Source organism: Candidatus Bathyarchaeia archaeon, from assembly GCA_035935655.1.
Lineage (GTDB): Archaea > Thermoproteota > Bathyarchaeia > 40CM-2-53-6 > 40CM-2-53-6 > 40CM-2-53-6.
The window spans coordinates 1-56,341 of sequence record DASYWW010000037.1; the positions used below are offsets into that span (position 1 = coordinate 1).

General features: G+C 50.9%; 65 protein-coding genes and 2 tRNA genes (1 of these 67 cut by a window edge). 27 read left to right on the forward strand and 40 right to left on the reverse strand.

Translation table 11 applies throughout. The features are described 5' to 3' along the window. A partial coding sequence (locus tag VGS11_05265) for a hypothetical protein (GenBank protein HEV2119496.1) occupies positions 1-244 on the forward strand: 244 nt, incomplete at its 5' end. Positions 245-536: 292 nt separating this feature from the next. After that, positions 537-1,058, forward strand: a complete 522-nt coding sequence (locus VGS11_05270; GenBank protein ID HEV2119497.1) for an Hsp20/alpha crystallin family protein — start codon at positions 537-539, stop codon at positions 1,056-1,058. A gap of 173 nt (positions 1,059-1,231) precedes the next feature. Here VGS11_05270 and VGS11_05275 read toward each other — a convergent pair whose 3' ends face one another. Next, on the reverse strand, positions 1,232-1,480 hold the full coding sequence (locus tag VGS11_05275; GenBank protein ID HEV2119498.1) for a hypothetical protein: 249 nt from the start codon (positions 1,478-1,480) through the stop codon (positions 1,232-1,234). 232 nt (positions 1,481-1,712) lie between these two features. Here VGS11_05275 and VGS11_05280 point away from each other — a divergent pair, with 232 nt between their 5' ends. The 4 genes from VGS11_05280 (at position 1,713) to VGS11_05295 (ending at position 3,869) form a co-directional block, all read left to right on the forward strand. Next, positions 1,713-2,105, forward strand: coding sequence for a VOC family protein (locus VGS11_05280; protein ID HEV2119499.1), 393 nt, complete (start codon positions 1,713-1,715; stop codon positions 2,103-2,105). 40 nt (positions 2,106-2,145) lie between these two features. Then, positions 2,146-2,604, forward strand: a complete 459-nt coding sequence (locus VGS11_05285) for an SRPBCC domain-containing protein (protein ID HEV2119500.1) — start codon at positions 2,146-2,148, stop codon at positions 2,602-2,604. A gap of 242 nt (positions 2,605-2,846) precedes the next feature. Next, entirely contained in the window at positions 2,847-3,272 is a 426-nt protein-coding gene (locus VGS11_05290; protein HEV2119501.1) for a DUF6114 domain-containing protein, read from the forward strand. A gap of 72 nt (positions 3,273-3,344) precedes the next feature. After that, positions 3,345-3,869, forward strand: coding sequence for a hypothetical protein (locus tag VGS11_05295; protein HEV2119502.1), 525 nt, complete (start codon positions 3,345-3,347; stop codon positions 3,867-3,869). A gap of 102 nt (positions 3,870-3,971) precedes the next feature. Here VGS11_05295 and VGS11_05300 read toward each other — a convergent pair whose 3' ends face one another. Genes VGS11_05300 through VGS11_05310 form a run of 3 tightly spaced genes read right to left on the reverse strand, consistent with a single transcriptional unit; the run spans position 3,972 to position 5,763 of the window. After that, positions 3,972-4,733, reverse strand: coding sequence for a class I SAM-dependent methyltransferase (locus VGS11_05300; protein ID HEV2119503.1), 762 nt, complete (start codon positions 4,731-4,733; stop codon positions 3,972-3,974). A 4-nt stretch (positions 4,734-4,737) separates the two neighbouring features. Next, positions 4,738-5,241, reverse strand: a complete 504-nt coding sequence (locus VGS11_05305) for a histidine phosphatase family protein (protein HEV2119504.1) — start codon at positions 5,239-5,241, stop codon at positions 4,738-4,740. Positions 5,242-5,244: 3 nt separating this feature from the next. Further along, the gene (locus tag VGS11_05310) at positions 5,245-5,763 is read right to left on the reverse strand and encodes a GyrI-like domain-containing protein (protein ID HEV2119505.1); all 519 of its coding nucleotides are present in this window, start codon (positions 5,761-5,763) and stop codon (positions 5,245-5,247) included. 109 nt (positions 5,764-5,872) lie between these two features. Between VGS11_05310 and VGS11_05315 the strand changes: the two genes are divergently transcribed. Then, positions 5,873-6,106, forward strand: a complete 234-nt coding sequence (locus VGS11_05315) for a hypothetical protein (GenBank protein HEV2119506.1) — start codon at positions 5,873-5,875, stop codon at positions 6,104-6,106. Positions 6,107-6,572: 466 nt separating this feature from the next. Here the strand turns inward: VGS11_05315 and VGS11_05320 are convergent, their stop codons facing one another. The 3 genes from VGS11_05320 to VGS11_05330 all read right to left on the reverse strand — a co-directional run bounded on the left by VGS11_05320 (position 6,573) and on the right by VGS11_05330 (position 9,151). After that, positions 6,573-7,334, reverse strand: coding sequence for a pirin family protein (locus VGS11_05320; GenBank protein ID HEV2119507.1), 762 nt, complete (start codon positions 7,332-7,334; stop codon positions 6,573-6,575). A 151-nt stretch (positions 7,335-7,485) separates the two neighbouring features. After that, a complete protein-coding gene (locus VGS11_05325) occupies positions 7,486-7,800 on the reverse strand; it encodes a hypothetical protein (GenBank protein HEV2119508.1) in 315 nt (104 codons plus the stop codon). 268 nt (positions 7,801-8,068) lie between these two features. Beyond that, complete coding sequence (locus VGS11_05330) at positions 8,069-9,151, reverse strand: AAA family ATPase (protein HEV2119509.1); 1,083 nt, start codon at positions 9,149-9,151, stop codon at positions 8,069-8,071. A gap of 147 nt (positions 9,152-9,298) precedes the next feature. Between VGS11_05330 and VGS11_05335 the strand changes: the two genes are divergently transcribed. Beyond that, the gene (locus VGS11_05335; GenBank protein ID HEV2119510.1) at positions 9,299-10,105 is read left to right on the forward strand and encodes a GNAT family N-acetyltransferase; all 807 of its coding nucleotides are present in this window, start codon (positions 9,299-9,301) and stop codon (positions 10,103-10,105) included. A 25-nt stretch (positions 10,106-10,130) separates the two neighbouring features. Here VGS11_05335 and VGS11_05340 read toward each other — a convergent pair whose 3' ends face one another. The 3 genes from VGS11_05340 to VGS11_05350 all read right to left on the reverse strand — a co-directional run bounded on the left by VGS11_05340 (position 10,131) and on the right by VGS11_05350 (position 13,847). After that, on the reverse strand, positions 10,131-11,168 hold the full coding sequence (locus VGS11_05340; GenBank protein HEV2119511.1) for a zinc ribbon domain-containing protein: 1,038 nt from the start codon (positions 11,166-11,168) through the stop codon (positions 10,131-10,133). 3 nt (positions 11,169-11,171) lie between these two features. Continuing rightward, positions 11,172-12,698 carry a hypothetical protein gene (locus VGS11_05345; GenBank protein ID HEV2119512.1) on the reverse strand — a complete coding sequence of 509 codons (1,527 nt, stop codon included), beginning with the start codon at positions 12,696-12,698 and terminating at the stop codon, positions 11,172-11,174. A 63-nt stretch (positions 12,699-12,761) separates the two neighbouring features. Continuing rightward, positions 12,762-13,847: a hypothetical protein gene (locus VGS11_05350; GenBank protein ID HEV2119513.1), complete on the reverse strand. Its 1,086-nt coding sequence runs from the start codon at positions 13,845-13,847 to the stop codon at positions 12,762-12,764. A 655-nt stretch (positions 13,848-14,502) separates the two neighbouring features. Between VGS11_05350 and VGS11_05355 the strand changes: the two genes are divergently transcribed. Continuing rightward, complete coding sequence (locus tag VGS11_05355) at positions 14,503-14,775, forward strand: hypothetical protein (GenBank protein ID HEV2119514.1); 273 nt, start codon at positions 14,503-14,505, stop codon at positions 14,773-14,775. 23 nt (positions 14,776-14,798) lie between these two features. Here VGS11_05355 and VGS11_05360 read toward each other — a convergent pair whose 3' ends face one another. Then, positions 14,799-16,439 carry a hypothetical protein gene (locus tag VGS11_05360; GenBank protein HEV2119515.1) on the reverse strand — a complete coding sequence of 547 codons (1,641 nt, stop codon included), beginning with the start codon at positions 16,437-16,439 and terminating at the stop codon, positions 14,799-14,801. Between the two features lie 117 nt (positions 16,440-16,556). Between VGS11_05360 and VGS11_05365 the strand changes: the two genes are divergently transcribed. Continuing rightward, positions 16,557-16,898: a hypothetical protein gene (locus tag VGS11_05365; protein ID HEV2119516.1), complete on the forward strand. Its 342-nt coding sequence runs from the start codon at positions 16,557-16,559 to the stop codon at positions 16,896-16,898. Between the two features lie 26 nt (positions 16,899-16,924). Here VGS11_05365 and VGS11_05370 read toward each other — a convergent pair whose 3' ends face one another. Then, entirely contained in the window at positions 16,925-17,542 is a 618-nt protein-coding gene (locus VGS11_05370) for a hypothetical protein (GenBank protein ID HEV2119517.1), read from the reverse strand. Between the two features lie 143 nt (positions 17,543-17,685). Continuing rightward, the gene (locus VGS11_05375) at positions 17,686-18,039 is read right to left on the reverse strand and encodes a hypothetical protein (protein HEV2119518.1); all 354 of its coding nucleotides are present in this window, start codon (positions 18,037-18,039) and stop codon (positions 17,686-17,688) included. A 109-nt stretch (positions 18,040-18,148) separates the two neighbouring features. Between VGS11_05375 and VGS11_05380 the strand changes: the two genes are divergently transcribed. Next, on the forward strand, positions 18,149-18,514 hold the full coding sequence (locus tag VGS11_05380) for a hypothetical protein (protein HEV2119519.1): 366 nt from the start codon (positions 18,149-18,151) through the stop codon (positions 18,512-18,514). Here VGS11_05380 and VGS11_05385 read toward each other — a convergent pair. Next, positions 18,503-19,321, reverse strand: coding sequence for a hypothetical protein (locus tag VGS11_05385; GenBank protein HEV2119520.1), 819 nt, complete (start codon positions 19,319-19,321; stop codon positions 18,503-18,505). The genes VGS11_05380 and VGS11_05385 overlap by 12 nt on opposite strands. A gap of 20 nt (positions 19,322-19,341) precedes the next feature. Then, positions 19,342-20,586 (reverse strand): nickel pincer cofactor biosynthesis protein LarC, encoded by a 1,245-nt coding sequence (gene larC / locus VGS11_05390; protein HEV2119521.1) that lies wholly within the window; start codon positions 20,584-20,586, stop codon positions 19,342-19,344. A 71-nt stretch (positions 20,587-20,657) separates the two neighbouring features. Between larC and VGS11_05395 the strand changes: the two genes are divergently transcribed. Together VGS11_05395 and VGS11_05400 are read left to right on the forward strand one after the other, a co-directional pair. Next, positions 20,658-20,930, forward strand: coding sequence for a hypothetical protein (locus VGS11_05395; protein ID HEV2119522.1), 273 nt, complete (start codon positions 20,658-20,660; stop codon positions 20,928-20,930). A gap of 92 nt (positions 20,931-21,022) precedes the next feature. Beyond that, a complete protein-coding gene (locus tag VGS11_05400) occupies positions 21,023-21,622 on the forward strand; it encodes a hypothetical protein (protein HEV2119523.1) in 600 nt (199 codons plus the stop codon). A 152-nt stretch (positions 21,623-21,774) separates the two neighbouring features. Here the strand turns inward: VGS11_05400 and VGS11_05405 are convergent, their stop codons facing one another. From VGS11_05405 to VGS11_05420, 4 genes are read right to left on the reverse strand one after another with little or no spacing between them, the layout of a single operon-like run. Further along, a complete protein-coding gene (locus VGS11_05405; protein HEV2119524.1) occupies positions 21,775-22,122 on the reverse strand; it encodes a hypothetical protein in 348 nt (115 codons plus the stop codon). Positions 22,123-22,133: 11 nt separating this feature from the next. Further along, positions 22,134-22,970, reverse strand: a complete 837-nt coding sequence (locus VGS11_05410) for an ATPase domain-containing protein (protein HEV2119525.1) — start codon at positions 22,968-22,970, stop codon at positions 22,134-22,136. Then, positions 22,967-23,263, reverse strand: coding sequence for a hypothetical protein (locus VGS11_05415; protein ID HEV2119526.1), 297 nt, complete (start codon positions 23,261-23,263; stop codon positions 22,967-22,969). Before VGS11_05415 ends, VGS11_05410 begins: the two co-directional genes overlap by 4 nt. Next, a complete protein-coding gene (locus VGS11_05420) occupies positions 23,260-23,658 on the reverse strand; it encodes a hypothetical protein (protein HEV2119527.1) in 399 nt (132 codons plus the stop codon). The genes VGS11_05415 and VGS11_05420 overlap by 4 nt, the downstream gene beginning before the upstream one ends. 197 nt (positions 23,659-23,855) lie before the next feature. On the opposite strand from VGS11_05420, the gene VGS11_05425 reads away from it, so the two are divergent. Further along, entirely contained in the window at positions 23,856-24,383 is a 528-nt protein-coding gene (locus tag VGS11_05425) for a hypothetical protein (protein ID HEV2119528.1), read from the forward strand. Positions 24,384-24,663: 280 nt separating this feature from the next. On the opposite strand, the gene VGS11_05430 is transcribed toward VGS11_05425, so the two are convergent. The 8 genes from VGS11_05430 to VGS11_05465 form a co-directional block, all read right to left on the reverse strand. Further along, a complete protein-coding gene (locus tag VGS11_05430; GenBank protein HEV2119529.1) occupies positions 24,664-25,011 on the reverse strand; it encodes a hypothetical protein in 348 nt (115 codons plus the stop codon). Between the two features lie 300 nt (positions 25,012-25,311). Further along, the gene (locus tag VGS11_05435) at positions 25,312-26,361 is read right to left on the reverse strand and encodes a PhoU domain-containing protein (protein ID HEV2119530.1); all 1,050 of its coding nucleotides are present in this window, start codon (positions 26,359-26,361) and stop codon (positions 25,312-25,314) included. 124 nt (positions 26,362-26,485) lie between these two features. Continuing rightward, entirely contained in the window at positions 26,486-26,827 is a 342-nt protein-coding gene (trxA, locus tag VGS11_05440) for a thioredoxin (protein ID HEV2119531.1), read from the reverse strand. A gap of 40 nt (positions 26,828-26,867) precedes the next feature. Next, positions 26,868-27,071, reverse strand: coding sequence for a hypothetical protein (locus VGS11_05445; protein ID HEV2119532.1), 204 nt, complete (start codon positions 27,069-27,071; stop codon positions 26,868-26,870). A gap of 66 nt (positions 27,072-27,137) precedes the next feature. Beyond that, complete coding sequence (locus tag VGS11_05450) at positions 27,138-29,318, reverse strand: CDC48 family AAA ATPase (GenBank protein HEV2119533.1); 2,181 nt, start codon at positions 29,316-29,318, stop codon at positions 27,138-27,140. Between the two features lie 93 nt (positions 29,319-29,411). After that, positions 29,412-29,849 carry a hypothetical protein gene (locus VGS11_05455; GenBank protein ID HEV2119534.1) on the reverse strand — a complete coding sequence of 146 codons (438 nt, stop codon included), beginning with the start codon at positions 29,847-29,849 and terminating at the stop codon, positions 29,412-29,414. 64 nt (positions 29,850-29,913) lie between these two features. Continuing rightward, positions 29,914-30,186 carry an elongation factor 1-beta gene (locus VGS11_05460; GenBank protein HEV2119535.1) on the reverse strand — a complete coding sequence of 91 codons (273 nt, stop codon included), beginning with the start codon at positions 30,184-30,186 and terminating at the stop codon, positions 29,914-29,916. A gap of 13 nt (positions 30,187-30,199) precedes the next feature. Then, on the reverse strand, positions 30,200-30,388 hold the full coding sequence (locus VGS11_05465) for a zinc finger domain-containing protein (protein HEV2119536.1): 189 nt from the start codon (positions 30,386-30,388) through the stop codon (positions 30,200-30,202). 160 nt (positions 30,389-30,548) lie between these two features. Here VGS11_05465 and VGS11_05470 point away from each other — a divergent pair, with 160 nt between their 5' ends. Beyond that, positions 30,549-30,770: a hypothetical protein gene (locus tag VGS11_05470; GenBank protein HEV2119537.1), complete on the forward strand. Its 222-nt coding sequence runs from the start codon at positions 30,549-30,551 to the stop codon at positions 30,768-30,770. Positions 30,771-31,066: 296 nt separating this feature from the next. On the opposite strand, the gene ligD is transcribed toward VGS11_05470, so the two are convergent. Both ligD and VGS11_05480 read right to left on the reverse strand, forming a co-directional pair. Then, the gene (gene ligD, locus VGS11_05475; protein ID HEV2119538.1) at positions 31,067-31,999 is read right to left on the reverse strand and encodes a non-homologous end-joining DNA ligase; all 933 of its coding nucleotides are present in this window, start codon (positions 31,997-31,999) and stop codon (positions 31,067-31,069) included. A gap of 29 nt (positions 32,000-32,028) precedes the next feature. Next, entirely contained in the window at positions 32,029-32,808 is a 780-nt protein-coding gene (locus VGS11_05480) for a Ku protein (GenBank protein HEV2119539.1), read from the reverse strand. Positions 32,809-32,908: 100 nt separating this feature from the next. On the opposite strand from VGS11_05480, the gene VGS11_05485 reads away from it, so the two are divergent. Further along, positions 32,909-33,826, forward strand: a complete 918-nt coding sequence (locus VGS11_05485; protein ID HEV2119540.1) for a DNA polymerase domain-containing protein — start codon at positions 32,909-32,911, stop codon at positions 33,824-33,826. Positions 33,827-34,516: 690 nt separating this feature from the next. On the opposite strand, the gene VGS11_05490 is transcribed toward VGS11_05485, so the two are convergent. After that, positions 34,517-34,639 (reverse strand) — tRNA-Ile (locus VGS11_05490). 111 nt (positions 34,640-34,750) lie between these two features. Here VGS11_05490 and VGS11_05495 point away from each other — a divergent pair. The 3 genes from VGS11_05495 (at position 34,751) to VGS11_05505 (ending at position 35,788) form a co-directional block, all read left to right on the forward strand. Then, positions 34,751-34,879, forward strand: a tRNA-Ala gene (locus VGS11_05495). Between the two features lie 77 nt (positions 34,880-34,956). Further along, on the forward strand, positions 34,957-35,292 hold the full coding sequence (locus VGS11_05500) for a hypothetical protein (protein ID HEV2119541.1): 336 nt from the start codon (positions 34,957-34,959) through the stop codon (positions 35,290-35,292). A 64-nt stretch (positions 35,293-35,356) separates the two neighbouring features. Then, complete coding sequence (locus VGS11_05505) at positions 35,357-35,788, forward strand: hypothetical protein (protein ID HEV2119542.1); 432 nt, start codon at positions 35,357-35,359, stop codon at positions 35,786-35,788. Between the two features lie 66 nt (positions 35,789-35,854). Here the strand turns inward: VGS11_05505 and VGS11_05510 are convergent, their stop codons facing one another. The 5 genes from VGS11_05510 to VGS11_05530 form a co-directional block, all read right to left on the reverse strand. After that, a complete protein-coding gene (locus tag VGS11_05510) occupies positions 35,855-37,120 on the reverse strand; it encodes a hypothetical protein (GenBank protein ID HEV2119543.1) in 1,266 nt (421 codons plus the stop codon). Positions 37,121-37,235: 115 nt separating this feature from the next. Continuing rightward, positions 37,236-37,904, reverse strand: coding sequence for an LURP-one-related family protein (locus VGS11_05515; protein ID HEV2119544.1), 669 nt, complete (start codon positions 37,902-37,904; stop codon positions 37,236-37,238). A gap of 795 nt (positions 37,905-38,699) precedes the next feature. Then, positions 38,700-39,428 carry a hypothetical protein gene (locus VGS11_05520; protein ID HEV2119545.1) on the reverse strand — a complete coding sequence of 243 codons (729 nt, stop codon included), beginning with the start codon at positions 39,426-39,428 and terminating at the stop codon, positions 38,700-38,702. 820 nt (positions 39,429-40,248) lie between these two features. Then, positions 40,249-42,114 carry an ATP-binding protein gene (locus VGS11_05525; protein HEV2119546.1) on the reverse strand — a complete coding sequence of 622 codons (1,866 nt, stop codon included), beginning with the start codon at positions 42,112-42,114 and terminating at the stop codon, positions 40,249-40,251. Continuing rightward, on the reverse strand, positions 42,086-44,005 hold the full coding sequence (locus VGS11_05530) for a hypothetical protein (protein HEV2119547.1): 1,920 nt from the start codon (positions 44,003-44,005) through the stop codon (positions 42,086-42,088). Before VGS11_05530 ends, VGS11_05525 begins: the two co-directional genes overlap by 29 nt. 144 nt (positions 44,006-44,149) lie before the next feature. Between VGS11_05530 and VGS11_05535 the strand changes: the two genes are divergently transcribed. Continuing rightward, positions 44,150-44,371, forward strand: coding sequence for a hypothetical protein (locus VGS11_05535; protein HEV2119548.1), 222 nt, complete (start codon positions 44,150-44,152; stop codon positions 44,369-44,371). 7 nt (positions 44,372-44,378) lie between these two features. On the opposite strand, the gene VGS11_05540 is transcribed toward VGS11_05535, so the two are convergent. Beyond that, positions 44,379-44,966, reverse strand: a complete 588-nt coding sequence (locus VGS11_05540) for a 30S ribosomal protein S7 (protein HEV2119549.1) — start codon at positions 44,964-44,966, stop codon at positions 44,379-44,381. A 168-nt stretch (positions 44,967-45,134) separates the two neighbouring features. On the opposite strand from VGS11_05540, the gene VGS11_05545 reads away from it, so the two are divergent. The 5 genes from VGS11_05545 to VGS11_05565 all read left to right on the forward strand — a co-directional run bounded on the left by VGS11_05545 (position 45,135) and on the right by VGS11_05565 (position 50,657). Continuing rightward, the gene (locus tag VGS11_05545; GenBank protein ID HEV2119550.1) at positions 45,135-45,374 is read left to right on the forward strand and encodes a nickel-binding protein; all 240 of its coding nucleotides are present in this window, start codon (positions 45,135-45,137) and stop codon (positions 45,372-45,374) included. A gap of 127 nt (positions 45,375-45,501) precedes the next feature. Then, complete coding sequence (locus VGS11_05550) at positions 45,502-47,469, forward strand: prolyl oligopeptidase family serine peptidase (protein ID HEV2119551.1); 1,968 nt, start codon at positions 45,502-45,504, stop codon at positions 47,467-47,469. A gap of 641 nt (positions 47,470-48,110) precedes the next feature. Continuing rightward, complete coding sequence (locus tag VGS11_05555; GenBank protein HEV2119552.1) at positions 48,111-48,446, forward strand: hypothetical protein; 336 nt, start codon at positions 48,111-48,113, stop codon at positions 48,444-48,446. Positions 48,447-48,580: 134 nt separating this feature from the next. Next, entirely contained in the window at positions 48,581-49,453 is an 873-nt protein-coding gene (locus VGS11_05560; GenBank protein HEV2119553.1) for an NAD(P)-binding domain-containing protein, read from the forward strand. Further along, positions 49,446-50,657, forward strand: coding sequence for a glycosyltransferase (locus VGS11_05565; GenBank protein HEV2119554.1), 1,212 nt, complete (start codon positions 49,446-49,448; stop codon positions 50,655-50,657). The genes VGS11_05560 and VGS11_05565 overlap by 8 nt, the downstream gene beginning before the upstream one ends. Positions 50,658-50,740: 83 nt before the next feature. Here VGS11_05565 and VGS11_05570 read toward each other — a convergent pair whose 3' ends face one another. From VGS11_05570 to VGS11_05585, 4 genes are all read right to left on the reverse strand, one after another. Then, positions 50,741-52,141: a sialidase family protein gene (locus VGS11_05570; GenBank protein ID HEV2119555.1), complete on the reverse strand. Its 1,401-nt coding sequence runs from the start codon at positions 52,139-52,141 to the stop codon at positions 50,741-50,743. Between the two features lie 25 nt (positions 52,142-52,166). Beyond that, positions 52,167-53,927, reverse strand: coding sequence for a hypothetical protein (locus tag VGS11_05575; GenBank protein ID HEV2119556.1), 1,761 nt, complete (start codon positions 53,925-53,927; stop codon positions 52,167-52,169). A gap of 207 nt (positions 53,928-54,134) precedes the next feature. Continuing rightward, positions 54,135-54,308: a hypothetical protein gene (locus VGS11_05580; protein ID HEV2119557.1), complete on the reverse strand. Its 174-nt coding sequence runs from the start codon at positions 54,306-54,308 to the stop codon at positions 54,135-54,137. Positions 54,309-54,327: 19 nt separating this feature from the next. Continuing rightward, the gene (locus VGS11_05585; protein ID HEV2119558.1) at positions 54,328-54,600 is read right to left on the reverse strand and encodes a hypothetical protein; all 273 of its coding nucleotides are present in this window, start codon (positions 54,598-54,600) and stop codon (positions 54,328-54,330) included. Positions 54,601-54,826: 226 nt separating this feature from the next. Between VGS11_05585 and VGS11_05590 the strand changes: the two genes are divergently transcribed. Together VGS11_05590 and VGS11_05595 are read left to right on the forward strand one after the other, a co-directional pair. Next, complete coding sequence (locus tag VGS11_05590; GenBank protein ID HEV2119559.1) at positions 54,827-54,982, forward strand: hypothetical protein; 156 nt, start codon at positions 54,827-54,829, stop codon at positions 54,980-54,982. A 264-nt stretch (positions 54,983-55,246) separates the two neighbouring features. Further along, on the forward strand, positions 55,247-56,341 hold the 5' portion of the coding sequence (locus VGS11_05595) for a tetratricopeptide repeat protein (protein ID HEV2119560.1). It continues 360 nt past the right edge of the window; the window shows 1,095 of its 1,455 coding nt (coding positions 1-1,095); its start codon is at positions 55,247-55,249; its stop codon lies off the right edge, out of view.

Below are 56,341 nucleotides of genomic sequence, written 5' to 3' on the forward strand. Positions count from 1 at the left end.
GAGCCTGGGTGGGGCCACGAAGGAAGAAGGGACCCAGCTCGGACGGCTAAACGTGTTTCGTCAGCGTTTCACGAAGGGCGAGGTGCGCGAAAAACCGGCCCCTAGGGGGGTCGCATTTTACTTAGCAGAAAAAGTAGTTACGGGAAAGAGAAAAATTACGATAGAGTGTGGTTGGTCAGTGGAGGGTTCCCGGTCAGGATTTGCGTGCTGGTTCCGGGACGCTGACCTCGCTCTTGTGGACTGACAAAACCTGGTTCAAGCTCTCACTCTCCTGATGCAGCGTTTGGCTTGGTCGAGAATGACAGTCCTTATAAGCAAGTAACAGCTATTACAGTGTAGTAACAAAAATAGGAATGACAACAATGCTAACCAATATGAAATTCCCCACCTACGTCTGGTCGACGGCTACCCCCGGACTACTTCACGATCGAATCCCCACTTTTCAAAGAGAGGCCCATCAGCTCAAGATGACTCTGAAACCGATTCCCCGGACCGCTGAGCACCTGCCGGGAGCCGGCAATTAGGGTGTCTTCCCAATGACCATGGCTCTCATGTCCAAAAAGAAAGGAGTATCAAAAGCGGTTACGAAGGCGAATAAGCCTGCGCTTGCCGCCAAAGAAGCTCCATCGAGTTTTACTCATTCAGTCGACAAGATGTTAGACACAATGACCCTAATCCCCTGGGACCCCTTCCGGGGATTCGAATGGCCAGTCGAATATGAACTCCCGACGCGAATACCTTACGTTGATGTTATCGACTCCGACAACGAATATGTCGTGAAAGCAGAGCTCCCAGGGTTGAAGAAGGAAACCCTGAACATTCAAGTTGGGACAAACGAGTTGTCGTTGGCTGCTGAATCCAACGTGGAAACTGAGGAAGAAGGAAAAACCTACCTTCATAGGGAAAGAGCCTTCTCAACATTCCGCCGAAACATAGGCTTCGCCGAAAGCGTGGATACAGAAAAAGTATCAGCAAAGATGGCTGAAGGCATTCTCGAAGTAAGACTTCCCAAGCTTGAACGCAGGTCCGAAAGGAAGACCCGCAGAATAACGCTATAGAGGCCTCGCTTGGCCCCTTTGGCCGAAACTTTCAGCTCAGAACTGGGCTCAGCTAATGGACTAGCAACTATGGGAAGATTAGGCAGATCCATGCCCGAAAAAATCGTGTGACCTCGTTTGACCTTGGCTTGCCGACGGATATGGTTTTTCCTCTGATGATGAGGACGGTCATCTTACGCATATTTTATGACGAGACTGATTATTCCACCCAGCAGCACAAGTATTCCTCCCGCCCCTCCTCCGATCAAGCCGATTACGATCAGTACGATAGCCCATTCGATCTGGCCGGCTTTCTTTGCGCCGACGAGTGCGACCGCGCCGAGGATGATCTGGATGACCCCATTTTGCAGACCGAAAGCGGTTAACAACGAGAAATTGGCGATCGATGTTCCGATAACGCTTCCCAGGCAGAGCACTATCATGATAAATCCCCCAACAAAATAAGAAGATAGGCGACACGCCCTAAGGAACGATCAGCCATTGAGCGGCCACGAGTCGCAACGCGACAGTCCAGATATTCTTAACGCTTCCTCCACGGGGATCCATTTCCTCGCAGTAAAAGATGTTCAGAGCCTACCCCCACACCCTTGCCTCTTCAACATCGGTATGTTCGAAGCGAGCAAATCATAATACTTCTGGGGTAGATGATCGGTCATGCATCCTGGGAAGGCTGGGTTACGCTTGCACCAGGTGCTGTTGCAAGTGAAGGATATAGAACGATCTAGGGAATTCTACACAAAGAAGCTGGGGTTTAGCGTACTGTATGACTTTTCTCCCCAATACCTTGCCGTTATTACTCCGAACAAGCTTCAGATAGGCCTGTACCCGTCTCGGCGGGGCGCTCGTCGGGCGCGGACTAGGGACCAAACAGCCGGGCTTGAGTTTGAAGTCGATAACGTTGAATATTGGTACCGGATGCTCAGGAGACGAGGGATAAGGTTCAGCGAGAAACCCAAGGATTCCTGGGGGGAACGAGAGGCACGCTTCACAGACCCTGATGGCTACCGCCTAGCAATATCGAGCCCTGCTAAGAAATCCTCAAAATGAAAACCAGTTCTCAAGCATACGGGTAAGGCGATTTCTCAACATGGCAACGAGCAGGCCCAAGTTGGAACTGGTCGAAACGGCCACAGACAGAATTACCATCTTGGCAGATTTTCCCTATCTGAGCCCGGCCCTGCTCTTCGACTATTGGACAAGTACTGATCTGCTCAAGAAATGGTGGCCTCCCGCGGCGGAGTTGCAGCCCAAGGTAGGCGGGGCCTATCATTTCTCCTGGCCCCAACAAGATTGGCATCTTCGGGGCAAGTTCACCATGTTCGACAGGGGGAAGGCGCTTGGCTTCACGTGGAAGTGGGACCATGAATCCGTTGACGTAACCAGGGTCACACTACTCTTCCACTCAATGCCGAACGGGGGGACAAGACTCACCCTTCATCACGAAGGCTATTCGAAGAACTCGGAAGCGAAAAAGACAAGGGATGAACACGTAGAAGGCTGGACTTTCTTCCTGAGAAAGCTCCAAGAACAAGGCCAGGAATCGTGAAACTCCCCCGACTAGCAAGCCCTTGCCGTAACTAGAAATTCCGAGGTATGACGGATAACACTCTCGGATCTGAGGGTCGTTGAAGCCGCCTTTGGCCTCTTCTAGAGGCTCATGATGCTGGTGCGCCCTTGTTTTGGTTGTATCAGAATCGTTTCGGCACTCTGGATGGCTGTATCAATATCGTTTCATGGAACGTATTTCCCCTGTGACCGACAATGTACTGCTGGAGGTAGAAAATAGAAATGACTCAAAAAACCGCTCTCGAATATCCGAACGTTCCCTCAATACTGGCTCTGATAGGTGGCGCTTTGATAGTGCTGGTGGACATAATTCTCTTGACCGTCTCCATAGTGATCCTGCCACATCTCAACTATACGAATTTCACACCGCCACGAGGCTATACTGGCAGCCCAGGCAACATAGCGTCTGGATTTGTCGGCGCACTCTCAGCCTTCGGTCTGGTCTGTGGCATTATCGTCCTCTTATCGGCCATAATGCTGCGTTTCATGCCGTCTCAACGACAGACATGGGGCATCTTCATACTGGTCTTTTCCATCCTGAGCTTCTTCGGCTTCGGGGGATTCATCGTTGGGGCCGTTCTCGGAATTGTCGGCGCAATAATGATCCTGAGATGGAAACCACCACCGCTGCCACAACCAGAGCACTAGAGTCGGTTGAATCCAGAACGCAGTGTGCAAACGGGATAAGAGGAACAGCAATAGGAAGGGTGAGGCGTCGAATTGGAGAAGCTAAAGATCCTCCTGATAATGCTCGTATCCGCGACCGGAGGACTTGCAGTCTCCATTTACGTCCTCGCCCTATTCCTCGCTCCTACCGAGCCGCCCTTGGTGGTGCTCGGCCAGCTTCTCTCGAACGGCTTCCCAGCCACTTTTCCATTCTTAGTACTATTCTCCTCCCTTTTGTTTCTCAGCACAGTTCTTGCAAGCATGGTCGGGGTCATCTACTTCCTAGTGCTACCCGAGATGAAGAACTATTACGCATCAAGCAACAATGGAAAGGAGAACGCGTCGATAGTGTTGAGAACTCTCAAGCCAGAGGAGATTAGCGTTGTAAAAGTGTTGGACGCCCACGGCGGCACTTACCTGCAGAAGTACATCACGAAAGAAACAGGCTTATCACGTTTGAAGACGCACAGAGTAGTCGCAGCATTATCCGAGCGAGGCGTTGTTACTGTCGAAAAATATGAGAACACGAACCAAGTTTCACTCGTCAAATGGTTTCAAGAAGGAATGCGGCCACAATAAGATTCCAAGCCTTAACCGTGCAAGAATAGTACAGCCTGTCGATATTGCGACGCGCCTGTAAAGAGCCACTATTTCTGTCGATCTACCGCGAGTATTTTCCGATTATGGGACCCGGATGCCGATAAGATCCGAACCCCGTCGATGAAAGACCCTAGCGGAAAATGCCGCTGCTAGTTTCTCGACGGCATTTGGGTTGTATGAGCTGTTGTCTGCGATAACTATGGAGCCGGATCGCAAGTGTGGCTGGACAGTTTTCAATTCATATTCCAAGTGTTTCGATGTCCACGGACTGTCGTGACAGAAAATATCAACAGTCTTGATCTTGCCGAGCAGATCTTCGAGCAACTCTTCGCTTCGTCCCTTGCGCAAATCCCATCGTTTCCTAAGATCTATTGGTACAGCCCATCCGGAGTCTCTTCCATATGGAATGGTCCATGAAATATCGGCTTTCGATCGTTTCGGTTTCGAACTGTATGTTGGATAATCGATCGAGTGTAAGGTTCCTTTCCTGTTTCTCTTTAGGGCCAGGAGAAAATGGGCGGATGATATGCCGGAGGAGACGCCGCTTTCTACAATATGGTCAGGGTTCAGGATCCTTGTGATCCCGTATAATTCGAGAGGGGCCGGGAACTGTGCATAGTAGGTTCGCCCGGTCTCGATCATGGTATCACGGATCGTCCGTTCTCTTGCGAGATTGTCACGCATTTCATCGAGAACATGTGCTACCTCGTCCGAACCCACGCCAGTCAAAGCTTCAATCCATCTGGGTTCGGGACGCGCACGATTGCCTAGAAGCGGCAGAAATTCTGAGTAGTCCATACTGTCAGGATGGTTTCTTGTTGTTAGAAGCGTGGTCTGGGACATTTTTTTACGTGATCCATTTCTTGCCGTTGAAGTTGTTGCTAGGTGGTAGCAGCCATAACAAGATGCCTTTGCCTTGTTTTGGATACGTGTCGCATTGTACGCATGCAATTGCACCGCTGTAAAGGCCCACTTTGGATTTGGCGCCTAACAGGTCAGCGATCAGGTTTCGTAACAGCGGCTGATGTGATACGAGCAGTACGCTGTCAGTCTTGTCCAATTTACGCAAGCGCTCATATGTTTCGTTGACTTCGCGTTCTCCCAGCAGACAATCGTCGTAGACAAGTTTTGACGGCTTGTTGAATTCCTCTGCGGCAATCTCAGCCGTCTCTTTCGCCCTCAATAATGGACTGGAAATAATCCAGTCCGGATTCAGACCCAATTCGTTCTTAGCAATACGGACAACATTGCGAGCCCATTTCCTGCCTTCGGGAGTAATATGCCGATCTGCTACTTTGGGCAAATCCTTGCCAAATTCGATGGGCGCGTGTCTCATGATGTGGACGATCATTTTCTACTTCCTCCTTTTTGATGTCGGGGAGAGTTTTCTGATTGGAACTTGGAGTTCGATATGTTTCTGAGCTTTCTTGTCTGTCCAAGGATTTCCTGTGTAAATCTCCCTAGTAGGTCCGGCTTCTTCGTATTCGCCGAACTTTGTCCTCCAGTCCAGCCAACACTCTAGGCCGTGATAGACTAGCCGATCTGAAAATTGCTTGGGATCAAATGTTACGCTTGCGACATGCAACGATGGGAGGGTTTTGACTTCGATGTCGGATGGAGTTTTGCTGCGAGGCTTCTGTTTGAGTTCAATGCAAGCCCACCATTGACGTTGAACGTTCGACGGTGCGCCTACCTCGTACTTGTCTAGTTCAATTCTGAACCACTTACCAGTTCTGGCATCCTTGCTGTCCAGCCATTTCGAAAGATAGTCGAACTCTGGACGAAGCATGTTATCTCCAGTGTAGGGCCCAGTGTACGTTTTTGATACGACGTTGTGGGCAGGTTCGCGTTTCAGTACAATGTCGACAACCAAGATTTGATCTGTTTTGGATCTGGTCGTGGATTAATAGATAAACAATCGCTGTCGTTATAACGACTTATAAGTGTCTATAGCAACTCGCAACTAGTAAGGAGGACCAGCATTGCAGAAGGGCGATAGTGTTCGAGACAAGTCGGACGAGACCACCATTATGATCGCGGTTGCGGACAAGATTAGACTGGACAGGTTGAAGGTGCACAGACGCGAACCCTATCGCGACGTGATCAAGAGACTTCTTGACCAAACTGATAAAACAGTAGGAACGAAAGGTCCCCAGTACATTCGAGGCCTAATCGATTCTGTGGTGGGACGTCCCAGTCAAGAACCGGAACGGTAGCGTAGAGGACTAGGCGTCGACATCTTAGCGTGTCGGCCGGCACTTGTTCAGGTTGACCTCAAAACCACTATCGCGTTCAAGCTGAACACGAGACATTCGTTAGCCGAAGGCTGTTCGTTTGCCCTTTCGAGCCAGTGCAACAGTTGCCACGATCGTTACCAACCCCAGGAACACCAATAAAATGCCGTACACGATTGGGAGTGAGACGCCGCACCTGGAAGACCCGACGTACTTACCGCCTAGCTGACATCCAGCCGGAGGGGAGAGGTATCGGTATTGATGATGAGGTAGCCAAACTCACCCAGAAGTATTCCGACCATCAAGAGAGAAACCCCACGCCCGCGAGCCAATCCTACTCACACATTTGATACTAGGTAGTATTCAGGAAGGCACCATATTTATGGCAAATACCCAGGTTACGCCAAAATCGTTCCCAGGCTCGATCTCGTGGACCTAGATCAATAGCTTAGTGCGTAGGCCATCCTTTCGTCAAGTTGACCTCTAGTAACAATAGCTCCGCTTCTTTCTCTGCTGTGGTCGCGACGATTCCCTCTCCGGTTATTTGTGTGGCGTTGAATTCTGGCAGAAGCCGGTCGTTGACGCTGACGGGTCCACCTTCCAGAACGTAGAGGTATAACCCATAATCTTCTCTTACCTGGCAGTTGATTTTGTGTCCGGGCTGGAGAAAGGAAGAAAGAACTGCTCCGTCAGCTCGGAGCGGTAGAGTCTCGGGATTCTTATAGGCTACTAACGGTAACCATTGGTTGGTTCTTTCTGATCGATCTACCTCTTGTTGTTCCACGGAAGGTGTCATGTTGAGCATTTCGGGATAATACCATATCTGGATGAAACGCATGGGAATGTCTCTTCGATTATTGATCTCTGAGTGATACATTCCGCGGCCGACGGTAGTGTGTTGTACTCCTCCGTTGTGGAGAACGCCGCCCTTGCCACGCTCGTCTTCATGACGGAACTCTCCCTCAACGACATATGTCACGACCTCGTTCTGAGTATGAGGATGAAGAGGCCAAACAGCACCAGGACTCAACGTATCATCGTTTAGAACACGGAGGTTTCCAAAACCGTTGTACTGCGGACTATTGTAGGTGTCGAAGGAAAAATGCCACCGACCACGAAACGTACCCTCCTGAATCCTACCAGAGGCCTGATACAGAGTGCTAGCAGGCCGGACAGTTATTTTGATATTCTCTGTTTTCTGTGACGACAACGAATAATCGAAAGTTGCCGCGGCCCCAGCCCGCTATTTAGCATTTCTAGAATTGGCTCTGTCGCCTTGTTGGTTGCCCATTTGGTTGTCAACTTTCGGTTGCTCCCGGCCTTACATGTCCATCATGAAATCGTGAGTTCGAAGACCCCTATCATTCGGTCAGCATGTCTGCCACAATGAGCCCCTGTTCCGTCGCCTGCCGACGGTTCACGGGTGGCATAGGCCGGCGGAGACAGACCGCGATCAATACTCCCGCATACAACGCCACGAGGCTCCCGCCTAACATGAAACCGAGCATTCCCAGGTACCTAGTCGCCCAGTCTTGGAAGTACTGGTTGGTGTTGTACTGTTCAGCCATCCAGAGGGTCAGGAGGAGGATGATTACGGATTGGACACGGACCATTAGTCCTGCGCGCCGGGCAACCGGCTCCGCCCTTAGCCTAGCGATACTGATCTCCTCATCCATGGACAATAGAATGTGCAAAACCAGGCTATATTGGTAGAGGACCCGAAAAATCACCCATTATCAGCCCTGATTAGGATTCTGGGAAGCCTCGGGTCAATGTCGGCAAATTCGTTCGGGTTCGTCCGGGATACTTCCGATGCCATCTCAGCCTGGATTGTGCCCGGAATCGCCTATTTCGCCCATTATCACTGCCGGACAGGAAACCGTTTCCAGGAAAAGGGGGGTCTTAGCGATCAACCCTCGCCCCGCAAGAGCGGTTCGTCCGCTTCTACTTCGGGAGAAGAGGCCAGAGATAGTTCCAGGCCAAGTAAAGTACCGCCAAGACGCCCGTGGCCACAACGAACCGCCGACCCCATTTGCCCCGATGAGGCTTAGACCGGAGGACGTCTTCCACGCTCGCCTTTTTCGCAGGCTCAGCCGCTGATTTCCTGCTAGGCTCAACTATCTCGGTAACGGTTTCCTCAGACGCTTCACTGGACCCCACGTTCTGCAAGAATCGTTTACTTGTGATCGCTGGTCGTGGGACACGGAAGACCCCTGAGCCCGTCTTCGCCACGTACGCGGTCCACGCAAGCTCCTTCCGGTCTCTTAGAGCATCCACCTCGTGCTGCCGCATAGCATAGTAGACAACCGGGCCAAGCATCTTCTCGACCTTATTCGCGTCAAACGTGCCTGGCGTTCCCGTACTTCTGACAAGAACCAGGTCCGCATCAGCCCGCAAATCAATATCCCCACCATAGAACCGGTGGAGAGCCGCGACCATAATCACAAGTCCCTGGCGCATCCCACGCTTGTAGAGTTCGCCTCTGATATCATACCACTTATCCAACCAATAATCGACCTTCCTCATCTTCTCCGAATGCCCACTCGTATCCTTCACCGCAACAGTCCCCGAAAGCTTCTTCACCGCCTTCGTCATATCATCAGCAAACAACAGAATCGCCTTCGGCGGCTTTCGGAACCGCTTGAACAACTTGTCAAGATTCTGGAAGAGCGCTGGAAGATCTCTTGTTGATCGTAAAGCCTTCACGTTCCCTTGACCGTACCTCTTCGCTAGAGCCTGAGCAATCGACTCAGCCAGAGTAGTCTTTCCAGTATTCGGTTTCCCGAAAATTATGATGTTCAAATGATGAATAGCATTATCCTTGCCGATCGAGTCCGGAAGAGGATCAGGAATCAGACCATCTAGAATAGTGTCCAGGTCGAGCTTCCAGTAGGTAACCTTCGCCAGCAGATCCGCACTCGGGACAACAGACTTGGCAAGAGACGAATTTACAGTAGTGATCTCCGATGGTGCGCGAACGATACTGCTCGGTGCAGGAATAATGTCTGTATCTTCCGATTCTGCCATGGATATGACCACCTAAGACTTCAGTACCTTACTCCGAGTGGTCAGGTTGTCTTTCTAAGGACTGAGTCGGATCGCGATAGTACAAGAATCGGGCGGGAACTCCGAACACTTATTGTCAAGCGAACTCTCTATTTCCTAAATCCAAGTATGAAAGCATCGAGCGAGATCAAGGTTTCGAAAGTACGGAAGGTGTCTGACATCGGACTCCGTTCCGCAAGTAGCCTCTCATTCTTTGATCCTTATCTTGAATACTGGGTAAAGGAGACTATTGAGATTGCGGGAGAGGTCCATGTCTCCAGAACGTCCGCCGGTGACCTTTCAGGCATCTTCCTGTACGATGGTTACGAAAAGGATGGATCCGTTTTCACACGCTCAAGAGAGGTATTCGATTACTTCTACAAGCTGAGATCGCTCAAATCGATCTACGCTGAACTACCAACTGAGCGTCCGAAAGAAACCTTCGACATCTACACGATAGATCTGAAAAACAGCTCGCTAGATCACACGTTCAGTCACGTAGTCACGGTCGCTGACAAAGACAAGATCGATGAGATAAGACAGTTCATGTTCTCAACTGATCCCAAGATCAACCCGAAATGGGTCGAGGTTGCGCTAAACAACAAGGACCAGTGCGTTACTGTCCGGCTTGGAGATGAGATTGCCGGAGTAGGATGGCTGTCGTTTGTAAATGGGATTGGAAGATTGCATTCTCTGTTCGTGAAGCCCCGATTCAGAAATATGGGCGTTGGCTTGGATATTCTGTTCGCGCGGCTCTTGTGGTTGAAGTCCAAAGGGGCTCGGTCGGCGTTCAGCGAGATTTCTGCGAACAATCTTCAATCGTCAAAGACCTCTGTGAAAGGAGGCATGAAACCGTCCGGGCAAGTCTACCAGTACTTCAGGACCCAGCCACCGAACGCCACGAACACGATGGCAAGGCCCCAGAATAATTTCTGATTCGACGTAGACTCGATTTGCCGCGTCAGGTTGTCGGGCCACCACACACGGGACAAACCAGCGCAGTAGAGTCAACCAGTGCCCCACAATATTTGCACTTGACCTTTGCCACTTCTCGAATCACAACTTGTTGAGCTGGCTGCTGTTTTGGTTCTAGATCGATAGACTGCGGTGCAGGTGGAGTGTACGGTGCAGGGACACGAGAATAATCATACGAGTGTTCTGGCATCCGACTCCTTCTCCTGATGTATATTGCAGCTACAACTAGAATGATGATTATGAGAGCGACCACTACTACTCCAACAATGAGATACAATAACGACGTTAGGTCGGGAGGTGGCGCTGTACCAGTGGCCAATGAATAACTGGTTGTTGTAACGTACAGGTTTTCAGCGTAGGTGAAACTGTTCCCGGAAGAATCACTGTCCTGTTCTACCCAACTGTATCCGATAACGTATCCAGTGACTGGATCAAAATATGTAGTCCACGTATAGCTGGCGGTGAATTTTCCATAAGAGTCATTTCGGAAGTAGCTGTTTTTGCCCTGAGCCTGGATTGATTGTACATACCTGTTTTGTGAAGGCAGTTGGTAACTGTAATTCTTGTTGAGGATACTCATCTGGGTATTCAACAAATAGAAAGTCGCGCCTAGAGACTGACTGCTGTCCATGTAGTACCAGACGTGGAGGGGACTCACATATCCGATCTGACTATCATTCCCCTTCACATAGTAGAAACTCGAAGATGACCAGGTGAAATTCCCGGCTGAACTTCCAGTTTTCGTTGGTGTGCCCTGGTTATCGTGGAAAGTCCATGCGTAGTTGTAATGAGATGCCACTGTTCCGTTTGAATAAACAGTATTCATTTTTTCTGTGCCATCAACATCCTGGTGATCGGTGTAGCCGGTATAGATCGGTCCTTGACCGTTGTTAACATCAATAGTCTCACGATACGTGAAATAGTCTCCCTGTTTCGGAGCATAGTTCGCGTGGACAGGAATTGCGGTGAGGACTAGGGATAGTGAAGTTATGATGATCAGCAGTGCGAATAATTTAGATTTCATTTCTTAGCCTCCGAAGCCACCGCCACCATATCCATGCACATGCGCCGGATGCACACCGCCAATCCCGCTGAATGTGCTATAGTATGATCCGTGTACGATGATAAGGGGTGCATACCATAGGAAAAATGGGGCGATTGGTGCGTTTGTAAACTGTATTGGAGTGTTTGCTAGTCTGGCGGTTGGATTCAATTGCTTCACCAATTCGTTTTTGACACCGTGAATCATACGTATTGAGAGGGATAGTAGTTCAGACCGGTCTAGACCTGGTGCTTTGAGTGCCAGTAATGAATAGGCTCTTTCCGTCAAGTCAAGAAGTTCATTGGCTTCCAGTGTTGGTATCGATGTCAGTATTGCAGCCGCGACCAAGGGATATTGTAGATAACTTCTCATTCCTTCAACAATAATCGACAGCTTAGTCCGAACTTCGTCCGGGCCCAGGCCGGACAACGCCAAGTAAGCGCTTGCAAGTTCTGTGTCTTCAGATTGTCTAAAACCCCACAGGGTGAACATATTCCGATAAGATTGAAACTGAGCGGCTAACTGGTCGGTTCGGACATTCATCACGGACAATATCGCAGCCGACTCGAATGACTTGGTCATTTTCGAGAACTGCACAAACCTGTCAGTTGGAAAGGTCCCATCAAACTTTCTCCCGTACATTATCGTGGCCGCAACCCCGGCGGACAATTGTTTCGGAACATGAGCGTGATGTCTCAGCTGATCATCCAATGTCTTCAACGACTGCGACAGGTTCTGTAGATCAGAATTATTGTCCGTCGAGAAGGATGGGTTGTCCATAGGTCTGAGCGATGTCATGATCTCTGCTACCATAATCTTGTTGTCACTGGTACTCTTGAAATGACGAACAACATCGAGTGCTAGCAGGAATCGTTGACTGATCTGATTGGGGTCTCCCTGGAGTTTTGCTAATCCAATGGCTACATTCCATACCTGTGTGAAGTCAGCCATTGGAACCTTCTGGAAGATATTTTGCTTGAGACCGTACTCGTATGAGTTTGCCTGGTTCGCTATCGACTGTAATTGACCCGCAGTAGCTTTCATCTCAGCGATGAAGTCTGGGAACTGATCGTCCATAACGCGATAATTTCGAATATTCAGATCACTTAGCGCGATTACGCCGGGGCCTGTTAGTGACACGTATTGACCATCATATGGTACCATTCGGTCCATGGTTGATTTTTTCAGGATCAGTTCCTTTATTCTAGAACCTGTCGCGGTGATTTCAGTTTCGTCCTTGAGTACTTCTTGCCAGTCTTGCTGAACCTTCTGACGTTCGGCATCCTTTTCCTCGCCACCCTTGAAATGAAACATTATCGAATGCGTCTTCTTCGTGTCCTGGCGCAACGCATCACGGGCAGCTCTATCAGCCATCATCTCATTCGCTAAGTTTTGATCCATCTGTGACAGAGTGGAAACCTCAGCTTGGGCCTGATCATAGTCACTTTTCGGGATCGCTGTAACGTATCCATTGCTAGAGAGCCAGTTCAAATCTCCTGGTGAAATCTGCATCGGAGCTGACTTGCTTGATATCTGGCTGAAAAATGTCCGAGTATCATTACACTTTATCGGTCATCACCAGTCAATAATGGGAAAGTTTTCAATAATACTCTTGTCGTCTAGAATATTCCCCACGACCAATTCAAGACTGTCTCGCTTACGTGCGACTGTGACGGCTTCGTCGTCCACGAGTGCCTGTTTAAGAAGATATTCGAACTGTATTTTCCTGTCTGGAGTATTCCCGAACCGTTTCGACCGTTCACGCTCTATCTGTTCATAGGCGTACATGAACTCGTAAAGAGATCGGTATATCTGATCATGTATTTTTTCTCGGATACGACCTTTCGGAACGGTTACCCATTCCAAGCCCTCAAGATCGACAAAATAGATTGTACCGTCTGGAGCTAGAACGGCATCCTTGTCCAGCCAGACGTCATAGAAATCGAACCCACTGTACCTTTCATCCTTGTTCTCTGTTATCGTTCTAACGAACAAGGTCAGATATGCGATACCGCTCTTGACAAAGTTCGACAGAAATCTTAGCGCTTTGTCGTCGGTGTCTATCCGGAAGAGGTCGAAGATTGCACCTATGTTGCCGCCAATGGTGCTGCCTGAGTGGAAGTAGATCCTAACGTTTGAGGGGACCAGTCTTGTTTCCTGTACAATCCTACCCCTGAACCTCCGATACCAGTACAGTTTCTTGACCTCATTTTCTAGATTTTCAGGCAGGAATGCTATCTTCACAAGCGGCGCGATTCGGAATCCATGAATCGATGTAAGATCGGCCATCTCCGATACCTTCATCGCTGTAGTCGCGTGCTGGAGGCCCTGACCGCCATAAGGAGATCCTCTAAGCCATAATTCCCCAGTAATGTATCGGGGAACCCTTTCCTCCGCGCTCACAATTCGCTCTCTTATCGCGGAATCCTTCAACATGTTCGAGATTTCAGTTTTGGCGAATAGTTGCTGAGAAAATGGATTAGTTGTCGATCCTACACCCTTTACGGAGAGGTAGAAGTCGGTCCCGTCCATTGTCGAGATGGGTGAGGTAGAGACTGCTCCTCTGTTGTCGTCTACGAGAAATTCTTTCGTCCCAATGAGATTGAGATTTGTAAAAGGTTCCATGCTTTCCGGGAGGTAGATTCTTTCGAATTCAGGCATTTTGTATTCCTGAAAATGTTTGTTCGTCAATACTTCAGGAGCCTCATACGAATTCAGATTAAGAGGGAGACCTTTCATCTTCAATTCCAAGTCACCCACGCATTACCAGCCCTGATCAAGGCTCTAGCACGCAAAGCACGGAAGATAGAGACTTAATATGGGCGCTGCCGCCCGCACCCCGAATATCACCCACGTGCAAATAATGAACGCCGATAGACTCTCGAATCTAGGACTGAGATTCTAGGAAAGTTCAATCCTGTTCACTCCTCCATTGAGGCGGTCAACCTATCAAAACGATACGGCTCCTTTACCGCCCCATCCAGTCTCAACCTGAAGATCGACGGCTTGAAATGCGTCGGCTTCCTCGGACCAAAATAGCGTTCTTTTCCCTAACTTTTCTTTGGCGCAATTATTCCTTTCATGTAGCTATTTTTTTCTGCTAACTAAGATGTGACCCCCCTAGGGGTCCGTCTTTTCCGCGCTGCGCCCTTCGTGAAAACGATGAGAATTCCACGTTCAGCCGGCCCCCCTAGCCCTTCTTCCTTCGTGGTCCCGGTTTGTCGGGGAGACTGAGAACGCGGATTTCCGAAACTCAAAAGTAGTAAGGCTTCACCACTTACAGTCGAGCGTTCCAAGCACATAGAGGAGTGCGATTATGGGTCATTGTCCATCGTGCGGCAAGCAGTTTGAGCTGCACGCTACGGTCGGCCTCCAAGAAGGCCTTCGTGTCGGAGACACCGCAATTTGCATTGGCTGTACCTCCCCGCTTGTTCTAGTAGAGCTCCCGTACGAGTTTAGGCTGATGACCAGCGACGAGCTGGCCGAGCTAGACAATGAAACAAGGGAGCTGCTGGAAAGGGCAAGGTCCGGCATCAAAGAGCAACGCGCTCAATTGCCCGTGAGCAAGGTTCCTAGAAAGGGGCGCTGAGGCCACTACCCTTGACGGATCGACTATTTTGCAGAGAAAGTCCTGAGTCGGTCTTCGAATATTGTCCGTGCCGGGAAGCCCATACTGCACGCGTACGTGTTGAAATCCAAGAGCTTCTTACCATTCCGAACAGCCCTATTCTGAATCTCCCGGATACTCTCACCAACGATCGCGTATGTGGACGCGTATCCTGGCCCGTTTCCTTGGTGCGCTGGGAACAGCTGGTGGTAGACCATACTCTTTGACAGGCCCGTCTTCTTGTTTGCCCAATCAATGAAATCCACAAGACTCTGCTTCCCAGAATTAATCCTAGCATCACCGATAATGCGCAAGAACCGCACAATACGCCACATCCATGTATAGAACTGGTACTCTTCCGCAATCTCGTCGAATCCGCCGTGCTTCTCGTAGAAGTTCACCAAACTCTTCTCATCCGAATTCAAGCCCTTTCTCGTCTTGAGCTTCTCCATCACATCCTGGAACTCAACCTCTCTCTGGAAGGAGATTCCCTCCGAAATCGCGCCTCCGAGAGGCGACCAGAGCATATCCACCAAGGTCGGCTTCGCCCCATATCCAACAGACGAGTTTGACGCGTGAACACAGTGCCCATACTCCTCATGCACAAGTAGGTTGAGCAACTCGCCCGGAGCTGTGCTCGGATCGCGACGCGGATCAGTCGTACAGATGAACACCTGCTGTGGCTTTTCCGTGAAAGTGTCGAAGAAGAATGCTCCACCGCTCGGAAATATCGCCGTCAGATACGACGGCGTCTCCATAACTCGCGCATCATAATGCGGATTTACCTTGACAATACTCTTGTTCGCAACCCTCACCACTCTTCTTCGAAGATCAGCAAGATACGGAATAATCTCGTTAACCTTGACAGCTCTCTTTTCCTTAATGACCTTCGAAACCGCCTCCGCCTTCGCTGAAACACCGTACTTCTTCGCCAGCCTAGCAGTCATCCGCTGGAACTTCGGTAATTCTCGATCTAGATACTTGAGACCCTTCTCCTCAAGCTCGACAGGCGATTCCGAATAGTCCCAGAGACGTTGAAGCGCTTGCGCGTAGATCTCTTTGCGGCCAAGATCCGCACCCTGCTTTTTGATGATCTTGTAGACTTCGTCAAAACCCTGGTTCTTGAAACCCTTGACACGGAAGATGGAAACAAACTTTCTGTTCGCTTCAGAAAGACCATCGAGACTCTCCTTCAGCTGCTTATCCTGGGTCTCTTTCTTGATCGTTTTGATAATTTCTTGTAGACCTTCGGTTCTTATCAGTGTGAGAAGACGGAGACCCGTGGGCCAGTTTCGACCTGCAACTTCCACAGTCCCTGCCTGTACGGCTCTGATCGCGTTTCGAGTTAGAGCCTTCATGTGACTATCAACAATACCCTCCTTGATCAAGTAACCGAAGTAGGCGTTTAACACGGACTCTGGAATCATGTGAGGTTCCGCTAGACCATACCATGCGGCAAGCGCGTCCAGAACTTTCAGCTGGGACTTGTTCTCAGCCTTCAAACGCAGCTCGTCTACACGTCGAGAAAACCTCTCGAGATTCCTCTTCGAAGGAATGAAGATCTTCCCAACATAGTCTTTCAGACCGTTAATGTACGCTCCGGACGGATCGTTTTCCTTGAAGAGATCGAAGATTTCCGATTCCATAGTTGACGCAGGTTTCGGTATCGCCATTCTTCCACATCAAACTCCGTTTGTTGTACTCTGAGTTGAGAGTACGGGTACTTAATTTTACTCCATTTTCACGAATAGTATCAAAACCACGTGAGAGTCCACAGGGGATCCCTCGACTACATCTTACCGACAGCGCCTGTCACTTGGTGGACTAATCCGTTGAACGAGTCCACTCAACTCATTCTAATCGGTTTCGCGTTGACAGGGTGGGGAGGCTTAGTCCTCGCCGTGCTTCGTTCGGGAGACCTGTTTTTCAGCTGGCCGGGTCCGTTGCGTGACCTGGGAGTAACAATTTGGTTCCTCCTGGTTTTTTCGCTCTGGAGCATCATTCCAGCTTTCATTATCGGTGCTATCCTCATACTGTGGGGTTTTCTGATTAGTCTAAAACGTCCCCGGGCCAAGTCTACCGATAGAATCGCCCGAACGAGATAAGCAAGCAGATAGAAGCTCTAACTAGGCTAGCTGGAATCCTGAGTTGATCCGCGGGTCTTCCGAGTCTTCGTTCCTGGCTGGGATCCCGTTGCCTTCTCGATACTTCGGAAGTTGATCTCCCGGACAAACGCTTCAGTGATGACGTCAAGGGAGTCAATCTTCTCCTGCATCAAGACATCGCTGATCTTCAGCGGATGATCAGGAAGAAGGAGATTGTCGTTCGAGGCAACGAAATGCTCCCAGTTTATCCCAACATCCAAGGTTGAATCCGCTAGCTCCTCATCTGTCACCATAGCAGCTCTCGCCGTATTGACAAAGTTCTGGAACTCCTCATCGGGAACCTGAAGATCCATTACAGTCCGAATCGGTCTGGGAGTTGTCCCGCCAAGCTCGTGTCCGAGAACGTGCGCGAGGAATGTGAAGTTCTCGATCTCGGTAAAGTGTTTCATCCGTATCTCCAGAGGAGTATCCCCAGTCGGATTGGAATCAGGAAAGTCCGAGATTTGCGGGGCTCCCGTCTGCGAATCATTGAACCGGAAGACCCTTGATAATCTTAGCGGGTTCGACAGGGCGATATTCCTGGCAATTTCTCTTACGGATTCGTCTTGCTCCCACGACTCTCTACTCTTAGTATCCGACGCCATGTTTCAACCCCGCAACTTCCGTTTTAGAGCTAATCTTTGATCTGTTACCCACGACGAGACTCGAATGTACCGTTTCGTTTCTGCCCATCCGCGGCTATCGAACGGAAGTCTCCCGCTGTCGATCCCGACTGTAGCAAGAGCGGCTAGTCGCCTGGCTTGCAAACAATCTTGACTCGATACTCTGAGACAGTATTTGTGAGAACCGTGAAAGGGCAGCCTTCGACAGTGCAGCCTGGCATTGAGGGAGTGCACCGGAAGTAATTGTAGACGGCGGTCTTGTTGTCGAAATTCAGCCAGTTCAACTGTTCAGTGGTCACAGCCCCGTTGCTGTATGAGGCTTGCATCTGTGTATGGTTGCCGTTCTTGGTCAAGAGGTATTCAGTCGAGTATGTGGTTGAGACCCCGTTTGGCCTGGGAATACTCTGGTACCATACAATTCCAACTATGCCGATGAGGCCAATCGTCAATATCGCAATCGCGAGGTACTCGCGTCTCATCGTTTCGTCCTTCTCGCAGACCCCTACGTGTGACTTAGATTAGCAAATCGGTACCTTGACTGCTGCATCTTAAATAAGAACGAAAACCAAGTTGGGTTGCGACTGTCTTTTGGCACCGAGAAAGCCACGCAAGGTCGCAACGAAGACACGAGCAAGATCAAACAGCCTTTCTCAGGGTAACCAGGAGAACTTCCCGACAAAAGACTCGATCAAAGCTGCAGAGGATCTCGCCCTCACAGCATTCGCGTCGGGACTGAAACTGGCGGCAGCCTTTGGAACCGTTGCCGCCAAGACCACAAGCCTAGCCCTCGCGTCCATCGCAACGGGGGCGGACAAGTTCTCTGAACTAGTCAAACAGGAAGCACTTCGCTCACAGAAGCTAAATGCGAAGAGAACGTCTCCAAGACAACGTAGGATGAACGACAACAAGAGAACGTCGAGGAGAGAACGGAAGCTGGAAGTCTTAGCTTCCTGAGCGAGTGGTCTTCGCGGAGCGCCGTAATAATTCTTGCAAGCCGAATCTCGATCCGTAGACCCTAGTAGCAAGCAACAATGGAGTACAAACAAGAACGGCCCCGAGGACAATTACCGCTCGTTCGAACGGATAAACGAGAAAGATAAACGGCCAGGAGCGCAAAGCGACGCTTCCCAAGAGGCTAGCAAAGAGAATTCCTCCAGTCACGTGTTCGAGCATCGTCCCGATGAAAGCCGCTACCAACACTGCTTTCGCCAGGTCTCTACGCGAACCGAAGCTGAACCTATCGCCCAAGTTTCGAGTAAGCGGAGATACCAGCACGGCTAGAGCGACTAAGTGAAGCCAGAGATATGGAATCGGCGGACTTGGAAGACGAAGCCACTGGAATGGAACAGGGAGGTTTGGAAAGTTCGACCCGACAAATATCTCCGTATTTGGATTGATGACAAAGAGACCCAAGGTCGCAACGTACATTAGGGCTGCCTCGGATCTTCTGCCGCGCACGAGAAGACTGATCGCGGCAACGTTCAACGCACCACCTAGGAAATCGAGTCCTCCGAATTTCAGGGCCCCAGCTGATCCCGGAATGAAGGCTGCGATCATCGTCCCGATAAAGACTGCAAATATTCCGTAGGATGGAGCGAGAAAGACGCCGAGAACCGGCGTTATGACTCCGCTGAACGTGATAGCGCCGCTTACCCCAATAAGCCGATCAAGAAACAGGGTTCTTGGAATAACGTAGAGCGCAGTAAGGGATGCCGTTAGAGTAATCATTCTGGTGTCGAATTTGTTCTTGCGGATTTGCAATTCTTCATATCACAAGGGGCTTAGCCGTGCCCAGTGACACGGTTCTTAACGATTTGCTGAAGCTCTCTCACGCTCAATCCTGTTTCAGTCGACATTCGTCGTAGGTCTTCGTATTCGATTTTGCCGCCTTGAGGATGACCGCGCGGCGAAAGCGCCGTCTTTGCTCTGACTTGGAACTTCTTTCCTCCAACCTCGAGCATGATCGTGCTGCTAGCCCTTCTGCTGATGTGTCTAGAAACTAGGATTTCTCGTACTCCAAGCGTCCCGGTCTCTTCCATTAGCAATTCGGCCAACTGCTCGCTGTTTGCCTTGTCAGCTATGACGGAGATTAGTTGCCCCGGCCGGTTCTTCTTCATGAAGACCGGAGTAATCGACACGTCTCGGGCTCCAGCTTCCATTAGCTTCTCAACCGCGCGACCGATAACTTCGCCGGAGACATCGTCCAAGTTCGTCTCCAAGACAACGACCTCATCGTGAGCGTGACTGCCTTCTAAAAGTTCTCCGACAGTTAGACGAAGAATATTGGCTACCTGATCTAGATCCTTTGCGCCAGCGCCATATCCGATCCTGTCGGGCGTTATGATTGGAATTTCACCCTTAGTAGAACTTGCCAGGTTGACTGCTATGGCGGCACCTGTAGGCGTTGTCAGTTCAAATTGGATTTTGTTGGTTTTCATGGGAAACTTGTGGTCTCGCAATATTTCGGCGACGGCTGGCGCTGGATTTGGATAGGTTCGGCCTGAGAAGTTCGTTACTCCCTCTCCTACTGCGATCGGGCTACACCACCACTGGCTTTTGGATAGTTCGAGTTCATCGGCGAGGTATGCCACTCCCAGAATGTCCACCAGGGTATCAGCGGACCCGAGCTCATGAAGTTCGACCTCCTCGGTCGAGTGATCATGGACGCGAGATTCAGCAGAAGCTAGCGTGGCCAAGACGGATTTGACGAAGGCAGTTCCCCACTCCGACAGACCAAGAACCTTTCCGCACTTCAGGGCAGATGACTGAAGATCGCTAGCCTTCCTCCTAGAGAGTTTTTCTTCAGAACTTACTTCGACGAATTGTGAGCGGATTTCTCCTCTGTCAACTCTGGTCGTCTTGACCTGAACGCTACTTGCGCCCGGAAGATTTGTTTCGACGACCCTCGCTACTTTTTCCAGCCTCTTCGGATTCCCGCCAAGATCAATTAGAGCGCCAAGGAATTTGTCTCCTGAGGCTCCTGAAGAACTGGCATCAATTATCACCGCTCTTCCAGAAGCTCTCATGTTGACCTCTCCGACCGCTCCGATTGGGCACAAGTATTAATCAAGCTATTTCGATATTATCACGATCGCCATTGGAGCCCAAGCCTGACAACTCGTGCGTCTACGGCCTCGGCGAATGCCCCGTACTGACCGTTGTAGGAGAGAAGATGAAAGACATGGAACAACGATCAAAAGTCTTCCCAACAGACCCCGGCGCAGCAGCTGTAAGCCAGATGATACAACCCTTCCTCCAGCTAAACGCCAACATTTACGCCATGCTACCTTCGTTCTGTCCCAACTGTCCGAAGAGGATAGTGGCGGTTGAGAAAGAGCTAGCCCAGATAAGACACCAGTCGACCAAATGAAATAACTAGATAACCCAAATTCGACCTCTTTCTGCATGGAAGTTCAGATAAGCTAAACTTCTCCCAAACCGAATCTGATATGGGTTGGTCTCTTGGCCACTTTCGGCCTCGGCGGGCCTGTAGGCTTTTCCCTCGCCACCACAGGTTACTGTAGTGCGGTCCTAGTCGCTCGCGTCTGGGAATTTGTTTCCCTTCAATCTTACTTGGGATGTAGTACTTCCTGCCCCGTTCGCTCAGCCGACGTCTTTCAGCTTCATCACTTCTACTATGGTCTAGCAATGTTCTTGGTCGCCACCGGTCTTCTGGCTGTTGCTAAGAGGCAGAGGGTTAGATGGGACGCGGCCCTGATCTTTGGAATAGGAGCAGGACTTTGCGTTGACGAGGCGGGACTCTTGCTCTTGAGAATTCCTTACAATGGGCTGCTCTCGATCCTCTTACTGACACTCGTAGGCTTGGCCATTTTCGGGGCAACCGCGAATGCAGCGTTACGTGACGGAATACGCGAGTTCAGGATATTGGACCGAGCTGATGTTCTAACTGTGTTGTCGATCCTTCTCGCTTTGGCAGGAGTGCTCTATCTGGATCGGCCTCTGATCACAATCATACAAGTCATTGGCGGTGCATTCTGGGCCCTTGCTGTAGTCCTTATCACACTCTTTGGAAAGAAGCACTTTCTCAAAGTCCGGGCCTGACGTCTTAAGCGGAATCCTTAAGCAAACTGTTGCATCAGTGGGCTTGAGAACAGATACGGATCGGCTACGAAGGGGGTTTAGTTCCCTTCGCAACTTTCCTAAACAGTTCGACAAAGCGGACGGCCGCATCGGCGCCTATAGGAGGAGCGGTCTTACTGGGGGGCTTTGGATTGGTTTTCGAATCGTTTGACAAGGCCAAACATTCCAAGGAAAAGGGCCACTCCGGCTGCAATGTTGACGGCTGAACTAAGAATCAATGTGACGACTCCTATGGAGCTGATCAGTGCGGTCAGTTGATCGGCGGGGAGAGATAAGGAGAGGATGAGAGAAACGACATTTCTGATCGTCAGAAGAGTGAACGCGGCGATGATGAGCGTCCATGCTCGGAACGATCCGGTCAGCTTTGTCACTCGATAGGCGTAGAAGACCACGCCTGCTTGTAAGATAAGCTGGAAGACCGAGATGAAGTAGAGCGTTGAGATAACAACCACGTCAGCCATTCATTTTTCGCCTACTTGCGTTTCTCCGAGGCTCCGCGGAATAGTTCCATGAACTTCTCTGAGGCTACCTTTCTCGGCGAACCGCTGATGATGCCTTCGTAGTTTGTGAACGCTGATTCTATCTTGATCCCATTCGGTGTTATTTCGTACTCTCGAAGCCTCTTGTCATGGTCGCTGCCTCGCATTTTTAGGATGACCATGGCTTTGCGCATTGACGACTCGATCTCTACGGGTTTGAGCGCGACAATACAATCGACAAGGAAGCTTAGCCCTACATCGGTTACGCTGTACGAGCCGCCACTTATCTGAGGGGACTCCCAGAGCAGAACAGAGCTGATTCCATGAGTCTTCAGATACCTGACTACTCGATAGGCTTCCATTCTCATGTCGTCTTTCTTCACGAACATCTCTAGGTGGCTGAGCGAGTCGATAACAAGGCGCCGGGGTTGAATGTCCCGAATAATGTCGTCGAGCAAGCTGTCGTCGCCCGATTCCATGATGAGATTGGGAGAGGTGCAGACCACTCGGAACTTGTCCTCTTCCTCAATTTTTCGGAGGTCCCATCCGAAGTTCTTCGCGTCTCTATAGATCTGGTCGGGTAGCTCTTCGAAGGTCACGTAGATCCCGGGCTCTCCGAGCTTGACCCCGTTGACAAGGTACTGGAGAGCGAGAGTCGTCTTTCCAGTTCCGGCGCTTCCCGCAAGCATTACAGCGTCTCCGGGCATGAACCCTCCTCGGAGCATCTCGTCAAGAACAACGATTCCAGTCTTGACCCGAAGGCCTTCCTCCACCCTGCTGGAGAACACGTCGAAACCAGAAGCTCCTGCCCTCGAACGTGGTGCAGTCATTTCTCTACACCTATCCTGACCGTTCTGAGATGATTCGCAACCGACTCCAGAAGCTCACGATCCTTCGCACGATCCAGGTAGACAACCTCAGAGGCTCCGATTCTCTTCTGTTTGAGAACACCTAACACCAAAAGTTCTCGGACCTCGGAAATTACCTGGACTGTCGTTCTCCCGATCCGACGCGCGACTCCATCGACTGTATCGATGAGTCCTGGGTTTCTGTGAAATAGGACTAGAAGGTCGCCTCTGACCTCTGATCCGAGAAGTGTCGACAGTATCTCCGAGCCGCTCAAGTTAGCCTGCTCTCCACCAAGACAACTGCCTTCGCGGTTTCTAGAGATCTCTCGTAGTCAAAACTCGCTTCCGAATAGTATCGAATGCCCAGTTTTCGGTCCAGATCCTTGACGACGAGTCTTTCAAGAACCGCCGCTCCGTTACCGAACAACGATTGCAATTTTCTGTCGAATTCCTTTGAGTTGCTTGCGGCGTCAAGCAATCCTTTCGAGGTCAGAACCTCCAGCACATTCCGACCCAGAGCGTTTCCAACTGCCTCGCGAACGGTGCTTACGAGCACTGATGAGAATGCTTTCTCCGCAGCGAACCTCTGGTCTGGACTCAGAGACTTGGGAGCTGATTGAGAATTGTCGCGCGGACTAGTCCAGCCAGACTCATGTAGTTGCGCTGCCAATGCTGTCACGTACTTGCTGGCGTACTTGGCGAGAGATGAACTGGTTGTAACCTAGCTTTCCAACTTCATGTACAACATTCTTCCAATCTTGCACTAGAGTTCGAGAATTTCGAAAGGAACAATCGGTTGAGGCGTTTATGTCTAAGGATTTGGGGAGCCCGGGTTCATGACGCACGCTATTCGGTGATCTCATCCGATTGGTAGTATTAGTTACAACAGCCGTATTCAATTGCCGGAGACTAGGGTCGCGGGACAAGGAGGATGTTTTGCGGTCCTCTCTAGTTGACATTTTCTATGAGACTCTAGGGTACTGCTTTGACAAAGTCTTGCTAGAGACCCTCGGGGCAGCTGTGCAAGCCTCTGTCTATAGCGTACTGATGCGCAATGGGATCAAGAAGGAGGAGGTTTCTAGCCGGTTTGATGATGTCGTGCAGGCGCTGACGAGCAGCCTTGGAGCATGTTCGCGAGTCATTGTACACCGAACTGTTGTCGAGATGTTCAAGGAGTACAGTCAGAGACTTGACTTTTCATATACTGATTCTCTGAGAGAGCGCCTTGGGCTGTTGAAGGTGGCGGTTGTCGCGAACCACGTTCTCCCTCACAGGCTCAACGACCAATCACGGTTCGACAGCATAGAAATGCTCGACGTAAGTGAAAGACCCGATGGCCCGAGAGGTCAACCCTACAACAGCCTTTTTCCTTTGAAGAAGGGCGTTAAAACATAGAATCCTCCTCACACCCTGTCTGGTCAGGAAATCGCCCATTTTCAGCCCTGATTTGCGATCAAAAGCACCCCCGAGATCTCGCCTGAAAATCCTTCGTGAACCCCCGATAGACCAGGCAAACTCAATAGTCATTCAAGCCCAGACTACGCCCTGACCTCCCTAACTCGCCCGTTATCCCTGCCAGACAGGAAATCTCCCGACCAAAAAGGGGGGTACTAGCGAGTACATCTCGCGACACGAGAGCGGTCCTCCTGGACACGGCTGAAAGTAACCCTGACAGCTATGACTTTGCTCTGGCCGAAGAGACGTCCCCGTATCTTTTCCTACCAAACGGCATTACCGATTTCACATCCTTAGGGCCCTTCAGTGGCGTAACCCAGAGCCTGCCTGTCTGTCCGGCCATCTCGAATGGCTTCCCGCCGAACTTCTCTTTCACTATTGCCTGATCTTTTTCCTGGAGCTTCATCAGAACAATGCCATCTGTTACGAGGAAGCCGATGAATTTTCTGTTGTAGAAGTAGCAGAGACAGCCCATCATCGGTCTGGAAGAAACCCCTTTCCATTTCAGAACCTCTGAATCGAAGATTTTCTGGATCTCGCTCATTTTTTCCTCGTTGTAATACTTCATGCAATCACACCCGTGTCCGGATCAATTCCCCGCCCTGTATTTCAGCCAGCATTGATCTGTTATAATTGTTCATGGGCGAAACCGGACCTGGAAACAGGGTCCAGAATCCAACGACCACACAGAGTGCGAACTAGACCCTTGACTTTTGAGGCTATTATCGGGGATCAGAATCTTATCTATTTTCGAGGCCCATTTTCCGAAACAGTTTTCGAGACCGATTTTCTCTAACGGTTTTCTGACACGATAATCGTGACTTTCCGGGCCCCCGGCCCTACTCGAGTCGCGCGCCGCACGGAAAACCTATGCTTTTTCCCAGGAGCAGAACGCGCTAGGCGCTTCCAGGTGCCTGTTTATCGCGACCTCAGCAATCGCCTCAGAGTACTTTGCCATCTGTCCGACATCCCAGACAATAGACCGCAACCCTACAGCAAGATTGACCGCCTTCACACTCTTCATGATATCGGTTGTCAGCGACCTCTCCAGCGCCTCGCAGCTCGCCACCCTCTCGATACAATCATTCGACTTTTTCAGATCGCCTTTCATCAGGGCGTTGAACGAGTCCTCGATCAACAACCGCACCTTATCACTATAGTCAAGAATCCCTTTCGTCAGCTTTGGATCAACGCTCTGCGCATCACCCTTCAAACGCAACGCCTCCTGCGCGATGTGCGATGCGAGATCGCCCATCTGCTCCAGGCTCTTCGCAATAACCCGGTTACCTACAACATGCATCGGCCCATCGATACCCACCTCCTTCGCCACGCGCCGATCCAAGACCGCAAGCAACAGTTGTCGTATGATCATCCAGTAGATTCGATCAGCTTCCTCCTCCATATGCAAGACTTCGTCTGCAAGATTCGGCCGACCCTCCACCACCGCCTTTACCGCAGTCTCCAGCATCGAGCTAAGTATGATTTGGAGACGCCGCATCAATCCATAAATCGGGAACTTTGTGGGATCCACAAAACTCTGCAAAGTAACCGACTTTAGACTCTGCTCCACAATCCCCAGACCCGTCAACCGTCTACTAACCGCCCTAACCTCCTCGAGATGGCGTGGAGAGAGCTCTTTCTTCGCAATAATCTGGATAGTATCGTGTCCTGTGAGATAGTTCGCTGTTATGATCCTGGTGAGAAGGTTCGGAGCGTCACAAATATCCGCGTCGATCACATACCGGAAGTTCTCCCGTTCACGGGTCAATCCCGGATAGACGGTTATTCCACCGTCAGGTTCTCGCCTAAAACTGACAATATCGCCCTGCTTGAGACCGACCTGTTCCACCCAGTCCTTGGGCAGAGAGACTATCAGAGTTGAGTAGCCGACTTTCTGGACCTTCCGAGCCTCCATCATCTGAGACAAGTCTAGGTTCCTCTATACAGCATAGAATAGTCCGGTAGAATATAGAGTTGAGCTCGGACGTAAGGTGTATCTATACTGAAACACCAGATCCGAGAAATCGACGGAAAGACTCGTTTTACATGTGCTTTTTCAGAACGGCTTCAATCTTCGCCTTGGGAACAGCGCCGACAATCTGGTCAACAAGCTTTCCCCGCTTGACAATAAGCATCGTCGGAATAGCCATTATCCCGAACCGTCCAGAAACACTCGGATTCTCATCAGTGTTCAACTTGCCAAACACGACCCTTCCCGAATACTCCTTCGCCAAAGCGTCAACAATAGGACCGACAATACGACAAGGCCCACACCACGGCGCCCAGCAATCGATGACCGCAAGCGAGTATTTCTGGACAAACTGATCGAAAGTCGAATCCTCGACCTTAACCGGTTCAGCAGGAGAGTCAGCCATTTCTGTCATCTTCAATCCTACCGGATTCACGCTGGATATATAGTTCTCACTAGAATTTTCCCGCCAACTCCACCTGACGCTTGCCCTTCATCAACCTCGACACCCTCAACACCCCACCTAACTCAAGCTTCATCAGATTGCGATTCAGCTCGCGAAAGCTTACCTCTCCAAAGCTAGCCTTCAGCTCCTTATGCAACTCAATATCCGTGAGAGGCCCTTTCTTCTCTACAACTTCGACGATTGCAAGGGACATCGGCCTCGGGCTCCAGATATTGTTCAAGTAGACATTTCGCCAGGCCGTCCGGGTTCGCTGATCACTCTAGGTAATCGGAACCGGAGCTCTCTCTTTCTTGAACCGCTTGCCAAATCCCTGGTACCAGTTCTCCATGTCCGGAGTAACCGACGGTTTGATCCTTTCTAGTGCGTCCCTGAAATCCTCTATGGTGACATTTTTGGTCTCGATGTCGCGACGCAATGATACGAGCCCTGCTTCGCGGACAACCGCCTCGAGATCTGCGCCGGAGTAACCTGCAGTCTGGGAAGCAACATGTTCAAGATCAACATCATGCGATAGCGGCATGTTTGTACTGTGGATTTTGAGAATCTGCAATCGCGTTGCATGGTCTGGTGCAGGCACGAAGATCAACCGATCGAATCTGCCAGGGCGCAGAATTGCCGGGTCAATAATATCCGGCCTGTTAGTAGCGCCAATTACAACTACATTCTCTAGCGACTCTATTCCATCAAGTTCAGTGAGCAATTGGCTTATGACCCGCTCTGAAACTCCACTGTCGCCGAAACCGGTTCCTCGTCTTGGAACTACGGAGTCCAACTCATCGAAGAAAATGATGCTCGGTGCAGCCGTTCTTCCCTTTCGGAAGACCTCCCGTATCGCCTTTTCGGATTCTCCGACCCATTTGCTGAAGAGTTCAGGTCCCTTAATCGAGATGAAGTTGGCTTCACTCTCTGTCGCCACAGACCGTGCTAGCATGGTCTTCCCGCAGCCCGGAGGTCCGAATAGCAGAATGCCTTTCGGCGCACGAATGCCGAGCCTCTTGAATACTTCAGGCTTCTTCAACGGCCACTCAACAGCCTCCTGCAACTGTTGCTTCACCTCAGTCAGTCCACCGACATCGCTCCAGTGAACTGTTGGGACTTCGATGTAGACCTCCCGCATGGCGGTTGGAGTGATCTCTCGATAAGCATTCATGAAATCTTCCAAGTTTACCTCCATCTTTTCCAGGATGCCGCTGGGCACTCGCTCCTCTTCGAGGTTTATCTCCGGAAGGTACCTTCTGAGAGCCTTCATTGCCGCCTCTCGGCAGAGAGCAGAGATGTCAGCTCCCGTGTAGCCGTGGCAAATGTCCGACAATCTTGGAAGGCCGACGTCAGCGGCCAAGGGCATGGTTCGAGTGTGGATCTGGAGAACCTCATAGCGTCCCATCTTGTCCGGAACCCCGATCTCGATCTCCCGGTCAAATCTGCCCGGCCGTCGCAAGGCTGGATCAATGGCATTAGGCCTGTTAGTAGCTCCAATTACGATAATATTCCCCCGAGCCCCCATTCCGTCCATCAACGAGAGGAGCTGGGCGACGACTCGTCGTTCGACCTCTCCCGTCACTTCTTCTCTCTTGGGCGCGATGGCATCCATCTCGTCAATGAATATAATGCTCGGAGCGGTCTCCTGGGCTTTCTGGAATATTTCTCGCAGTCGGGCTTCCGACTCTCCGTAGAACTTTGACATTATTTCAGGGCCTGATATCACGTAGAAGTTTGCGTCCGACTCATTGGCCACTGCTTTTGCTAGGAGAGTCTTGCCGCATCCGGGCGGACCGTATAGGAAGACGCCTTTTGGCGGTTCGATTCCAAGTCGCTGGAAGAGCTCTGGATGTCGTAGTGGAAGCTCGACCATTTCCCGGATTCTCTGGATCTCACTGTGGAGCCCACCGATATCCTCGTAGGTGACAATCGGTATGCCCTTCTTTTCTGGGGTCGGCTCGCTCATCACTTGAACGACGGTTGACTCCGTGATCTTTACTGGACCATGAGGCCGCGTTCTAGTTGCGATTAGAGGAACGGCGCTTCCGAAAATGCTGAGAAGCGTCATGTCACCCTCGACAAAAGGCATGTCCATGAATCGTCGTTTCACAAAGCCCACAAACTCCTCGTCAACGCTCAGTCGAACGTCAGTGGGAGCGAAGACAATAGTCTGTGAGTCCTTGACTTCGGCTTTTTTGATAGTGACATACTCGTTGAGTGCGACTCCGGCGTTTCTTCTGAGTAACCCGTCCATGCGGACGATCTCTTGGCCCTGGTCTTCAGCATAAGCTGGCCAGGCGATCGCCACGGTCGTTCGTTTACCGTGGACATCGATGAAGTCGCCAGCGGTAATGGCGAGCTTCTGCATTGTCTCATTATCGATTCTTACCTTCCCGTGGCCGACGTCTCTCTGCTTAGCGTCAGCTACACGCAGTTGGGCTTCCTTAGGTACCATTGTCATTTGGACTCCGTAGCCTCGATAGGGGCGGTGGGTTGAGGAGAAGACGAGCGTTCAGTGCCGCCTTGGCCGCTCCTAACCTTAAGCTTCAAAATCTTACTCCTCCTCAAAAGACTTATCATCACTATTAATAGAATCCCCGTTCCTGAGCAATTTCTTGATTGCGATCGATAGCAATAGGAAGCTGCCCACGCCGATTGGCGAAACACTGTAGCCGTTCTTGTCCTTGACCACTAGCTCCCGCTTTGGAGCTCTGTTTACAAGGTCGGACACATACTTGGGGTTCACGGCCACCTTCAGGAGATCTGTAAAAGTTGCCGAATTCTCACAGTCTCGTATCATGTGATTAACCATTTGGAGCCGTTTCTTGTTGGAGAAGAAGTCGCAGATCTCGCTCAAAGACTCCAAGTCTGCCTCGGAGTGCTTCAGTTCTTTCATGACAATATCGCGAACCTCTGGCTGCCATTCCTTCCCTGAAAGAGGGATGTCCAACAGGACTTTGCTTCCCTCGTGAAGCGTGAATCGGATGCTCATTGCAAAGGGAAAATCTGACCGTCGCTATTTAAAATTAATGTTACTTAATTACCACTTGTTAAGTTTAGGCAATTCTGCGAGAGACAAGAACTTCGACTTCGCTAATCCCGCTGATCGACTTCAGGCGTCGCTCAACTTCGTCCATAACCCCTGAAGCCTCTTCTGGCACCAGAACGTGAGCTACTAGGGCGACAAGTCCGAACGCGACTGGCTCTTCATCGAACTTGTAGATTGTAGCTTTTCCTTCAAGTGTTTTCTTGATTGTCTCTTTGAGACCATTCATGTCTGCCACTAAGTCTGAGGGGAATATCTTGAGAGATACCATGACCCTTGCCAATTCTTGCTACCTTCTAGGGTCCTGAGAAGCCGCATTTCTGGCACTTGTAGGGGCGGCCGAATCCGCGGCATTTCTCGCAGCGCCAGATCGTTGTCTCGCCACATTGAGGGCAGGGAAACTTTACCGCTCCTTCGCGAGGCAGTATCATGCGTCCGCACCAGTTGCACGAGGGCATGCGAACAGTGCGCACCTCTGTCAACATTTTACGACCAAATGTTCGTGTGCCGCGGGCGGATTATATGCCTTCGTGCACGGCGATTTCTTGACGTGTAATTGGCGGCTCTCTAGGCCTGGATTCTTGGATCAGAGAATCCATAGAGCTATCAATCCGTATCTCGATATGATAGGCCTGGGACGAGTGGATGCAACCTCTAAGCCTGAAAGCTGCACTCTCGGGTCTAGTTTGGATTATTTGTGGACTGGTCGTCATGGTCACCAAGGTCGGGTTCTTCGCCAACTCGTCCTCGGCTTACTGGGAATACCTTGGCGGTTTCATGATTCTCTTCGGCCTGATCCGCCTCTTCTTGGGCTTGATCCGAGGAACGAGGAAGACGAAGCCGGGGTTCTGGTCAAGAGTCATCTAGACTTCGCACCTGACCACTCACGCGGCGCGGGAGGTGCTCGCTAGTACCCCTTTTTGATGGGAAGATTTCCTGTCTGGCAGGGATAATGGGTGAGACAAGCGATTCCGGGCACAATCCCGGCTGGGATGGCGTTGGAAATATCGCGACAAACCCGAACGAATCTCCGGACAATACACCGAGGCTTCCCGGAAACGAGAACAGGGCTGAAAATGGGCGATTTGGTGTTCCAGGGCTGCTGGGTTGGTGTTGAACCAGGTTTTGGAGGGGCGCTTGCCCTGCGCCAACTCGAGCCTCGGCTAGGCGGGTAGTTTGCAGTCGATCGGGTCCTTGTCGGTTCTTATCCGTTTGAATCGGGGGAACCTGAGTCGGCCATCATTTGTCAACGCCATATAGGCTACCTCGACAACAAGCCTTGGCTTGACCCAACTCACCGGAGTTGGCGAGTCAACTGGTCCATCGATTATTGCAGTCCGCTGTTCGATTCTCGACAGTTTTCTTCTTAGATCCTGCAGCATATCATCGGTAAAGCCTCCACCCACGTTTCCTATGTGCTGCAGCTTTCCATCTTCGTCGTAGGCAGCAAGAATCAGGGACCCAAAGGTAGGAGCGCGTGCACCTTCACCTTTGCTGAAACCAACGACTATGCAGTCAGTAGTGTTTACCTGTTTTATCTTAATCCAGTAGTCGGCTCGAAGACCCGGAACGTACTGCGACTCGTTTTTCTTAGCAATTACTCCCTCGAAACCCTTGTTCGTAGCTTCTTGGAAGAAACGGGTTCCTTCCGCTTCGACATGATCTCCGTAAAGGAGGTAGGGCCCTTCTCTAAGAATGGATCTGAGCCGCTTCTTTCTCTCCACGAGCGTACTGGTGATCACGTCCCTGCCGTCGAGGTGGAGGAGGTCGAAGGCAACGTATGTAACAGGTGTCGTCTTGCCGAGTACATCGACTCGTTTAGGGTCGTCAACACCGAAGCGAGCTTGGAGACGCCCAAAGTCAGGAACTCCGTCTTCTCTCAGGACAACGACCTCTCCGTCTATTATTGCAGCCTTTGCTCTAAGGCGATCTGAGAGCGTTTGGAGTTCTGGATAGGACCGGGTTTCGTCTCTCAGATTTCTGTTCTGAATCTCAATCCTTCCTTCTTGAAAGAATAGAATGGCTCGGAGTCCATCCCATTTCGGCTCGAAAAAGTAATCTTTACCATTGAAGGGCTTGCCGGTTTTAGCAAACATTGGACGCACAGGACGCTCGTCAAAGAGCGTCAACGCCTCTCGTGAGTTTTGATGCTGGCCCTTAGAGCCTCCATAAGGTTCTTCGTTGGCTTGATCTCTGGAACACGTACTTCGACGACTTCCTGACCCTTCATCTTGGCCTCAACTAGTTTCATCAAAGACTCCTGATACGTGTCCCTGTACTCTTTGAACGCAAAGGGCTTCTTCATGATCTTGATTAGCTGACCCGCGAGCTCCAGCTCCTCCTTCTCCACCTCCGGCGCTTTCTTCAACTCCGGAAGATCCTTGGGAGATCGTATTTCATCCGCATAATGGAGGGTCTCCATCAGAATTGCTCCCTCATAGGGCCTCAATGCCACCAAGTGCTCCTTCTCATGCATGACCACCCTACCAACGGCGACTTTCCCCTCCTGTTCCAAGGCCTCAAACATCAGGAAGTATGGTTTCTCGCCATTCTCGTCTGGTACGAGATAGTAGCTCGAATCAAAATAGATAGGATCTAACTTGTCTGCGTCAACGAATTGGAAGATCTCGACCAGCCGTCCCGATCGTATCTCCAGCTTCTCAAGTTCTTTTTGAGTAATAGGAACGTATTTTCCCCTTTGAATCTCAAATCCGCGAACGACATCTTGCCATGGGACTTCATTGCCGTCCTTCGGACATACACGTTTGAACGTAAGAGGACTCTTGTCCCGAGGGCACAAGAGGCGAAGCCCAGTCTTGTGCTCGGAAATTGCTCCGTATGTCTTTACCGGTATGCTTACCAGTCCGAAACTGATCGCTCCCTTCCATATGGCTCTAGGTGGCAAAGTCTAATCCCTTCTTTAGAACAGGATCCTTTCTGACTCGTCGAATAAGAGGATTACCTGGAGACGATTAAGCCATAGCAACGCGCGCGTCACGACCAAGATGGGGCAATTGAGGAATATCGAAGAGAAAGTCGAGATCGATGGGCGGAAGCTCTCTCTCTCCAACTTGGATAAGCCAATGTGGAAGAAAGAAGGTATCACCAAGTCGGACGTTATCGAGTACTATCTGTCTGTAGCCCCCAAGATGATTCCGCTTGTCCGAAACAGGCCGCTGATGCTTAACCGGTATCCTCACGGCGTTCCGGGAAAGTCCTTCGTACAGAAGGACTGGCCTTACCATCCCGACTGGGTCCGAACTGCACCGGTAAGATCCGAGAGCCTGAACAAGACAGCGAGGCACGTTGTCTGTGACGACAAAGCGACACTGGTCTGGTTGGCAAACATGGCCTGTCTCGAGATCAACCAGTTTCTAGCATCCACTCCAAATGTCGAGTCACATGATATGGTGCTGGTTGACCTGGACCCTCACGCGCCGGCGGGATTCGAGGATTCACTGGAAATCGGGGAAGCTGTTCATGCGGCGTTAGATCAGATGAAGCTGCGCCATTTGATTAAGACTTCTGGCGCTGATGGAATCCATTTCCTGATCCCGATTGTTCCTCGATATTCGATCGAGGCCATTCGACGGTTCGTCTTGCTGTTAGGAATTCTACTGGAGCGGCTGGCGCCAAAAATGGTTTCAACTTCTCGGAACAAAGCTCAGCGAGCCGGGAAGATCTACGTCGACTATTTCCAGAATGGGTTACAGAAGACCATTGCAGCCCCGTTTTCGCTGAGACCTGAACCTAGTGCTCCAGTCTCCTTTCCCCTCTCAGCTAAGGACTTGAAGAGGAGTATACACGCCGAGGATTTCAATCTTAGAACAGTTCCCGGGTTGTTGAAGAGGGTTCCGGAGTTTGATACCAGTCCTGACCAGGGGTTGGAGTATGCATTCGGAGAACTTGGCGCCAAGTCCTAGTTTGCCAAATGTTTGGTGGGCCGGGAGAGATTTGAACCCTGTCGACCAGTTCCCGTGAAGGTTCTCGACCCCACGGTTATCATGCAGCAAACCTCAGAGGTGAGAGTCTGCATCTAACGATATTTGCAAAAGCCGCGGCAGAATTCGTGTCCAGTGCAGGAAGAGTTCTCTTATGACCGCTCTGTAAATTCTTATATGGATAATCCCCCTCTTGATTTCTCTGCCTCTACTCTCGGTCGTGATAGGTTTTTCAAACCTATCTATTCCCAACGTTTTCTTCCAATGTCGCCGGTATCTCTCGTAACCTTCAATTGGGGCATGTACCCTGAGAGTCACGTAGCGAGAGATTCCAATCTGCCGAAGCAACTCTAGGAAGATTTTGGCTAACGACTCGGATGAGTTGACAATCTCGAGTTCATATGGACGCGTTCGTGTACCTTCGCATGCCCAGATCGTAACCCCAACAAGAAATAGATCCCTACTAATCGATCTTCTGATTTTGACGGGCTTAGGCCTTCCTCGCCGACGCTCATAGTAAATCGTGGCAAATTGCTTCTCTGACTCCACGAATATCGGATCCCCACGAGAGGTCTCTCGTGGGATGAAATTCTGAAGGTCCATTTGTAGGCATTACCGTAACCTTGCTATAAGCTGGGGTCCCGAGGCAAAGTAATTTGCCCATGAAGATGATGGGCCCGGCCGGATTTGAACCGGCGACCCCACGGTTTCCGGAGGTTATCTGTATCAGCCGTGTGCTCCTCGGCCTCAAAGAGCATTGCTTGCTCTCGGTTAACCGTGCTGAGCTACGGGCCCAACGAATTGAGCGAGCGGGACAAAGACGCGTATTAAGATTTTTCCAGGCCTTCATCTTTACTTCCTTCTCCAAAGTCTTAAGGCTTCGATAGGACGCGGCGCGATTCTGCTGGGCCGGTAGTTCAGCCTGGTATGCCAAGACTGGAAAAGTCTTGGGCTGAAGAACGTTCGGTTCGCATAGATCGCGTTTGATCTAGAGTGACCGAAAGGCCGCGGGTTCAAATCCCGCCCGGTCCACCAAATCTTGATCTTGGACGGTAGTTCACAAACGCTAAAGCGGTGGGCATGATAGCAACCCGGGAGGTCAGGTCTGCCCGATGGAGGAGTTTGAAGAGAAATTTATCAAGCCAATAGTAAACGCCAGCTACCCGGCGACACTCGCTGGCCTCGACCTGGCAGTTCTTCAATTCTCAAGCGTTCCAGGAAAAATCCTGGCTCTAACATTCTTGCTGGGAGGTACTTCCTTCATACTCGCGGCGTTCTCTATCTTCTCCTATACGATCTATCCAACCAGAAAGAAGCTGTGGACATCGAGCGCCCTATCCTTCATCCTTGGATTATTGTTTTCAGTCATCGCCATACTTCTTTTGGTAATCCGCGTATTCTTTCCAGGCTTCGTCTATCTGCCTGGAGAGACTGTTCCTAGTGGCTGACAAGGTCTGGAATCGTATAACAATAAATACGAACCGAGTCGTGGGCTAGGTCGAGGACTCGAGTTTGCCAGACAAGCCTGCTGTGTTCATGCTCGACAAGCCACACTTCCAAGTCAAGCTTCACTCCGATATGCTAAAGGTTGACCTGAAGGAGGGTGCTCGTGCCGAAATTGAAAAGTTGGCCGAGGCCCGACCTGCTCTCAGAGACACTATAGGCTGGGTTTTTCAGACTATCATCCCCCTTGACGTTCACCTGTGGGAGATCGAGAAAGTGACGGTGGAGCCTTCGGGAAAAGTCAACATCAGGATTCCACATCGTAGGGACATTCACATTCCGCTAGAGCCGCTGGAAGCGGAGCGGTTGGTGGAAAAAATGAACGAACTCATCCCAGTGGAGAAGGAGCGTAGAATCGAGAGACAGTTAGCAGAAAAGGCAGCCGAGAGAGATCGTGAAAAGCAGAAGGCGGACACTCTAAAGTATCGTACTATTCACTGACCTCACGTCTCTTCCTCCTCCCTCACGGGCAGTAGCCCACTTGACGCCAGATTATCGTATCATTTGTTATGTTGGAGACCTACGAAAGATTTTGTCCCTAAGTGTGTCTCGGAGGGCAGAGAAGACCACAATTTTCTTACGCTGCACTATCACTTCTGCCGCAGCAAGGATCAGGAAGATAATCCCGACCGCTAACCTGATCTCGACGATGGCCGTTGAGACCACCCATAGGGCAAAGAGAATGGTGGCATTTGAGACGTCGTACTCAAGGTCGAGAAGTGCAGCGCAGGCGTAGAGCGATTGAGCCATTGTTAGAAAGATCTCGACATCATGTTGGCCGATTGGAATTGTTCCGTTCAAGTTGCCGGAGCTGAACACGAATACTATTGGTATCAATGCCACCAGCGCGGTCAGTTCGTTAACGGATGAAGACATGAAGTTGAGCAACGCTGTTGGGGCTAATCGTATTGTTCTGGCCCAGTTGAAAGCTGAGACTTTCTCGGGGAATTCTGAAAGCACGGGTGCTATCCACTGGATGGAGAAGAACACGGCTCCAGAGCCGAGAAAGGGTAGGAGGAAGGAGACTGCGATGGTTCTGATGGATTCGACGAAGGCGTCGGTGATCAAGACGAAGGTCAGTGCCGCAAAAACGAATAGCCCGATGATGACGGCAAGTTTTCGTTTGGCGGATTTCAATTCCAAGATCACCCGAGGCGGCCCTTCGAGAACCTCATCCTGCCCGTCTTTCTCAGTTGGCAGTCGGAAGAGGAACCACATGTATCCGGCGAATGTGGCGCCAAGAATCAACGAATCGAGAATAGACAATTCCCCGCGCAGGATGACGAACAGGTAGTATAGCGACGAGCCCAGCATGAATACAAGCTCAACACTTTGCTCTTTCCGGAGAGCTATGCTGGTAGGACCTGTCCGTCCGCTCCGTCTCTTCTGAACTACGACTGTGAACAGTATCAGGGGCCATCCGAGTCCAGTTAGCAGTCTGTTTGCTCCGGTGAAGTTGGCGATCACGTTTGGTATCCAGCAGTCCACGGTGCAATTCAACGGGTCTTTGCCTGCTTTCCATGCGATCGTTCCCTCGACGAAGTATTCTGGGATGGTCTGGACTATCGCGACGATGGCGAGGGCTAGTCCTTTACTGATCGAGAACTCTGAGGCTTCTGCTGCCCAAGCGATGAGGAGGGCTGCTGCGACGACTGCGCCAAAGGTTAGGAAGGCTACGGCGTAGTTGGACTGGTGTAGAGTCAGGACTACAATGATTGAGATTATGGCCCAAGAGATGAGGAGCGAGTATTCGGCGAGAATCTTGTGGCGCACTATCTGGTCGCCCCCGGTGCGGACCTGCTAGCCTGGTCCATTGAGCAGTCTCTGGCTCCATGGTCGGGCCTTGGTAGAATACTCTTCCTCTATGCTCCGAGCTGATTCTAGTGGGCTAGAATGGGCTGAGGCCGGAGTGATGGTCCTCTTTCTTTTCGGTATGGTCCATGGATATGGCGTAGGAGAGGACCAAGTAGGGATCGAATGATGGGTTCTGGATTTCTACGCAGTAGGAGTCTCGTACGCTGACCCATTTCTTGTGAATCTGCGCTATCTGAGATCCATCAGGTGCCTGGACTTTGTAGTCGTGTTCTAGGATATTTCCGTGGACTTTAGCGATCTCTTGTCCTGACGGGTTTTCCATCCACCACTGGGTGCCTATCAGGTTGAGGATTTTCTTTTTGATGACTGCTTGGAGCTGGCCTTGGGCGTTGTAGATCTCGAATGTGGGTCTGATGGTGAGGACTTTGCCGTGGATTTCGCCTAGGCGTGTGCCGTTTGTTCCCTCGTACCAGAACTTTGGCCCGAAGCTTAGGAGTTGTTGTTTGACGTAGGCGAGCAGGTTTCCGCTGGTGTCTTTGATCCCGAACGTGTCGCGGATGGCGAGGAGTTTCTGGTCGATGATGTATTGTGTTCCTCTGAAGGGTGTGTTGGACCCGACGATTTGGGCTATGGATTGTGGGTTGGGTGTCTGGAAGCTTACGGGTGCGCCGCAGCGTCCGCAGAAACGGCTGCCGGTGATGAGTGCTTGGCCGCATGAAGGGCAGACTGGGCGGGTCATCATTTAGGGTCGTGTTGGGGTTTGGTGGTTCTGGTCTAAAAGAGCGTTGTTCCCGCTTTGGAAAGGGTGCGGCGCGCGATTTGAGTAGGCCCCGGGGCCCCCCTAGAATCACGATTATCATGTCAGAAAGCCGTTCTGGAAAACGGATTCAAAAGGCGTCTCCGATTCTCGTTCTAGAAAATCGTTCTCAAAAACCGGTCGTCATTTTCTATCGGTTTATTGGTGGAAGAAAAGGTGCGAGAAAAAATGGATGATTTCAGGACTTGTTTTCGGATGCGGATTTCAACAGCTGATTTCAATACTGTTCCAGGTTGTGGTTTCATCCTCGCTATCGATTCCATAAGGGCTCCGCGGAGGCCTCTCTTGAGTCTCGGGATGTTCTGCTCTTATCCCCGCGGTAGCTGAGGAGGTCAATTCGCTGTCTGGCAGGGGTTCTGGGCGAGTCCCGGGATTCAGGGTTTGGTCCGGGCTTATCCTACCATAGGGTTTTGCGCCCGGCACGAAGGATTTGCGGGAATTCTAGCGACCGGTTCCCGGATCCGAGATAAGGGCTGAAAATGCGCGATTACTACCCCGGAACTGGGGGAAAAATCCACTCTTCCCCCGGGGGGATGAAACAATTAGAGTATGGGAAATCATTCTACGGCGATCGGAGAATGCCCGCGTCATGGGTCTTTCTCTAAGGAGGAGAAAGGCCGTGCTGACAGGTGAATCGCGTGGATGCGCGAACGACTACACACCCCCTCATCATCCATCTCGGACCCGGTCCAGACAGAGTTAAGGAAGCTTAGCCTCGAATCACGCCTTCTCTAGTGCAGTGACTTCAACACTGTAGGTATGTTCAACACAATCGCTGAGGAACACAGATCCACTTTCAGGCAGATGTTGACCCTGTCGCACAAGGTATGTATGCTGCCAGAATGAGATTCCATCACCTAGAAGGCGGACAGTCGCATTTCCGTTAGCAGTTCCATCGTTGACGAGAGTGAAATTGAAACCTATGGAATGAGTACAAGTCTGGGCGGTCATGCTGAAACCAATGTCATTGGGGGAGCCTCCTGATAGGGTGAACTGTCCGTTTATTCTCTGCTTGGTTGAAAGATCATGGGTGATGGAAATCGAAGCTCCGGAGGGAAGGATCTCGATATAGGACTGGCTCTTTCCCGCTGCGTAGTATGAGAGAGAAATATTCTCGGTGGTAGAGGAAAACTTGTTGTCGAATACGAGTGAGTAGCGGCCTGGCCCAGCGAATGACGCATTATAATCGAAGATGTAAGAGTTCGATACCCTTGGTGCACCTAACACGGTCATTGGTGGACGTTCTACGATGTTCTGAAGCATGTTGAGATCTCTAGCTTGGACCTTCGGCTGTTGAGAACCTGGAGGCATCGGGCCTCCACGCATTCCTGCAAACAATACGACTAGCAGGATTATTACAATTAAGCCTCCGGCACTGAGTCCCGCAATTAGCTTCTTGGAAGCAGGAAGAGATTTGATGGATTGAATGTATTTCAAAGCCGTACTCAATACTCGTGAAGTTCCAGTAAAGCCGCATGTTTACAAGCGAACACAGGCGGACACAGACGCTTCACGTAGTTTGAACTACCTGCGAGGATAAGAGGGATTGATGCTCCTCCCTCATCAAACCACAGATTAGTTTCCCAGAACCGGGAGCCACACAGAACCCAGTTCTTCCTACGAGATAGGGGACCCTACTGAGGGGGACCATCTCAACCAGCTTCCTAGAAACCCGGGCCGAGATGAAAAGACCGCCCACGTTGCGGTGCAGCAAGAAATGTTGGTAATCATGAAAGAAAGGATGCCAACCAAGACATTGGTACTCCATTCCTACGAGGATCTCTGTAGCTCAGCGTACCATATGGGTCGCAAGACACCATGGTAGTGGAGCTCTCTCTGGTTTCTCCTCTCCCATCGCCGGGACAATACGACCATACTACCAGTCCCTGAGAACAATGAAAGGGACACGAAAAAGACCAACGCAGGAATAGAGAGTGAAAGTACCCCAAGTATTGAAATTCCGACAAGTGCAACACCCACCGATATCAAAATCAACCAGGTCTTCCAACCGGATCGATACTCTCCAGCTTCATTTATCCCCCTTACAATTCTCCCAAACAAAACAATGCCGTACATTACCCCGATGGTCGCTGCCACCAAAACAAGTAACAATTCAAGGGCCGAATACGTAAACCAAAGAACCGAGTTCAAGGCCCAGACAACGACGGTAGGCAGATACCAACCATATACTCTCAAAGCCTACCAACTCAATTTTCAGTTTCTTCTTCCAGAATCCATCTGCAACCTCGCCACGATCACGAACTTCCAGCTAAGCCAGCTTGTCAAGCGTCTTCTCAACCTCTGTCTCAGCATTATCCGCCCGGATGAAGATAGGCACATTCTCCATACCCGTAGCGATAAAGCTGGAAAGAAGCCATTCCCCGGGCGCAAACTCCAGAGTCTTCTCAAGAATCTGTTTGTCGATCGTGAACGTGTCGCTCACGACCGTCCGGTCATATGGACGCGGCAGTGTCCCCACAAAGTAGGTGTGTAGCTGCTGTAGCGCGTTCGTGTTAAGATAGGCTATTCGCTGTGTTGCCAAGCAACCGCCCAAGCCATATTTCCTGCCCTGGCGGAGCAATGTCTCGACGGTCCTCGAGCAGTCCTTGTCGATTCCTCCAGAGCCGGATAGGTCTGGGACGAATTCTTGGGCCTCGTCAAAGACGAATAGAACGTACGGTTTGACCTTGAAAGAACGCTTCCGACGCTGCAGAAACTCACGAGCCAAATGAATGACGAGTTCCTTGATTGCAACGGGGTCGGAGATGGATATGCAGGTCAACCGGGACTCTTTTTCGACAAGCTCCCGGATGCCCTCAATATCGAGCCCTCCAGCGCCTTTCCTCTCTTTCTCGGCTCGCTTGATGTTCTCGGTCAGGGCTAGACGTGAGGTTGCCCAAGAATACACTCCGCTGCGATCGGAAATACTGAACTCCTTGACGGCGCTCTGTCCTGCCTGGTCGAGACCGATTAGGAATTCTTCGTTGACGAAGGTTGAATCGGTCTTCTCGTTCTCGTGCTTGTAATCGCTAACAAACTGTCGTATCCGATCTAGTGCGTTGATGTAGTGCGGTTTCTCCAGATTGTCGCCCCGCATCTTCGTAAGCTCGTCGAGAATGTCCCCGTACGTTGGGATCTTGGATTCGGGTTTGAGATAGTAGCTGATCTTCTTCTGGCCGAAAATCCTCGCGAAAACCTTCCGAACCCTATCATCGTCTTCATAATCACGAGGCTTGACAACGCTGACATAGAACTGGTCGGCGGAAGCAACAGGATTTTCCAGGATAATCTTCGAGGGGATTTTCTCGTCAGCAAACAGGTCCATCAGTAGGAATGGATACTCGCTGGAAATATCGAACACTACGACCTTTATTTCTGGTGCATGGAGGAGAATCCGCCTCAGAGTGTTGGCCAGAAGGTTGGACTTTCCGGCGCCGGTGAAGGCGAAGATTCCGAAGTGGTATCGGACCATGGACTCGAAATCAATGTAGATCGGGATTTTCTCCTCCATGGATTCGAACATCTGGATGGTTCCGATTCGCGGGTCCTTGTAGGCGTCACTTGTTGTCGTCTTCGCTTTGTAGCCGATCTTGTCGAGGATTCGCTTGTTGTACATGTGACTAATCATATCACGGTTGAGAATGTTGGCTTCAGCCGCGATAACCGGATAGGAGAATCCCCTCTCGTACTTCGGTTCTCCATCACCATCAATCAGAAGATCGTAGTTGATTGGTAGAGCGCTTATCTGCACCATCATCGTTGACTTGTCGCTTGTGTCCCAGTCGCGGACGGACTGTTGGATTATCTCAAACTGCATGGGATAGTAACTTGATTCGGAGAGGCCTTTGAGACCGTAGTGTTCTGGCCAGACCCTGCTTATGACCATCAGGGAATATCTTTGCTGTTTCGTTGTCGACTTGAAGTTGCGGACTGCGACGAGCATTCCTTCCTCGATGAGGCTCATGATGTCTTTGTTGTATTCGACTTTGATCCGGCACTCGTAGCGTGAGGAGGTGCCAGTGAGTTCGTGAGTGGCCACCGGCATGAAGGCAGGGGTAACCTGGCTCAGCCGGGCTTTGAAGCGCCCGTCGAAGTCAGTGAAGTATCTAGAAGCTGTCTCTTCGACTACCTTCAATCTCGCTTCTCCTCTCCCTGAACGTACTCATGTAGAATACGAAGTGTCGGAGGCTGGGATTGTTCATAAGCCATTTGCCAGTCGTGTCGATAATCCGTCTCATTTCCTCGTTATGCCACTTCGCTACTTTGTCAGCGATAAACAAGGGTTTGTTGTGGCCGAAAAGCTCAGGAATACTATTGCTAGTCATTGCGCACAGCGTTTGCATGACAAGTTCCTGGATAGGATTCGGAACTTTCTTGTCCCGGAAAACTATGGGTCTGATTGTCTCTTCAGCGTTGCCGTATGAGTGTTTGAACGTGAGAGTAGAATCAGGACGATAGTCGAATTCGGGATAGGATAGTCTATCGAGGAGAAGGACGTTGCTGCGTAGTTGAGGGTCTATCTCAGTCTGCGAGAGCTGGATGTACGATTTCAGGAATAATCTTTCAGGTGTTATCTTGTTCCGGATTGCACCGCTGACAAATCCCAGCTGTTTCTTGAAATCAGGAACGATCATCAGGAAGGCAGAGTCATACTCTATGAGCGACCACGGGACCCTCATAGTCTCATAGCTGAATACGCTGAGGGTCTGAAGCATCATCCTGTCAGTGTTAGGTATTCGGCTGAGGTCTTCCTGGGTGATGTTAGAAGACCAAATCCTGTTTGAGGAGAGAACTGGCAGAACGTGATTCTTCAGGTCTCTAGCGGCTGTATCTTTGGTAAGTCCTACTAGAAGGATTTGTTTGCGCCAGCATTCCTCGACCAAGAAGTTGAGAGTGAAGAGGGTGAGGAATGCCAGATCTTGCGTCGTGAGCCAATGCCAGTCATTGTTCTTCCATACCCTCATTGGATTCTGCTTGGGTTTCTCTTCGAACATCCGACGCCCAATTGTATCGATAAGAGCCTTGATTCGAGTCCAGGTGCCAGTGTATCGTTCTTTCAGCCCGTAGGTTCCAAGTAGTTCTTCCAAGAAGCCTTCCGCCTTTGACTTTCGCAGTATTCGTTCTACACGTCTTCGCCTATCTGATTCAGTGATTTTCAGAATGGTGCATAATGAATCGAGAGATTGTGGACCATGGCGTTCGAGGGCTAGCCAGCATCTGTAACGCAGATAGTCGCCTCGGGGGGCAGGGAGGTCAAGTGACGGGTTGTCGATGTGATGACGCGCGTAGGCTAAGTCGTTGATGTCGATTGGAATCCCTTCGACATCGAGCCCGTAAAGGGATCCGTTAGTCTTCCAGAGCTTTCGATTTGACGTGTCATAAATGAGGCTGGCGAGACTGGTTGCAAGGCTTCTGTCCAAGAAGATAATTCGAGGCCCATTCGATTCTGTCGCCAGTTTGTAGGCGAGGTAGTATTCGGAGAAGGTCATGATCCACATAGGGATCGTGGAATTGTTCGCAATCGCCTCGTCGGTCAACGGCTTTGCTAAGGACATCTCAGTACTTTCGCCAGGATGGAGGAAGCTCTGGTCTATCTCCGGGACCTCGTTCACATAGACCGGGACGCAGCTTGAGACTGCTCGACCGGTTTTGAGGAATTGCTCCTCATATTCCACTTGCGGAACGCGGGTCGGCGAGAACGTGATCTTTCCACGTGATGCGTAAGACCCTCCGAGGAATACTACAAGGTCGAATAACGGACGCGAGTATTCGGTGCCGTCTACTGCCGCAAAGGATACTGTGTCTGTTCCGAAGAATTTCTTGGCGGTCTCATAGGCTGAAGCGTGACTAAAGTCTGACCGAATGATGCTCTCGAAGAGGCGTTCATACAGGCCCTCAACAGCTTCGAACCTGGTCCGGTAGCCTTCTATCTGATCGAGCGCTCCGTTCTGAAGGAGGGTTCCGGCTCGCTCTATCTGAGAGCTTAACGATGAGTTTGAGACGAGCTCTTTCTCAAGATTCGACAAGTTGCACTGAACCGGGGACTGGCATGGTATAAAGATGGGATACCCGAGCGTAAGTTATTTTTCCCTTGTTCAAAGCCAGTGGAAGGTCTGGAAGGAGATTTGACGGGACGAACTAGAACACGACGTATGGAGTCGGACCTTCTTTTGGCCTTTGTACAGTTTGTTGCCATCGCCTTATTGTTGTCCGTCGCTTCGGCGGAATACCAATCTAACGCGTACATGCAGGAGTGGATTGCAAAGAATGCTTGGCCGATCGGCTACGCATTGAACGGATATCTCGCTGCAACGCTGATCGGATTTTCGATTGGAGGAGCATTCCTTCTTTATCAGAGATGGAGAGGTTCCGGCTCCTGGAAGAAAGAATGAGAACGGCTTAGCGTGACGACAGCGCGATTCTCTCTATCTCGTCTCGCTTCCGTACGGAAGCGCTCTTAGGGTCTCTTGCTGCGGCAAGTATCAGCTCGTCAGCGAGGCATTCGTCAACACTCCTAGGATTGTTATGTGACGCTGCCCTTGCTCCCTGAGTGATATGTCTCAGAGCTATGTCGACTCTTCGCTGAGGCGCAATGTCAATGGATATCGGGTAGACGATGCCACCGTAGGCGATTCTTGTCACGTCTTCCGCAGGGGCCGCATTCTGAATTGCGCGGACGAGGATATCGATCGGGTTCTTGTGGGTCTTGATGCTGATCAGCTCGAAGGCGTTCTGCACAATGCTGATCGCGCGAGCTTTGGCGCCTCCGGCTATTCCGGGCCGCATCATATCGTCGATCAATCTCTCTACAACGTTAATTGTGGATTTTCGGAATCGTTGGTGTTCGTGTCGACCGCTGGTGTGAGGAAGGAGAATGGGGCGGACCGAGATGTACCGCTTTAGTCCAGGGTCCTCCGCTTCGATGCCTGCAGTGGGCCACATGCCGAAGACCTTGACTTCTGGGATTTTCTTGAGTTCCTTGCTCATACCTATCCTTCAGTTTGCCAGTGAGGCTTGGGCTCCACTGCGGCGTTTTAAACGTTCTCGGAAGAACAGTTCCCGTCCTAGGGTGCTAGCGGCACATTGTCGGCTGTACCCAGTAGATCGCGGATCCAGCTGTTCAACCCTTATATTTCGAGGAAAATCGGTTTGACCATGCCAAAATTCATTGATAGTCATCCAATGGGATCTCTGACCGCTGAACAGCTAAAACAACTCCAGACCGCCCCGAAAGACAAACATGGCGTGACCCACCACGACATACTCTACAACAAGAAAGAAAACAGAGTCTACTGCGTCCTCGACGCACCGAGCAAGGAAGCAGTTGAGAACCATCACAAGGGCGCCGGTCTCAAAGTCGAGTGGATTCACGAAGTCGAGTCCACAAGACGCTGATCTATGCAGTCGCAAGCCATCACCGAGACGTTCCCTCTCCAATCGTTTTTCTTTTCTGATTCACAGATGCCTCTCTCTTCGAAAAGCTTGATAGACTAGGTTAGACCTTCAAATCAACGATCTCATTTTGACCGTTACTGAGGTCCTAGTTAGACCGTCGACGAAATCGCATTTTCCAATCGAATCACTTCTCTCCGCTCGCTTGCTTCTAGCTCCGAAGATTGTCGGGAACAAGGTGTTTTTTCTCTCGGACTTCAGCGGGGTTCTAAGTCTCTATTCTATGGATAAGAGCGGAAGTATTCCTCAGCCACTTCTTCCCGGAGGCCAGGCTTTAGTGAATCCACATTTGATGGATGGGCACAATTTCTACGTTCTGCCTGAACTCGGAAAGGTCTTGGTGATGATGGACAAACTTGGAAACGAGAATTACCAGCCGATGATCATACCGATCGAAGGGGGCATTCCGGAAAAGGCCTTAGACAGATATCCAGACGAGAAACTAGCATGTGTTGAATGCGATATTGAGAAGAATATCGCATATTTCGACCGAGACGACAGAAAGAATCCCGAGGTAGAATGTTTACGCGTCGACCTTGAAACCGGCAAAGTGACTTCTCTCGGAAGAAGCCTCTACGGCAACAGGTGCAACGGCGTCAAATCTGACCACTCCAAGGTAATTCTCGCCGACGGATACACGGCGGGCGACGTCGTTCTATATTACTGGCAAGATGGAATGAAAGAGCGGAAACTACTCTACGGTACTCCCTTAGCAGAGAGAGGCGGAAAAACCGTCCCACCGTCCGGGATAGACTGGTGCAACTTCGTTGATGATGACAAGGGACTGCTGTTCGTGTCAAGCATCTTTCACGACGATGGAGGCCTAACCTACCTCGGATTCGACAACCCCTCCAAACCGGTCGAAGTCAAGATACATGGGCTCAAACACTCTGGAGTTGGAGAATTTGTCGGGTCGAAGAAGGTCGAGGGCGACCTCTTTGTTCTCGTCTACAACATTGATGGCGCATCATGGGTCTACGAGGGCATGTTTACGCCTGGCAATTCTCCATCATTCAAAATAACGAGAACACTTTGCGGCGACCACCAGCTCTCTGATGGAGTTATTCAGGGAGTAGACTGGCAAGTGAACAGAGGTTCACCTGTGACGGTTGAGTATGTTTTGTCGTTCACCAAGGCCAACATGCCTTCACAACTCTATCTCTATCCTCCAGACGGAAAGGGCGCCGTGACTCGTCTTTCAGACGAGAGGGTCTTGGGCATTCCCGAAGATTATCTCTCTGCCGGGGAAGACGCTAGTTACACCACCTGGGATGGGCTCAGGGTTTCGGCTCGACTCTATCTTCCATCGTCAAAGCTCGGATTCAAGGGTCCACGCCCACTGGTGGAATACGTTCATGGTGGGCCTCAAGGCCAGGAGAGGCCAGACTTCACCTGGTTCTCGATGCCGCTAATACAATACCTGACCTTGAACGGGTTCGCAGTCTTCGTTCCGAATGTCCGGGGAAGCAGCGGGTATGGCAAGAAGTACATGAAACTGGTTGATAGAGACTGGGGAGGAAACGACGTTAAAGACCACCTTGAAGGATTGAAACAACTCGAGAAGGATCCGAGGATCGATTCCAAACGCAGAGCTGTCGTCGGACGATCCTACGGCGGCTTCATGACTCTAACACTCGCCTCCCGGTTTCCAAGCATGTGGAAAGCTGCCGTTGACATGTTCGGACCTTACGATCTTCCGAAGTGGGCCTCTCGAACACCACCGTCTTGGATGCCCTACATCCGACTGGCGGTCGGGGACCCAGAGAAAGACCGTGACATGCTACTGGAACATTCGCCAAAGACCTACTTGGCGAATCTTACTTCTCCGCTGATGATAATTCAGGGAAAGAACGACCCTAGAGTCCCCGAGCCTGAGTCAGCTGAGGTCGTCGCAGACCTCCGCAAGAAAGGTATCCAAGTCGACTATCTCGTATTCGAGGATGAAGGGCACGATGTACTTCGATTCAAGAACCGGGTGACATGTTATTCGAAGATAACGGAGTTCTTTCTCAAACACCTCGCTCCTAGTCTCAACTGACTACCTTCGCCAGGGTTTGAGACCACCGCTCGTGCGTCATAAGATACCTTCGCTATTACCCCTTTTCTTCTCAAGAATTTTCTGTCCGGCAGTGATTCTGGGCGAGAATGACGATTCGGGGCGCGATTTCTGCTTGTATCGAAAAGCGTTTGATAGAGTTATCACATCGATCTCCAGACGATTTCTAGGCGAGACCTCGGGGATGCTTCAGATCGCAAATTAGGAACGATTATAGGCGACTTCACGGGGAAGAGATTTCGTTTCATCCTATCCCTCCTGGAGAGGGGTAAGTCGCCAAGACCTCTCCTTCTTTTTCCGGAGAAAGTCCGCAGCTTGACATGGATATGCGACTCTGGGCGGTATAGGAAGCGATATGGCGACATACAAGCATGATTCCCGGTCAAGAACCCGGGCTGAAGATTGACGATTCACCGTTCTCTATCGATCAATGGATGCGGGAATCAAAAGCCCAAACATGTTGCCTGGTTGAATATGCCCTCTCCAAGGTGCATCTCCCCTTCGCTGACCGAAATGGGTTACGACATCGGTCCGTACGGTTTGGAAAAACGGAAGAGATGATCTTGTGGCAACTATCCTGAAATAGAGGATTCGAAGAAAATAAGGTCCGACCAGAGCTAACAATGCCGGGCGAGAAACCATCACTCAAGACCGCGATCATAGCCATGGAGTTGGTCGCGATCGTACTCATGTCAGGCTGGCTCTTCACCATGTACAACACAAGCATAACTGCCCGACAAGCAGTAGACCAACTGCTCCACCGCGCATACCTGGACCAAGCGGCTCTCCAACTATCGATATTCGGCAGATCCCTCAATTTCCTTGTTCTACCGCTCCGATTTCTCACTCTCTCTCTCCTGTCTCTTGTGAGCACGATTCTTGTGCTGCTTCTCCTGTTCATGTTCTCAACATTTCTCATCAGCACCCTTACCGGTCGCGGCCGTCCGGGTAAGAAATAGGGGATCGAGAAAGCTATCCTGAGATAATACTAGAACGATTGTTACATCTCCTGTTATCTCGAAGAAATATCCTTTTATTGCTGTAGATAGGCGTCAGCAAGTTCGAGGAGTGTACTAGGCTGCGCGTAGCCGTCATCGCAGCGGGGGTAGTAGGAAAAGCCACAGGCACTGGTCTCGCCTCCAAAGGACATAACATCGTCTTCTACGACCTCGACAAGACAAAGACCGCCCAACTCAGCATGGAAGGCTACGAGACCGCCGCGTCTGTCCGTGAGGCAGTGGACCAAAGCCGCATAACGATGATCTGCGCACCCACCCCCACAGTCAACGGCTCAGTCGACACACGGACTCTCCTATCCATAAGCGCAGAAGTAGGGACCGCTCTTCGCGAAAAATGCGAATACCATTTAGTTGTCGTAAGAAGCACCATACCGCCTGGAATCACGAGGGGATATGTAATACCCCAGATCGAACTGTCCGCCCAGTCGAAGATAGGCTCTAAGATCGGGGTTTGTCACAATCCAGAGTTCCTGAGAGAAAAGTTTGCCCTCGACGACTTCCTCCATCCGGGAGCTGTCGTGATCGGGGAATCGGACAAAACCGCTGGAGATAGACTGGAATCCCTCTATTCCGACTTTGGGTCTCCTATCACCCGTTGCAGCCTCGAAACCTCAGAGATGATTAAGTGCGCATCAAATCTCTTCAACGCGGCCAAGATCAGCTTCTTCAACGAAATAGACCAAGCGTGCAAGGCTGTCGGAGTCAAATCGGAAGAAGTTAGCAAACTCATGCCACGACTGGCTCTTGGATTGCGCGATGATCTGAAAGAATGGGGAATCTACGGCGGTCGCCCGTTCGCCGGCATGTGCCTCCCGAAAGATCTTGAAGCCTTCATTTCGTACATGAAGACCAAAGGAACCGACCTCCCGCTACTTTCCGCGGTCAAAGACATCAACGAAAGAGTGAGGAACGAGCAAAGGGCTCCAATGGTCGTCGTCAATGTCTAACGTTCTTCCCCTCATACCACTTGGCGTCATCGGAATAATCACCTGGAGCCTCTGGGGAATCCGAAGACTCTACGGCGCAAACTATAGACCGTTCCAGGGTCCCTACACAGCCACCACATCCGTAATCGTTCCAGTTTACATGGAAGACCCCGATGTATTGCGTCGAGCGATCAAATCCTACCTTGCAAACAACATCGGCGAAGTCATTCTGGTCGTAGACAGCACTGACGCTAGGAACATTGAAAACATCAAGAAGAGTTTTCCCTTTTCGAAATATCCGAGGATGAAGCTGATAATTACTGACGAGCCTGGGAAACGACCTGCACTAGCATGGGGGATAAGAGAGGCTAATGGAGAGATCGTTGTCCTTTCAGACAGCGACACCACATGGAGCGAGAACCTGCTTGAAGAGATTCTGAAACCGTTTAACGATCCTAGGGTCGGTGGGGTTGGGGCCAAGCAGAATGTTGAGGATTATCAAAACTCGATAATATGGAGGATCGAAAACTGGCTGCTGGATCTGAGGTACATAGACTTCGTCCCCGGGATGTCAGTCGATGGAGTTGTAAACTGCCTCTCGGGTAGGACCGCCGCGTACCGTCGGTCGCTTCTCCTCCCTCTACTCCCTGAACTAACAGGAGAGACTTTCCTAGGCAAGGTCTGTGTAGGGGGAGACGATCTACGGCTTACCCACCTCCTACTCTCAAGAGGCCACAAGACTGTCTATCAGAGCACGGCCCAAGCCCGAACCGTTTACTCTGGAAGACTGAGCAACTTTGTCCGAAGAAAGATCCGTTGGAGCCGAAACAGCTACAGGGGGAACTTACGAGCCTTCTGGCAAGGATGGATCTGGCGGAAGAGCTGGATACTTCCCGTCAGCATGTTCCACGCTACCATAACGCCGTACACTCTGGCGATGGGTGCATTGGCAACGGTGTACTTTGCTCTGACCAGACCAGGAGCAGAAACTACGATTTTCGGGATTGCATTCAACCTTCCACTTCTGTGGCTTGTCGCCTCCATAGGAGGTCGCTCCTTCAAGGGTCTCAGCCACTTGCGACAGGTGCCACGCGACATATCTCTCGCAGTAGTCATGACATTCATCATGCTCTTCCTGATGATACCTGTGAAGATCTTCTCCCTGTTCACCATGAACAGGCAGGGCTGGGTAGGAACCAGAAACTCGCCTAAACCAACTCTCTGACCTTTAGAGGATATCAGGGCCGTCCGTCGGACCTATCACGATTACACTTGAACTTCAATGGTCTACGGGACAGTCGGAAGTCCTCAGAAGCTGAAAGAAGTGTACTTGATCGAGTAGGGCTTTGGTGAGTTTCCTTCAATCCAGACCATCTGGACGGTTGAAGCTTTCATCGGTCCCACTGGAAAACTGACGAAGCGATTGGTCGCGAAATTCGTGACTTGTTTGGCGGACCAGGCGGTTCCGTTGAGCTTCGCCAGCCAGATCTGCGACCCGTCAAACAGACTTGGGGGATCGCCTGACCAGTCGAATGGTCCACCCGTGTTCCATCCTACGTACACAGCTCCCTGGTCGTCGACCTGAACTGCGGCGTTCAACTGGTTCTCTTGATCAGGATGAATCACGATTGGCGTGGACCACGTGCCGGCATACAAGAATGAGAATAATGTCTGGTTTTGTGACAACAACGCATTCTTCTCCTTCCAGACAAGATACACTCTTCCATGAGAATCAGCTGCCATGCTGGGGAACCGTTGGTCCGATCCATAGTTTGCCGGGATAGGAGCCGTCTCCGAGGACCATGTTGCACCCGCATCCGCGGATGTTACATAATGGATGAGACTTCTAGCACCTTGCCCCGGATCGCTGCCATACCATGTTACATGCAGAACAGCATTTGAATCCTGCACGATGCAGGGCCTGGAGTGCGATTGCGCATTCGGCTGAGCCAGTTTGTAATAGGTGCCATTGAAGCCTCCTGGGATTGAAGACCATGTGTTTCCAGTGTCTGTGGACATTGTGAACATCGGAGTGTCGCAGTTTGTCGACCTGCAGTTTCCGATGGCAAGGTCGGCCATGTCAGTGCCCTCCCAGACCACGTAAACCCTCGTTGGGTCGAATCGATCGACAATGATGTCTGGATGTTCTTGCCAATGAGCTGGGTCTGAAGCCTGCTGGAATCCGTCTAGGTGGACGGGAATTATCTTGGCTGTTGACCATGCGTTTCCAAGCCAACGTGAGTACCATATCTGACGGTCAACTCCCCCAGTCGCGGCGCCTGGTTCACCGTACCAGACAACCTGGAGAACGTCATTACTTCCAATGGCGAGAGCCGGGACCCGCGATATCTGTGTCCCAGAGAGAATCGCTCCACTTCCCAAATGCGCCCAAGTGACGCCATGATCCTTTGAGAAGTCCACGTAGGCCTTGTATCCCTGTCCTCCACGCTCCTGCGACCTGTATGCAGTGTAGAGCGTCCCGTTGCTGCTCTGTGCAAGTTTCCAGGTTTCTCCCCAAGCTAAGCCTTGCCAGTCGGTTGTTGATGAGACTCTGTTTCCGATATCCGTTCCTTGAGCGGTTGGCGCAAGCGGCGCTTGGGTTGCCACCTGAACGACGACGATGAGTAGGAGAATTACAACAATTGTGGTCGTTCCCAGGGTTACGTTTTTCCAATTCCGCCCTTTTCGTTTCGGGGCTTCGGAGGTCAACTTTGCCTCCAAAGGAATACAGGGTCTAGGATGATTTCAGAGAAGTTTGGCTGTAGCAAATCGTGTAGGGTACCCCTTGCCCGCTCAGCCATCCTATACGGACGACTCCGCCTGATGAATCTTCCGTCATTACGGGCCACTTGTTGTTTCCCGAGAGACTGCTGCCTAGTTGAGTCTTGGATTGGCTGGCTCCGATTATCATGATGAAAACGGATGCGTTTGTTGCGGTAAGCGCATCTGTGCCTTTCCATTCCTGCCAGGCAACGAGAACTATTCCAGAGGGGCCGATCGAGATCATGGGGTCAGACTGGTTCAGCCAAGTCCCCGGATTGACATTTGTCCAGGCTGACCAGACTGGTGACGAGAGGCTCAGGTTTAGACTTGAATACTTAACGAGAGAGTTTGAATTACTGTCATCAGGACCATCCCAGACGAGCCGTAACGTGTTCGACTTGTCGATAGCGAGGCTCACATGTTTCTGGCTGTATCCGTCAATGGCTGCAACAATCTGAACTGGAGCCCATGTCATAGATCCCGCGTCCCATCGGGCGTATTTGATTCGCGTTCCAGTCGTGCCTGAGACTCCTCCGTACCACGTGGCGTATAGATTTCCGTTCGGATCGACAACGGCATCGGGTCGGCTCTGCCCGGATGGGTTGATCGGGGCTATGTTTTCCCAGGTGGTCCAGGTCGCTCCGCCGTTCGTTGACATTGAGTGTTTTATCTGCTGTACGCCGACGCTACTTGAGTCGGACCCTTCCCAGATCACGTGGAGTACGTCATTCTTGCCGACGACTATGACTGGGTGCTCTTGCCAGTATGTGCTTCCTGAATATCCTAGGACGGGGGAGAGGTTGATCCATGGAAGCCATGCTGCGCCGTTCCACTTGGAATATTTCACCTGTCTTTCATTGGCGCCAGTGTAGATCGAGTCGCGCCCATACCATACGACGTGAATCTGGTTTTTCGAGTCGATCGCGATTGACGGAACTCTCTGATCGGTTCCAGTTCCTCCACCCTGCGTAGTGCCTGACACTAATGGTGGAGCGTTGACGATAGCAACAGGGCCTCCGCCAAGGTCAGTCCAAGTCTTACCACCGTCCTTGGACATTGCAACGTAGATCTCGCTCTGAGTGAGGCCTGGTGGCGCTTTGCGATAGGCGATGTAGGTGTTGCCGTTGTTGTCGGTCGCCATCTTTCTCTGTCCACTATAGCCGAGACCTTTCGGGTCTGAGATCTGATCCACCTGGGACTGGCGGTCTGAAAGACTGGCAAGGTTCATGCTTCCTCCTCCCGATCCTCCGCCGCCATTTCCTTGGCCTGAACCTCCAGGACCATGTCCTTGACCAGGGTTGGATGTTGTCGGTGGGACAAGAAATATTGTCATTCCGCCTACAGCGAGAACTACCATGAATATTGCTGCAATTGCTGTAATGACTCGCAGGTGGGATTTCTGGTGGTTCCCATGATCTTTCCGTTTTGAATGTCGTTCATGGGCTAGGTTGGGTTCCGGTTGTCTTGGCTTACGCCTTCTTGAGAAGGTGCCGATTGCGACAAAAATTCCGAGAATCCATCCAATTAGAAAAAGCCAGAAAAGTGGAATCGCGGAGACTGATCCGAGCCAGGCCCACGGCAAAGCGAGGGCAGATGCACTTTTCAGAGCGCCGCTTTCAACAGTGTGAAATCGGAAGACCGCGAACAGACTAACAAGTGGCAACACGCCGAGAATAATCGTGACAATAGAGGCTGCCCAAGCGAGATTGGGGAGCCGAGATCTGGCGCTCATGATTGATCTGCTCCACGAAATCGAACGGGAGCGCGCGGGAGCCGGTCTCCAGTGCAGGAAGCGGTAATCTTGATTGATGGTTTCATTTCCTCTGAACCTATTTTTCGTGCCGAGCTTCTTTCGGGAACTACGGTAACGGCGGTCTCACAGCGGCGAAGAACCAGACTCTGTTGTGTGAGCGAGTTCCTCGGCGTCTTCTTGATTAGATCAAACGCTCGTATAGGCTGCGTCATACTTTGCGTACTCGGGGGCCGTTCTGGTATCGAGAACCCACTTGATCGTGATGTGGACTGTGTAGATTCCACTCCAACCGCGCACCTTTCTGACAAAATCAACAGAGCCACCGCTCCGCAGATCTACGGGACCCGTCATTCCCGACACTGGAGGACGGGTGGCGAAATTATTGGGCGAAGGCTATGTCTGAGAAGGACTGGAAGAGGGGTGGCTGATTGAGTAGACTGGTCTCTTCCAGGAAAGGTTCTGTTTCATAGTTTCCCACTTTGGTCGTCGAGTTTGTATCTCTCGCGGCCTGTAGGAGGAGCATCAGGAAAAAAGCGCCCTCTTCGCAGGGAGAGGTTTCTCGAGGACCTGTGGAATCGGTTATGTTCGCCGAAACCATCGTTCCAACGAGCTTCGGTGCGTGAAGGGTTATAACAATTCCCTCGTATTTCATGATTCTATAGGAATGTCAGTATCGAAATGGCTGCGTGAAGTATTACGACGGAGAGAACATGGCAGAGATTCAGGAAGGTGTTTGACAAGGAGGTTCTGAAATGGAATGGCCTGAGCTCGAGACCCATGATGGGCTGTCTCTGCTAATTCTACAATAGGAAATTCATCGGCTTCCTCCTGACAGACGGAATTGTCATGATGAAGCTGCCCGAAAAGATCAAGCGGATATGAAGGAGAAGTTTGGTAGGAAACCCTTCGAGATGGCCGGACAAACTGGTAGGCTCTGGGTAACGTCTTTGAAAAGTCAGAAGGACGTGAGGTGCCTCGTGCCGTTTGCCAAGAAGAGATACGAAGAGGTCTCTCTGATACGCGCGAAGACTTAAAGTTGACAGAGGACGGGGGAGTTCGAAGTTGGACGACCGATATTGCGTCTTGATACCTTGTCCCTAGTACCCCTTTTTGTGAGAGGGTTTTCTGCCTCATGATGATAATTGGCAATTCTATCCTTTTCCTCAGGTTATCTCGGCGTTGATCTTATCAAAACGGGTTTGTCGTAAGGCCATTCTTCCCCCTTGAAGACGAGAGTCAGCAAGCTTAAGCCTCGAAAGAATCTTCACCAATCAGAACCTAACTAGAAGGTGAAACCAATGGGGCTGCAAGAGCAAATGGACAATCGCAGAATAGCTGTTCTTCCCTTCGCCAACATGAGCCCAGACGCCAGGGACGAGATCTTCGCAGACGGCATGACCGAGGAACTAATCTCTACGCTCTCAAAAATTGCTGGTCTGAGAGTGATAGCACGAACCTCAGTAATGAGGTACAAAGACTCCAAAAAACCCATCGGAGAGATCAGTAAAGAACTCAACGTCTCAGCCATCCTGGAAGGAAGCGTAAGAAAAGCAGGAAACAAGATCAGAATCACTATACAACTAGCAGACCCCGAAACAGAAGAACAATTGTGGTCAGAGAAATATGACAGAGATCTAGAAGATATCTTCGCGGTCCAGAGTGAGATCGCTCAGAAGGTAGCGCACGAGCTCGAAGTCCAGATCAAGAAAGACGAGAAACTCAATCTCGGCAAGAAAACAACGGACAGCAAAGAAGCATACTCCCTCTACCTAGAAGGCCGCCACTTTCTGAGCACAAGGACGGAGGAAAGCCTGAGAAAAGCGATTGAACGATTCGAAAAAGCTCTGGAGAAGGATCCTCAATATGCGCTAGCTTACACGGGAGTAGCCGATTCGTACGCTGTTCTAGCACTCCTAGAATTTGTGCCCCCGAAGGAGGCGTTCCCGAAGGCCAGAACCGCTGCTGAGAAGGCGCTTGAGATCGACAGCAGGCTCGCCGAAGCACACACGTCACTGGGAGTTGTGAGGTTCCAGTACGACTGGGACTGGGAGGGAAGCGAGAAAGAACTCAAACGGGCCATCGAGCTCAATCCCAGCTACGCACCCGCCCACCAATTCTATGCGGACTTTCTGAAATCTCAAGGACGGTTTGACGAAGCGCTTTCGGAAATGGGCTACGCTGGCGCGCTAGATCCGCTATCGCTCTCGATAAACACCGGCATCGGACACGTTCTATATCTCAGCCGACAATACGACCGCGCAATTGAGCAGTATCGGAACACGATCAAGCTTGACCCTAATTTCATCCAAGCCCGCCTGTGGTTTGGAAGACCCTACCTGCAAAAGAGAATGTACAAGGAAGCAATTGCTGAGCTGAGCCACGCGGTAGATCTA

What these genes read in the sequence shown, in the direction of transcription:
- VGS11_05575 (HEV2119556.1), bottom strand. Translation starts at nt 53,927, where the DNA reads ATGAGCGCCAGATCTCGGCTCCCCAATCTCGCTTGGGCAGCCTCTATT.
- VGS11_05410 (HEV2119525.1), bottom strand. Translation starts at nt 22,970, where the DNA reads ATGACTGCACCACGTTCGAGGGCAGGAGCTTCTGGTTTCGACGTGTTC.
- VGS11_05485 (HEV2119540.1), top strand. Translation starts at nt 32,909, where the DNA reads ATGGGGCAATTGAGGAATATCGAAGAGAAAGTCGAGATCGATGGGCGG.
- VGS11_05515 (HEV2119544.1), bottom strand. Translation starts at nt 37,904, where the DNA reads ATGATGACCCGCCCAGTCTGCCCTTCATGCGGCCAAGCACTCATCACC.
- VGS11_05405 (HEV2119524.1), bottom strand. Translation starts at nt 22,122, where the DNA reads ATGGCTGACGTGGTTGTTATCTCAACGCTCTACTTCATCTCGGTCTTC.
- trxA (HEV2119531.1), bottom strand. Translation starts at nt 26,827, where the DNA reads ATGACAGAAATGGCTGACTCTCCTGCTGAACCGGTTAAGGTCGAGGAT.
- VGS11_05345 (HEV2119512.1), bottom strand. Translation starts at nt 12,698, where the DNA reads ATGCAGATTTCACCAGGAGATTTGAACTGGCTCTCTAGCAATGGATAC.
- VGS11_05450 (HEV2119533.1), bottom strand. Translation starts at nt 29,318, where the DNA reads ATGACAATGGTACCTAAGGAAGCCCAACTGCGTGTAGCTGACGCTAAG.
- VGS11_05375 (HEV2119518.1), bottom strand. Translation starts at nt 18,039, where the DNA reads ATGAGACGCGAGTACCTCGCGATTGCGATATTGACGATTGGCCTCATC.
- larC (HEV2119521.1), bottom strand. Translation starts at nt 20,586, where the DNA reads ATGAGAGCTTCTGGAAGAGCGGTGATAATTGATGCCAGTTCTTCAGGA.
- VGS11_05300 (HEV2119503.1), bottom strand. Translation starts at nt 4,733, where the DNA reads ATGTCCCAGACCACGCTTCTAACAACAAGAAACCATCCTGACAGTATG.
- VGS11_05275 (HEV2119498.1), bottom strand. Translation starts at nt 1,480, where the DNA reads ATGATAGTGCTCTGCCTGGGAAGCGTTATCGGAACATCGATCGCCAAT.
- VGS11_05330 (HEV2119509.1), bottom strand. Translation starts at nt 9,151, where the DNA reads ATGGCAGAATCGGAAGATACAGACATTATTCCTGCACCGAGCAGTATC.
- VGS11_05335 (HEV2119510.1), top strand. Translation starts at nt 9,299, where the DNA reads ATGAAAGCATCGAGCGAGATCAAGGTTTCGAAAGTACGGAAGGTGTCT.
- VGS11_05355 (HEV2119514.1), top strand. Translation starts at nt 14,503, where the DNA reads ATGGGTCATTGTCCATCGTGCGGCAAGCAGTTTGAGCTGCACGCTACG.
- VGS11_05545 (HEV2119550.1), top strand. Translation starts at nt 45,135, where the DNA reads ATGCCAAAATTCATTGATAGTCATCCAATGGGATCTCTGACCGCTGAA.
- VGS11_05590 (HEV2119559.1), top strand. Translation starts at nt 54,827, where the DNA reads ATGAAGGAGAAGTTTGGTAGGAAACCCTTCGAGATGGCCGGACAAACT.
- VGS11_05465 (HEV2119536.1), bottom strand. Translation starts at nt 30,388, where the DNA reads ATGTTGACAGAGGTGCGCACTGTTCGCATGCCCTCGTGCAACTGGTGC.
- VGS11_05470 (HEV2119537.1), top strand. Translation starts at nt 30,549, where the DNA reads ATGCAACCTCTAAGCCTGAAAGCTGCACTCTCGGGTCTAGTTTGGATT.
- VGS11_05285 (HEV2119500.1), top strand. Translation starts at nt 2,146, where the DNA reads ATGGCAACGAGCAGGCCCAAGTTGGAACTGGTCGAAACGGCCACAGAC.
- VGS11_05445 (HEV2119532.1), bottom strand. Translation starts at nt 27,071, where the DNA reads ATGTCCCTTGCAATCGTCGAAGTTGTAGAGAAGAAAGGGCCTCTCACG.
- VGS11_05435 (HEV2119530.1), bottom strand. Translation starts at nt 26,361, where the DNA reads ATGATGGAGGCTCGGAAGGTCCAGAAAGTCGGCTACTCAACTCTGATA.
- VGS11_05455 (HEV2119534.1), bottom strand. Translation starts at nt 29,849, where the DNA reads ATGAGCATCCGATTCACGCTTCACGAGGGAAGCAAAGTCCTGTTGGAC.
- VGS11_05325 (HEV2119508.1), bottom strand. Translation starts at nt 7,800, where the DNA reads ATGGATGAGGAGATCAGTATCGCTAGGCTAAGGGCGGAGCCGGTTGCC.
- VGS11_05500 (HEV2119541.1), top strand. Translation starts at nt 34,957, where the DNA reads ATGGAGGAGTTTGAAGAGAAATTTATCAAGCCAATAGTAAACGCCAGC.
- VGS11_05350 (HEV2119513.1), bottom strand. Translation starts at nt 13,847, where the DNA reads ATGCCTGAATTCGAAAGAATCTACCTCCCGGAAAGCATGGAACCTTTT.
- VGS11_05360 (HEV2119515.1), bottom strand. Translation starts at nt 16,439, where the DNA reads ATGGAATCGGAAATCTTCGATCTCTTCAAGGAAAACGATCCGTCCGGA.
- VGS11_05270 (HEV2119497.1), top strand. Translation starts at nt 537, where the DNA reads ATGACCATGGCTCTCATGTCCAAAAAGAAAGGAGTATCAAAAGCGGTT.
- VGS11_05565 (HEV2119554.1), top strand. Translation starts at nt 49,446, where the DNA reads ATGTCTAACGTTCTTCCCCTCATACCACTTGGCGTCATCGGAATAATC.
- VGS11_05585 (HEV2119558.1), bottom strand. Translation starts at nt 54,600, where the DNA reads ATGAAATACGAGGGAATTGTTATAACCCTTCACGCACCGAAGCTCGTT.
- VGS11_05290 (HEV2119501.1), top strand. Translation starts at nt 2,847, where the DNA reads ATGACTCAAAAAACCGCTCTCGAATATCCGAACGTTCCCTCAATACTG.
- ligD (HEV2119538.1), bottom strand. Translation starts at nt 31,999, where the DNA reads ATGTTTGCTAAAACCGGCAAGCCCTTCAATGGTAAAGATTACTTTTTC.
- VGS11_05430 (HEV2119529.1), bottom strand. Translation starts at nt 25,011, where the DNA reads ATGAAGTATTACAACGAGGAAAAAATGAGCGAGATCCAGAAAATCTTC.
- VGS11_05305 (HEV2119504.1), bottom strand. Translation starts at nt 5,241, where the DNA reads ATGATCGTCCACATCATGAGACACGCGCCCATCGAATTTGGCAAGGAT.
- VGS11_05540 (HEV2119549.1), bottom strand. Translation starts at nt 44,966, where the DNA reads ATGAGCAAGGAACTCAAGAAAATCCCAGAAGTCAAGGTCTTCGGCATG.
- VGS11_05340 (HEV2119511.1), bottom strand. Translation starts at nt 11,168, where the DNA reads ATGAAATCTAAATTATTCGCACTGCTGATCATCATAACTTCACTATCC.
- VGS11_05370 (HEV2119517.1), bottom strand. Translation starts at nt 17,542, where the DNA reads ATGGCGTCGGATACTAAGAGTAGAGAGTCGTGGGAGCAAGACGAATCC.
- VGS11_05280 (HEV2119499.1), top strand. Translation starts at nt 1,713, where the DNA reads ATGCATCCTGGGAAGGCTGGGTTACGCTTGCACCAGGTGCTGTTGCAA.
- VGS11_05555 (HEV2119552.1), top strand. Translation starts at nt 48,111, where the DNA reads ATGCCGGGCGAGAAACCATCACTCAAGACCGCGATCATAGCCATGGAG.